This window comes from Saccharothrix stipae (genome assembly GCF_054781895.1).
Window position 1 is genome coordinate 744,747 of the sequence record NZ_BAAGTN010000007.1, and the last position, 56,593, is coordinate 801,339.

Annotated in this window: 50 protein-coding genes, 1 pseudogene and 1 riboswitch (2 of these 52 only partly in view); of the genes and pseudogenes, 20 read left to right on the plus strand and 31 right to left on the minus strand. The window is 72.3% G+C overall.

Annotated features, from left to right (window positions below; genetic code table 11):
* The 4 genes and pseudogenes from metH to ACYVLT_RS16070 all read right to left on the minus strand — a co-directional run.
* On the minus strand, positions 1–2,260 hold the 5' portion of the coding sequence (metH, locus tag ACYVLT_RS16055) for a methionine synthase (RefSeq protein ID WP_461120974.1). Its footprint begins 1,328 nt before the window's first position; 2,260 of the gene's 3,588 nt are visible here — the first part of the coding sequence; the start codon lies at positions 2,258–2,260; the stop codon falls past the left edge of the window.
* A gap of 11 nt (positions 2,261–2,271) precedes the next feature.
* Positions 2,272–2,351, minus strand: a riboswitch (S-adenosyl-L-homocysteine riboswitch).
* A gap of 69 nt (positions 2,352–2,420) precedes the next feature.
* A pseudogene (locus tag ACYVLT_RS16060) lies at positions 2,421–2,738 on the minus strand (LutC/YkgG family protein); the annotation flags it as partial.
* Between the two features lie 545 nt (positions 2,739–3,283).
* Positions 3,284–4,678, minus strand: coding sequence for a LutB/LldF family L-lactate oxidation iron-sulfur protein (locus ACYVLT_RS16065; protein ID WP_461120975.1), 1,395 nt, complete (start codon positions 4,676–4,678; stop codon positions 3,284–3,286).
* Positions 4,675–5,403: a (Fe-S)-binding protein gene (locus ACYVLT_RS16070; RefSeq protein WP_461120976.1), complete on the minus strand. Its 729-nt coding sequence runs from the start codon at positions 5,401–5,403 to the stop codon at positions 4,675–4,677. The genes ACYVLT_RS16065 and ACYVLT_RS16070 overlap by 4 nt, the downstream gene beginning before the upstream one ends.
* A gap of 76 nt (positions 5,404–5,479) precedes the next feature.
* On the opposite strand from ACYVLT_RS16070, the gene ACYVLT_RS16075 reads away from it, so the two are divergent.
* Complete coding sequence (locus tag ACYVLT_RS16075; RefSeq protein ID WP_461120977.1) at positions 5,480–6,181, plus strand: FadR/GntR family transcriptional regulator; 702 nt, start codon at positions 5,480–5,482, stop codon at positions 6,179–6,181.
* Positions 6,182–6,197: 16 nt separating this feature from the next.
* Here ACYVLT_RS16075 and ACYVLT_RS16080 read toward each other — a convergent pair whose 3' ends face one another.
* The 3 genes from ACYVLT_RS16080 to ACYVLT_RS16090 form a co-directional block, all read right to left on the minus strand.
* A complete protein-coding gene (locus ACYVLT_RS16080) occupies positions 6,198–6,551 on the minus strand; it encodes a hypothetical protein (protein ID WP_461120978.1) in 354 nt (117 codons plus the stop codon).
* A 429-nt stretch (positions 6,552–6,980) separates the two neighbouring features.
* Positions 6,981–8,369 (minus strand): rhamnulokinase, encoded by a 1,389-nt coding sequence (locus ACYVLT_RS16085; RefSeq protein ID WP_461120979.1) that lies wholly within the window; start codon positions 8,367–8,369, stop codon positions 6,981–6,983.
* Positions 8,370–8,731: 362 nt separating this feature from the next.
* The gene (locus ACYVLT_RS16090) at positions 8,732–10,396 is read right to left on the minus strand and encodes a peroxidase family protein (protein ID WP_461120980.1); all 1,665 of its coding nucleotides are present in this window, start codon (positions 10,394–10,396) and stop codon (positions 8,732–8,734) included.
* 279 nt (positions 10,397–10,675) lie between these two features.
* Between ACYVLT_RS16090 and ACYVLT_RS16095 the strand changes: the two genes are divergently transcribed.
* Together ACYVLT_RS16095 and ACYVLT_RS16100 are read left to right on the plus strand one after the other, a co-directional pair.
* A complete protein-coding gene (locus ACYVLT_RS16095; RefSeq protein ID WP_461120981.1) occupies positions 10,676–11,359 on the plus strand; it encodes a class I SAM-dependent methyltransferase in 684 nt (227 codons plus the stop codon).
* A 96-nt stretch (positions 11,360–11,455) separates the two neighbouring features.
* Positions 11,456–12,310 carry a transglutaminase-like domain-containing protein gene (locus tag ACYVLT_RS16100; RefSeq protein WP_461120982.1) on the plus strand — a complete coding sequence of 285 codons (855 nt, stop codon included), beginning with the start codon at positions 11,456–11,458 and terminating at the stop codon, positions 12,308–12,310.
* On the opposite strand, the gene ACYVLT_RS16105 is transcribed toward ACYVLT_RS16100, so the two are convergent.
* Both ACYVLT_RS16105 and ACYVLT_RS16110 read right to left on the minus strand, forming a co-directional pair.
* Positions 12,280–13,146 carry an SDR family NAD(P)-dependent oxidoreductase gene (locus ACYVLT_RS16105; protein ID WP_461120983.1) on the minus strand — a complete coding sequence of 289 codons (867 nt, stop codon included), beginning with the start codon at positions 13,144–13,146 and terminating at the stop codon, positions 12,280–12,282. The genes ACYVLT_RS16100 and ACYVLT_RS16105 overlap by 31 nt on opposite strands.
* A gap of 92 nt (positions 13,147–13,238) precedes the next feature.
* Positions 13,239–14,240 (minus strand): AraC family transcriptional regulator, encoded by a 1,002-nt coding sequence (locus ACYVLT_RS16110; protein ID WP_461120984.1) that lies wholly within the window; start codon positions 14,238–14,240, stop codon positions 13,239–13,241.
* Positions 14,241–14,310: 70 nt separating this feature from the next.
* Here ACYVLT_RS16110 and ACYVLT_RS16115 point away from each other — a divergent pair, with 70 nt between their 5' ends.
* A complete protein-coding gene (locus tag ACYVLT_RS16115; protein WP_461120985.1) occupies positions 14,311–15,825 on the plus strand; it encodes a flavin-containing monooxygenase in 1,515 nt (504 codons plus the stop codon).
* Positions 15,826–15,828: 3 nt separating this feature from the next.
* On the opposite strand, the gene ACYVLT_RS16120 is transcribed toward ACYVLT_RS16115, so the two are convergent.
* Complete coding sequence (locus tag ACYVLT_RS16120; RefSeq protein WP_461120986.1) at positions 15,829–16,365, minus strand: TetR/AcrR family transcriptional regulator; 537 nt, start codon at positions 16,363–16,365, stop codon at positions 15,829–15,831.
* A 110-nt stretch (positions 16,366–16,475) separates the two neighbouring features.
* On the opposite strand from ACYVLT_RS16120, the gene ACYVLT_RS16125 reads away from it, so the two are divergent.
* Both ACYVLT_RS16125 and ACYVLT_RS16130 read left to right on the plus strand, forming a co-directional pair.
* Positions 16,476–17,396 carry an SDR family NAD(P)-dependent oxidoreductase gene (locus ACYVLT_RS16125; protein ID WP_461120987.1) on the plus strand — a complete coding sequence of 307 codons (921 nt, stop codon included), beginning with the start codon at positions 16,476–16,478 and terminating at the stop codon, positions 17,394–17,396.
* A 48-nt stretch (positions 17,397–17,444) separates the two neighbouring features.
* Positions 17,445–18,488 carry an NAD-dependent epimerase/dehydratase family protein gene (locus ACYVLT_RS16130; RefSeq protein WP_461120988.1) on the plus strand — a complete coding sequence of 348 codons (1,044 nt, stop codon included), beginning with the start codon at positions 17,445–17,447 and terminating at the stop codon, positions 18,486–18,488.
* A gap of 24 nt (positions 18,489–18,512) precedes the next feature.
* On the opposite strand, the gene ACYVLT_RS16135 is transcribed toward ACYVLT_RS16130, so the two are convergent.
* The 4 genes from ACYVLT_RS16135 to ACYVLT_RS16150 all read right to left on the minus strand — a co-directional run bounded on the left by ACYVLT_RS16135 (position 18,513) and on the right by ACYVLT_RS16150 (position 22,824).
* On the minus strand, positions 18,513–19,274 hold the full coding sequence (locus ACYVLT_RS16135; RefSeq protein ID WP_461120989.1) for an SDR family NAD(P)-dependent oxidoreductase: 762 nt from the start codon (positions 19,272–19,274) through the stop codon (positions 18,513–18,515).
* Between the two features lie 67 nt (positions 19,275–19,341).
* A complete protein-coding gene (locus ACYVLT_RS16140) occupies positions 19,342–21,003 on the minus strand; it encodes a discoidin domain-containing protein (protein WP_461120990.1) in 1,662 nt (553 codons plus the stop codon).
* 100 nt (positions 21,004–21,103) lie between these two features.
* Entirely contained in the window at positions 21,104–21,943 is an 840-nt protein-coding gene (locus ACYVLT_RS16145; protein ID WP_461120991.1) for an alpha/beta hydrolase, read from the minus strand.
* Positions 21,940–22,824, minus strand: a complete 885-nt coding sequence (locus tag ACYVLT_RS16150) for a DMT family transporter (protein ID WP_461120992.1) — start codon at positions 22,822–22,824, stop codon at positions 21,940–21,942. The genes ACYVLT_RS16145 and ACYVLT_RS16150 overlap by 4 nt, the downstream gene beginning before the upstream one ends.
* A 70-nt stretch (positions 22,825–22,894) precedes the next feature.
* Here ACYVLT_RS16150 and ACYVLT_RS16155 point away from each other — a divergent pair, with 70 nt between their 5' ends.
* The 3 genes from ACYVLT_RS16155 to ACYVLT_RS16165 are packed head-to-tail and all read left to right on the plus strand — an operon-like array spanning position 22,895 to position 25,840.
* Complete coding sequence (locus ACYVLT_RS16155) at positions 22,895–23,773, plus strand: LysR family transcriptional regulator (RefSeq protein WP_461120993.1); 879 nt, start codon at positions 22,895–22,897, stop codon at positions 23,771–23,773.
* Between the two features lie 34 nt (positions 23,774–23,807).
* A complete protein-coding gene (locus tag ACYVLT_RS16160) occupies positions 23,808–24,230 on the plus strand; it encodes a DUF2243 domain-containing protein (RefSeq protein ID WP_461120994.1) in 423 nt (140 codons plus the stop codon).
* A complete protein-coding gene (locus ACYVLT_RS16165) occupies positions 24,227–25,840 on the plus strand; it encodes a RecQ family ATP-dependent DNA helicase (protein WP_461120995.1) in 1,614 nt (537 codons plus the stop codon). The genes ACYVLT_RS16160 and ACYVLT_RS16165 overlap by 4 nt, the downstream gene beginning before the upstream one ends.
* A 66-nt stretch (positions 25,841–25,906) precedes the next feature.
* On the opposite strand, the gene ACYVLT_RS16170 is transcribed toward ACYVLT_RS16165, so the two are convergent.
* The 4 genes from ACYVLT_RS16170 to ACYVLT_RS16185 all read right to left on the minus strand — a co-directional run bounded on the left by ACYVLT_RS16170 (position 25,907) and on the right by ACYVLT_RS16185 (position 32,847).
* Positions 25,907–26,914: a TerC/Alx family metal homeostasis membrane protein gene (locus ACYVLT_RS16170; RefSeq protein ID WP_461120996.1), complete on the minus strand. Its 1,008-nt coding sequence runs from the start codon at positions 26,912–26,914 to the stop codon at positions 25,907–25,909.
* A 49-nt stretch (positions 26,915–26,963) separates the two neighbouring features.
* The gene (locus tag ACYVLT_RS16175) at positions 26,964–28,415 is read right to left on the minus strand and encodes a glycoside hydrolase family 43 protein (protein WP_461120997.1); all 1,452 of its coding nucleotides are present in this window, start codon (positions 28,413–28,415) and stop codon (positions 26,964–26,966) included.
* Between the two features lie 16 nt (positions 28,416–28,431).
* Positions 28,432–29,829 (minus strand): family 43 glycosylhydrolase, encoded by a 1,398-nt coding sequence (locus ACYVLT_RS16180; RefSeq protein ID WP_461120998.1) that lies wholly within the window; start codon positions 29,827–29,829, stop codon positions 28,432–28,434.
* Positions 29,830–30,045: 216 nt separating this feature from the next.
* Positions 30,046–32,847, minus strand: a complete 2,802-nt coding sequence (locus ACYVLT_RS16185; RefSeq protein WP_461120999.1) for a hypothetical protein — start codon at positions 32,845–32,847, stop codon at positions 30,046–30,048.
* 175 nt (positions 32,848–33,022) lie between these two features.
* Between ACYVLT_RS16185 and ACYVLT_RS16190 the strand changes: the two genes are divergently transcribed.
* Positions 33,023–33,826: a class I SAM-dependent methyltransferase gene (locus tag ACYVLT_RS16190; RefSeq protein WP_461121000.1), complete on the plus strand. Its 804-nt coding sequence runs from the start codon at positions 33,023–33,025 to the stop codon at positions 33,824–33,826.
* Positions 33,827–33,865: 39 nt separating this feature from the next.
* Here ACYVLT_RS16190 and ACYVLT_RS16195 read toward each other — a convergent pair whose 3' ends face one another.
* Positions 33,866–34,468: a TetR/AcrR family transcriptional regulator gene (locus ACYVLT_RS16195; RefSeq protein ID WP_461121001.1), complete on the minus strand. Its 603-nt coding sequence runs from the start codon at positions 34,466–34,468 to the stop codon at positions 33,866–33,868.
* A gap of 113 nt (positions 34,469–34,581) precedes the next feature.
* On the opposite strand from ACYVLT_RS16195, the gene ACYVLT_RS16200 reads away from it, so the two are divergent.
* A complete protein-coding gene (locus tag ACYVLT_RS16200; RefSeq protein WP_461121002.1) occupies positions 34,582–35,412 on the plus strand; it encodes an SDR family NAD(P)-dependent oxidoreductase in 831 nt (276 codons plus the stop codon).
* A gap of 24 nt (positions 35,413–35,436) precedes the next feature.
* Here the strand turns inward: ACYVLT_RS16200 and ACYVLT_RS16205 are convergent, their stop codons facing one another.
* The 5 genes from ACYVLT_RS16205 to ACYVLT_RS16225 are packed head-to-tail and all read right to left on the minus strand — an operon-like array spanning position 35,437 to position 38,791.
* Complete coding sequence (locus ACYVLT_RS16205) at positions 35,437–35,907, minus strand: SAM-dependent methyltransferase (RefSeq protein ID WP_461121003.1); 471 nt, start codon at positions 35,905–35,907, stop codon at positions 35,437–35,439.
* 27 nt (positions 35,908–35,934) lie between these two features.
* Positions 35,935–36,306, minus strand: a complete 372-nt coding sequence (locus ACYVLT_RS16210; protein WP_461121004.1) for a DoxX family protein — start codon at positions 36,304–36,306, stop codon at positions 35,935–35,937.
* 40 nt (positions 36,307–36,346) lie between these two features.
* A complete protein-coding gene (locus ACYVLT_RS16215) occupies positions 36,347–37,144 on the minus strand; it encodes an ABC transporter permease (RefSeq protein WP_461121005.1) in 798 nt (265 codons plus the stop codon).
* Positions 37,141–37,911, minus strand: coding sequence for an ABC transporter permease (locus ACYVLT_RS16220; protein ID WP_461121006.1), 771 nt, complete (start codon positions 37,909–37,911; stop codon positions 37,141–37,143). Before ACYVLT_RS16220 ends, ACYVLT_RS16215 begins: the two co-directional genes overlap by 4 nt.
* A complete protein-coding gene (locus ACYVLT_RS16225; RefSeq protein WP_461121139.1) occupies positions 37,901–38,791 on the minus strand; it encodes an ABC transporter ATP-binding protein in 891 nt (296 codons plus the stop codon). Before ACYVLT_RS16225 ends, ACYVLT_RS16220 begins: the two co-directional genes overlap by 11 nt.
* A gap of 137 nt (positions 38,792–38,928) precedes the next feature.
* Between ACYVLT_RS16225 and ACYVLT_RS16230 the strand changes: the two genes are divergently transcribed.
* Together ACYVLT_RS16230 and ACYVLT_RS16235 are read left to right on the plus strand one after the other, a co-directional pair.
* Positions 38,929–39,579, plus strand: coding sequence for a TetR/AcrR family transcriptional regulator (locus tag ACYVLT_RS16230; RefSeq protein WP_461121007.1), 651 nt, complete (start codon positions 38,929–38,931; stop codon positions 39,577–39,579).
* A 164-nt stretch (positions 39,580–39,743) separates the two neighbouring features.
* Positions 39,744–40,853 (plus strand): glycoside hydrolase family 53 protein, encoded by a 1,110-nt coding sequence (locus ACYVLT_RS16235; protein WP_461121008.1) that lies wholly within the window; start codon positions 39,744–39,746, stop codon positions 40,851–40,853.
* A gap of 53 nt (positions 40,854–40,906) precedes the next feature.
* On the opposite strand, the gene ACYVLT_RS16240 is transcribed toward ACYVLT_RS16235, so the two are convergent.
* From ACYVLT_RS16240 to ACYVLT_RS16265, 6 genes are all read right to left on the minus strand, one after another.
* Complete coding sequence (locus ACYVLT_RS16240) at positions 40,907–41,605, minus strand: DNA alkylation repair protein (RefSeq protein ID WP_461121009.1); 699 nt, start codon at positions 41,603–41,605, stop codon at positions 40,907–40,909.
* A 106-nt stretch (positions 41,606–41,711) separates the two neighbouring features.
* Positions 41,712–42,341 (minus strand): MBL fold metallo-hydrolase, encoded by a 630-nt coding sequence (locus ACYVLT_RS16245; protein WP_461121010.1) that lies wholly within the window; start codon positions 42,339–42,341, stop codon positions 41,712–41,714.
* Positions 42,341–43,426: an S-(hydroxymethyl)mycothiol dehydrogenase gene (locus ACYVLT_RS16250; RefSeq protein ID WP_461121011.1), complete on the minus strand. Its 1,086-nt coding sequence runs from the start codon at positions 43,424–43,426 to the stop codon at positions 42,341–42,343. Before ACYVLT_RS16250 ends, ACYVLT_RS16245 begins: the two co-directional genes overlap by 1 nt.
* A gap of 144 nt (positions 43,427–43,570) precedes the next feature.
* The gene (locus ACYVLT_RS16255) at positions 43,571–47,374 is read right to left on the minus strand and encodes a tetratricopeptide repeat protein (RefSeq protein ID WP_461121012.1); all 3,804 of its coding nucleotides are present in this window, start codon (positions 47,372–47,374) and stop codon (positions 43,571–43,573) included.
* 84 nt (positions 47,375–47,458) lie between these two features.
* The gene (crtI, locus tag ACYVLT_RS16260; protein ID WP_461121013.1) at positions 47,459–48,928 is read right to left on the minus strand and encodes a phytoene desaturase family protein; all 1,470 of its coding nucleotides are present in this window, start codon (positions 48,926–48,928) and stop codon (positions 47,459–47,461) included.
* Between the two features lie 12 nt (positions 48,929–48,940).
* Positions 48,941–50,041 (minus strand): polyprenyl synthetase family protein, encoded by a 1,101-nt coding sequence (locus tag ACYVLT_RS16265; RefSeq protein WP_461121014.1) that lies wholly within the window; start codon positions 50,039–50,041, stop codon positions 48,941–48,943.
* 148 nt (positions 50,042–50,189) lie between these two features.
* On the opposite strand from ACYVLT_RS16265, the gene ACYVLT_RS16270 reads away from it, so the two are divergent.
* The 5 genes from ACYVLT_RS16270 to ACYVLT_RS16290 all read left to right on the plus strand — a co-directional run bounded on the left by ACYVLT_RS16270 (position 50,190) and on the right by ACYVLT_RS16290 (position 54,336).
* Positions 50,190–51,116, plus strand: coding sequence for a phytoene/squalene synthase family protein (locus tag ACYVLT_RS16270; protein WP_461121015.1), 927 nt, complete (start codon positions 50,190–50,192; stop codon positions 51,114–51,116).
* A gap of 15 nt (positions 51,117–51,131) precedes the next feature.
* Positions 51,132–52,094, plus strand: a complete 963-nt coding sequence (locus ACYVLT_RS16275; protein WP_461121016.1) for a DUF5914 domain-containing protein — start codon at positions 51,132–51,134, stop codon at positions 52,092–52,094.
* Between the two features lie 82 nt (positions 52,095–52,176).
* Positions 52,177–52,461, plus strand: a complete 285-nt coding sequence (locus ACYVLT_RS16280; protein WP_461121017.1) for a WhiB family transcriptional regulator — start codon at positions 52,177–52,179, stop codon at positions 52,459–52,461.
* An 11-nt stretch (positions 52,462–52,472) separates the two neighbouring features.
* Entirely contained in the window at positions 52,473–53,339 is an 867-nt protein-coding gene (locus tag ACYVLT_RS16285; RefSeq protein WP_461121018.1) for a MerR family transcriptional regulator, read from the plus strand.
* A 52-nt stretch (positions 53,340–53,391) separates the two neighbouring features.
* Positions 53,392–54,336, plus strand: coding sequence for a phosphotransferase family protein (locus ACYVLT_RS16290; protein ID WP_461121019.1), 945 nt, complete (start codon positions 53,392–53,394; stop codon positions 54,334–54,336).
* A gap of 9 nt (positions 54,337–54,345) precedes the next feature.
* Here the strand turns inward: ACYVLT_RS16290 and ACYVLT_RS16295 are convergent, their stop codons facing one another.
* Positions 54,346–56,169: an NACHT domain-containing protein gene (locus tag ACYVLT_RS16295; RefSeq protein ID WP_461121020.1), complete on the minus strand. Its 1,824-nt coding sequence runs from the start codon at positions 56,167–56,169 to the stop codon at positions 54,346–54,348.
* Between the two features lie 88 nt (positions 56,170–56,257).
* Between ACYVLT_RS16295 and ACYVLT_RS16300 the strand changes: the two genes are divergently transcribed.
* Positions 56,258–56,458 carry a hypothetical protein gene (locus tag ACYVLT_RS16300; RefSeq protein ID WP_461121021.1) on the plus strand — a complete coding sequence of 67 codons (201 nt, stop codon included), beginning with the start codon at positions 56,258–56,260 and terminating at the stop codon, positions 56,456–56,458.
* 36 nt (positions 56,459–56,494) lie between these two features.
* On the plus strand, positions 56,495–56,593 hold the 5' portion of the coding sequence (locus ACYVLT_RS16305) for an EF-hand domain-containing protein (protein ID WP_461121022.1). 462 nt of this gene lie beyond the right edge of the window; 99 of the gene's 561 nt are visible here — the first part of the coding sequence; it begins with the start codon at positions 56,495–56,497; the stop codon falls past the right edge of the window.

Here is a 56,593-nt window from a genome sequence, read left to right on the forward strand (position 1 = left end):
CGATGTTCTTGCCGATGTCGTGCACGTCGCCCTTCACCGTGGCCAGCACGACCTTGCCGTTGCCGCGGGTGGAGCCGGAGGCTTCCTTCTCCGCGTCCATGTACGGCTCCAGGTGCGCGACCGCGCGCTTCATCACCCGCGCGCTCTTCACCACCTGCGGCAGGAACATCTTGCCCGCGCCGAACAGGTCGCCGACGACCTTCATGCCGTCCATCAACGGACCCTCGATCACGTCCAGCGGGCGCTTGGCCTCCAGCCGGGCCTCTTCGGTGTCCTCGATGATGAAGTCCACGATGCCGTGCACCAGCGCGTGCTCCAGCCGCTTGGCCACCGGGCCCTCGCGCCACGCCAGGTCGACCACCCGCTTGGTGCCCGAGCCCGCCACCGTCTCGGCGAACGACACCAGCCGGTCGGTGGCGTCCGGGCGGCGGTCGAACAGCACGTCCTCGACCAGCTCCAGCAGGTCCTTCGGGATGTCCTCGTAGACCGCGAGCTGACCGGCGTTGACGATGCCCATGTCCAGGCCCGCGCGCACACCGTGGTACAGGAACGACGAGTGCATCGCCTCGCGCACGGTGTCGTTGCCGCGGAACGAGAACGACAGGTTGGAGATGCCGCCGCTGATCCGCACGCCCGGACAGCGCTGCTTGATCAGCGGGATCGCGTCCAGGAACGCCTTGGCGTACCCGTTGTGCTCGGCGATGCCGGTCGCCACCGCCAGCACGTTCGGGTCGAAGATGATGTCCTCGGCCGGGAAGTCGGCCTTCTGCGTCAACAGGTCGTACGCGCGACCGCAGATCTCGACCTTGCGCTCGGCGGTGTCGGCCTGGCCCAGCTCGTCGAACGCCATCACCACCACGCCGGCGCCGAAGTCGCGGATGCGGCGGGCCTGGGCCAGGAACGGCTCCTCGCCCTCCTTCAGGCTGATCGAGTTGACCACGCCCTTGCCCTGCACGCACTTCAGCCCGGCCTCCAGCACGCTCCACCGCGAGCTGTCGACCATGATCGGCACCCGGGCGATCTCCGGCTCGGTGGCGACCAGGTTCAGGAACGTGGTCATCGCCCGCTCGCTGTCGAGCAGGTCGGCGTCCATGTTCACGTCGAGCAGGTTCGCGCCGCCACGCACCTGCTCCAGCGCGACGTCCACCGCCGCCTGGTAGTTGTCGCCCTCGATCAGCCGGCGGAACTTCGCCGAACCGGTCACGTTGGTGCGCTCGCCGATCATCACGAACCCGGTGTCCGAGCCGATCTCGAACGGCTCCAGACCGCTGAACCGGGTCCGCTCCGGCCTGCTCGCCACCGGCCGCGGCGCCATGTCCTTGACCGCCGTGGCGACCCGCGCGATGTGCTCGGGCGTCGTGCCGCAGCAGCCGCCCACGATGTTGACCACGCCGTCCTCGGCGAACCCGTGCAGCAGCGCGGCCGTCTCGTCCGGGGTCTGGTCGTAGCCGCCGAACGCGTTGGGCAGCCCGGCGTTGGGGTGGCTCGCGGTGTAGGTGCCCGCGAGCCGGGCCAGCTCGGTGATGTGCGGCCGCATCTCGGCCGCGCCCAGCGAGCAGTTCACGCCCACCACGAGCGGGTCGGCGTGCGCGACGGAGTTCCAGAACGCCTCGACGGTCTGCCCGGACAGCGTCCGCCCGCTCAGGTCCACGATGGTGACCGAGATCCACAGCGGCAGGTGCGGCGCGACCTCGCGGGCCGCGGCGACGGCGGCCTTGGCGTTGAGCGTGTCGAAGATCGTCTCGATCATCAGCAGGTCGACGCCGCCCTCGGCGAGCGCGCCGATCTGCTCCGCGTACGAGTCCTTGACCTGGTCGAACGTGACCGTCCGGTACGCCGGGTCCTCGACTCGCGGCGACAGCGACAGGGTGACGTTGAGCGGGCCGACCGAGCCCGCGACGAACCGGCCGCCCGCCTCGTCGGCCGCCTGGCGGGCCAGTTGGGCGCCGCGCAGGTTCATCTCGCGCACCAGCTCCTCCAGGCCGTAGTCGGCCTGGGCGATGCTCGTCGCGGTGAACGTGTTCGTGGTGGTGATGTCCGCGCCCGCGGCCAGGTACCGGCGGTGCACGTCGAGGATGAGGTCCGGCCGGGTCAGGTTGAGCAGGTCCGGGTCGCCGGTGACGTCGTGCGTGTGGTCGCCGAGCAGATCGCCGCGGTAGTCGGCCGGGGTGAGCGCGGCGGCTTGGAGCATGGTGCCCCAGGCGCCGTCCAGCACCGCGACGCGCTGGTCCAGCAGCTCTCGCAGGGCGTTTTCCGACACGCGGCCTCCCATCGGGGGAGGCGCCCTTGCGGATGTCGAACCCCTACCGAGCGTGGCGGGCTCGTCACCCGTTGCAGCGCCTCTCGGTTGGAGGGTCAAGCTTAGCCAAACCCGCCAGGGTGGGCGGATCCGCCCACTTGCTGGGACCGGTTGCGCACGGTCAGCGGGCGATGACGACCTCCAGCGTGCGCGGACCGTGCACGCCCTCCACCCGTTCGAGCTCGATGTCGCTGGTCGCGGAGGGTCCGCTGATCCAGGTCTGGGTGCGCACCCCGGCCAACGCCGCCACCGCGTCCGGCACGCCCGCGACCACCTGGTCGGCCCGCACCACCACGAGGTGGTAGTCCGGCACGAGCGTGAGGGCGCGCGGTCCCTGGTCGGCGGCGTCGTGGTCGAGCACGATCGTGCCGGTCTCGGCGACGGCCACGTGGCAGGCGGTGACGACGGCGTCGACGCGTTCGAGGGTGGCGACGCCCACGGGCGTGCGGATGAGCCCGGTTTCGCGGCCGAGGAGCTCGATTTCGCGCCTGGGGGGCTCGATCTCGCGGCTGAGGGGCTCGGCTTCGCCGGGGCGGCGCTCGGTTTCGCGGGAGTGGGGCTCGGCTTCGCCGGGGAGGGGCGCAGCTTGGCTGCCGGGGTGGGGCTCGGTTTCGCCGGGGTCGGGCGCGGCTTCGCCGGGGTCCCCGCCCAGGGGAACCCTGAACTCAATTCTACCGCCGGGGTCCGACAATTCCGGCTGGTCGGACCACGCGGAGGTCCACGTAGAGGTCCACGCCGGCGGGATGCCGGGCGCCGCCACCACGAGCCGCGCGCCGCGGTCGCGCAGTGCCTCCGCGATCGCACCCGGCACCTCGTCCGCACCGACGATGCGGACCTGTGCGCGGTAGTCGCGCAAGCGTTGCGCGAACAGCTCCAGGTCACCGGGCCCGCGCGTGCCCGCCGCCCGGTACTCGCGGCGCACCGGCGCGGCCGCACCAGGCCCCTTCGCCCGCCGAACCCTCGCCAAGACCTCGTCACGCGCGCTCATCGGGACTCCCACCAGTCGCGGAACGTTTCCTTCGGTGGCTGCGGCAGGTCACGGGCCGTCGACCAGCCGTGCAGCGGCACGTGCCGGCTCGCCAGCCGCCCGAACCGGCCCAGGCGCACCAGCCGCCGCCACCGGCGCGCGTCCGACATCGCCCACGCCAGCGCGCGCATGGCCGTCGACTCCGGTGTGGTCTTCTTCGACTCGGTCACCCGTGCCCGCAGGTGCACCAGCATCGACGGGATGTCGATCGCCACCGGGCACACGTCGTAGCAGACACCGCACAACGACGACGCGAACGGCAGCGTGGGGTTGCGATCCACCCCCGTCAGCTGCGGCGACAGCACCGCGCCGATCGGGCCGGGGTACGTCGAGCCGTACGCGTGACCGCCGGTGCGCTCGTACACCGGGCACGAGTTCAGGCACGCCGAGCAGCGGATGCAGCGCAGCGCCGCCCGGCCCTCCGGGTCGGCGAGCGTCGCCGTGCGGCCGTTGTCCACCAACACCACGTGACTGGTCTGACCCTCCGTCGGCCCGGTCCACACCGACGTGTACGGGTTCATCCGCTCACCGGTGGACGAGCGGGGGAGCAGTTGCAGGAACACCTCCAGGTCCTGCCACGTCGGCACCAGCTTCTCGATGCCCACCACGCTGATCAGCGTGCGCGGCAGGGTCAGGCACATCCGGCCGTTGCCCTCGGACTCGACCACCACCAGCGACCCCGTCTCGGCCACGCCGAAGTTCGCGCCCGAGATCGCCACGTCGACCGTCATGAACTTGTGCCGCAGGTGCTTGCGGGCCGCCTCGGCGAGCGCCCGCGGGTCGTCGGTCAGCTCCGGGTCCACGCCCGGCATCTCGCGCCGGAACACGTCCCGGATCTCCGACCGGTTGCGGTGGATCGCGGGCACCAGGATGTGGCTCGACTTGTCGTCGCCCAGCTGGACGATCAGCTCGGCGAGGTCGGTCTCCACCGCGTGCACGCCGATGTCGGCCAACGCCTCGTTCAACCCGATCTCGACCGTGGCCATCGACTTGACCTTGATGACCTCGCGCGTGCCGGTCGCCCGCACCAGGTCGGCGACGACGCGGTTGGCCTCGTCGGCGTCCCGCGCCCAGTGCACGTGCGTGCCGCGGCTCGTCAACGCCTCCTCGAACCGCACCAGGTGCTCGTCCAGGTCGGCCAGCACCTCGTCCTTGATCGCCGCACCCGCCGCGCGCAGCTGCGCCCAGTCCGGGAGTTCACCGACGACGTTCGCGCGCTTGGCCCGGATCGTGGCGGTGGCCTTGGCGAGGTTGCGGCGCAGCTGGGCGTTGCCCAGGGCTTCACGGGCGGCCTTGGGGAACGGCTCGCCGGTCAGGTTGCCGCCGCCGGCGGGCATGCCCAGGAACGTCATCGGGTGTGCTCCAGGACCTGGGCCAGGTGCAGCGGGCGGACGCCGCTGCGCAGCCTGCTCAGGCCGCCGCCGATGTGCATCAGGCACGACGAGTCGCCCGCGGTGAGCACGCCCGCTTTCGTGCTCAGCACGGCGCTCATCTTGTCGCCGAGCATGGCGGTGGAGGTGTCGGAGTTCTTCACCGCGAACGTGCCGCCGAAACCGCAGCACGTCTCGGCGGACGGCAGCTCGACCAGGTCGATGCCCTCGACCGCGCGGAGCAGCCTCAGCGGCCGGTCCTCGACCTTCAGCACGCGCAGCGAGTGGCACGTGGGGTGGTAGGTGACCCGGTGCGGGAAGTACGCGCCGACGTCGGTGACGTCGAGGACGTCCACCAGGAACTCCGACAGCTCGTACGTGCGCTCGGCGGTGTCCGCGGCGGCCTCGGCCAGCTTCGCGTCACCGTGCTCGCGGGCGACGTGCGCGTGCTGGTGCCGCACCGATCCCGCGCACGACCCGGACGGTGCGACGATCACGTCGGCCCGCTCGAACGCCTCGACGTGGTTGCGGATGACCGGCAGCGCCTGGCCGGGGTAGCCGGTGTTGATGTGCATCTGGCCGCAGCAGGTCTGGGCGGGCGGCACGACCACCTCGTGGCCGAGTCGTTCCAGCAGCCGGACGGTGGCCTTGCCGACGTCCGGGAACAGCCCGTCGACCAGGCACGTGACGAACAGCGCGACTCTCACCGCGGTGAGTCTAGGCTCTGTGGTCTGACCACACCAGGCTGTGGTCAGACCACAGTCGCGTGCGGAGGTGTTCGCCTTGTCCGGGTACGGCGCGGTGCTGCGGCACGTCGAGTCTGAGCTGAGCGCGGGCAGGCTCGGCGTGGGGCAGCAGCTGCCCGCCGAGCGCAGGCTGGCCGAGGACCTCGGGGTCAGCCGCGCCACCGTGCGCGAGGCGATCCGGGTGTTGCAGGCGATGGGCGTGGTGCGCAGCGGCGTCGGCTCGGGGCCGGACGCGGGCACCACCGTCATCGCCGACCCGGCGGGCGGGCTCGGCGCGGCCCTGCGGCTGCACCTGGCCACCCGCAGGCTGCCGATGGCCGACCTGGTCGGCACCAGGGTGATGATCGAGAGCCACTCCGTGCGCGCCGCCGCGACCGACCCCGACCACCCGGAACTGGCCCGTGCCGCGGACCTGCTGGCCCGGATGGACGCGCCGGACCTCGACGCGGACGCGTTCCACCAGCTCGACGCCGACTTCCACGTCGCCCTCACGGCTGCTGCGGGCAACGCGGTGAACACCGCGATCATGGCCGCGCTGCGCGACGCGATCCACCGCACCGTGCTGGACGCCGTGCAGGCGCTGCCCGACTGGCCGCGCACCGCCGTGCGGCTGCGCCGCGAGCACCGGTCGATCCTGCGGGCCGTTCAGTCAGGTGACGGCGACCTGGCCGCCACGCGCGTCACCCGCCACGTCGAAGGTTTCCACCGCGAGTGGGAGCGTCACGCCCTGCCGCGGTGAGCGCCCGACGTGCTCGTCACCACCGCTTCGCCCGCAACACCAGGTTGCCCGACTTGAGCAGCGGTCCGCAGGTGCCCTCGGTCCACTCCTCGCCAGCGCGGAGGTCCTGGATGCAGACCTCTTTCGAGGCGACGATCCTGCCGGTCTGCCCTGAGGTGTAAGGCCCGACCGCGGAGAAGTTGTGCCTCACGGTCGAGATGACCGCCTCCACCGTGAGGGTGAGCGCGGACTGGTTGCGCATCTGTTTGTGCGTGGTCAGCTCGACCGTGGTGCCGGGGCTGATCCAGACGTGGCCGACCGGGGTGCCCAGGAAGGAGGTCAGCTCGAAGAAGTACTGCCGGAACAGGTGGATCACGCCGACCGGGGACACGGCCTTGAGGTTGCCGTCGCCGAAACCCGCGACCGGGTCGTTCCCGTCGAGCAGGTCGGCGAGGTTCGGTTTGCCGGTGAAGAAGTACTGGTCCGCCGCGTCCGGGTGGTGAGCCGCCAGCCAGTGCAGGTAACCGACGACCTTGTTCTCGCGCCGCAGGAGCGCGGCGAAGGTCTCCGGCCCGCGGTGGGCGGGTGCGACGACGCACCCGGCGTCGTGAAGTCGGCCGTTCGACGGCAGAAGAAAGGCGGCCCCCTGTCGACCATGCTTTTGCCGCGCGCGTTACGACAAGCGTTTCCTTCGATATCGGCGGCGTGGAACATCTCGCGGACGACCTGGAATCATGAGCGAAAATCGTATTGTTCGGGAATGCCCGAATGGCGTAGGGAAACGCGTATTCGGTCTGTGGGATTCTGCGGGTCGGTCGAATCAGGTCGGGTCGTAGTGGCGGATGTCCGAGGTGGTCGCCAATCGGGCGCGCATCGCTTCCAGCGTGGCCGGGCCGGCGCCGTGGGTCCGGGCCTGCACCAGGACGTTGCCCAGGGCGGTGGCCTCGACCGGGCCGGCGGTGACCCGGCGGCCGGAGAGGTCGGCGGTCAGGCGGCACAACAGGTCGTTGCGCGAGCCGCCACCCACGATGTGGATCACGTCCACGTCCCGGCCCGTCACCTCGGCGGCCTGGTCGACGGTGCGCGCGTAGGCGACCGCCAGGGAGTCCAGCACGCAGCGCACGGTCTCGGCGGGCGTGCGCAGCGGGCCGGTCGCCGCCGCCGCGATCCTCCGGGGCATGTCGCCGGGTGCGATGAACGCCGGGTCGTCCACGTCGACGGTCGGGCCGCCCGCGGGCAGGGCCTCCGCCCGGGCCAGCAGGTCCGCCGGATCCGGGTCCCCCCACTCCCGCAGCGACTCCTGGAGCAGCCACAACCCGCCCACGTTGCGCAGGAACCTGGTCCGCCCGTCCACGCCGCCCTCGTTGGTGAAGTTGAGCTCGCGTGCGCGCGGGGACAGCACCGGCTCCGGCAGCTCGACACCCGCCAACGACCACGTCCCGCTGGACACATACGCGAAGCGCGACCCGTCCGCGGGCAACGCGACCACCGCCGACGCGGTGTCGTGCGAACCGACCGACGTGACCGGCGTCGTGCTCGGCAGGCCGGTCGCCCGCGCCACCTCCGGCCGCAGCGACCCGCGCACCTCGCCCGGCTCCTGCAACGGCGGGAACGGCACGCCGTCGGCCAACTCCGGCGCCCACGTCCGCGTCCGCACGTCCAGCAGACCCGTGGTGGACGCGTTCGTGATCTCCGTCCGCAGCTCGCCGGTCAACCAGTACGCCAGCAGGTCCGGCAGCAGCACGACGTGCGCCACCTCGTCCCACCGCGGGGACGCCCGCTCCGCCTCCAGCTGGTACAGCGTGGTGAACGGCAGGAACTGCAGGCCGTTGATCGCGTACAACGCCTCGGGCGCCACCCGCGCGTGCACCCGCTCCACCGCCTCGGCGGTGCGCCCGTCCCGATAGGACACCGGTTCGGCGAGCAACGCCCCGTCCTCGCCGAGCAGCCCGTAGTCCACGGCCCACGTGTCGATGCCGATCGACACCACCTCGGGGAACCCGGAGGCCAGCGCCCGCAGCCCGACCACCACCTCCCGGTACAGCCCGGTGAAGTCCCAGCGCAGGTGCCCGTCGCGCGTCACCACGCCGTTGGGGAACCGGTGCACCACGTGCAGCGTGGTCCGACCGCCGGCCACCACGCCGGCCACGACCCGTCCGCCCGAGGCGCCGATGTCGATGGCTCCGAAAACCCCGTTGAGGGACGACATGGGCGGCTCCGCAGGCTTGAATCGTTTCAAACCTCCGCAGTCAATCGCTCCGCGCCCTCGGCTGTCAAGGAGGTGGGGAGACCCGGCCCCCGGGAGGACCGGGGACCGGGCACCGTCCGCACCGCCGGCTCGTGCGCGCCCCCAGGACACGTCCGAGCAGCACCGGTGCGGCACAGATGAGCGCCACGTCCTTCACCACGAACCCGCCGGTCGTGGTCGAACGGCAGGGGGTTGCCCCCGGTCATCACGGGAGCCGGCGCCTGGACGGAGACCGGGAACGTCCCCGCCAGGTGGACCGCCACGACGACCTGCGTCAGCCGCGACGGCCGCCCGAGCGGCCACACCACCCCCGGCCCGACACGTCAGTCGCCCAGCGGGTTGAGCAGGTCCGCCTTGCCCTCGAACGCGAACAGCAGCAGGTCCGTCATCCGGAACGTCTGGGAGTCCGGACCGAACGCCGGTCGCCACGACGGCTCGCGGACGATCGACGTGCGGCTGCCCTCGATGGCGCGGTGGAACACCTCGGCCACGATCCGGCCGCCCACCGGCCCGAGGCGACCGTTGTTGAACTCCGCCTCACGCAGCACGTAGAGCCACAACGGGGTCGAGGCAGTCACCTCGCCCTTCTGCGCGTCGGTCAGCGAGTCCAGCGTGGCGCCCTGGTTGCCGACCAGGACCTGCTCGCCGGTCAACGGCGGCACGCCCAGGAACTCCGCCATCTGCTGCCCACTGGCCAGCCGGACCATGTTCGCCCGGGTCAGGTTGCGGAACGCCAGGTTGCGCTCGATCTCGGGGAACGTGGTGCCGCGCCCGTCGAACGTGCCCGCCGGGAGCTGGGTCAGCGGGTTGACCAACAGGGTGTCGAGCCGCTTGGTGAGGTTGCCCCCGTCGGCGGTCGGCGGCGCCAGGTCCGGCCGGTCGGCTTCGGTGAAGTCGAACAGCCTGCGGAAGTCGGCGATCCAGTTGGTGGGCAGCGTGTCGACCGTGCCCGAGTTGGGGTTGTCCAGGTCGGGCAGCTGCGACCCCGGGTCGAAGTTGCCGGAGGTGCCGGTGAAGACGAACAACAGGAACAGGGAGGCGGCGCCGCCCGGACCGTTCGAGTTGAACACCCGGTTCCACTGGTAGGCGCCCCGGATCATGCTGTGGCCCAACCGGTACGCCGCCACCGAGAACTCCAGCGGCATGGTCGGCTGGAGCCCGTGCGGCGACCTGCCCCGGCCCGGCGCCTCGAAGAACCGCCGACCGTTGGTGAACACGTCGTCCACGATCGCCGGGTCCACGATCCGCGGCAGGAAGTCGGTGCGCAGCATCCACTGGTAGTGGCGCACCACCTGCTCGCGTGCCGCGGTGAACAGCCGCCGCCCGGTCAGACCGCGCAGCGCCAGCTCGTCCACGACCCGGTTGTGGAACCTGATGAACGCCAGGTGGGTCTGGGCGACGGCCAGGTTCTCGTCGTTGCGGGTGTCCGGGATCAGCGGCCGGCGCCGGTCGGCCCCGGTCGTGCCCGCCGCGCCGAACCGCGGCAGGTCGAACCCCTCCAGCGCGACGTTGACCCGTTCGTCCGGGAACGGCGCCGGCGAGGTGGTGCCGACCTTGAGCTTCACGCCGTCCGCGGCGTAGAAGATCCGGTCGTTGCGGTCACCGGGACCGCGTCCGTACACCGAGTCGAGGTCCAGGGCGGGTGAGCGGCCCTGCACCAGCTCGTCGAGGTTGACGTCCTCGCCGAGCTGCGACTCGGTGCGGTCCATGGTCAGGTCGTGGTCCACGAACTGACCGAGGTAGGTGAAGCCCGCCGGGATCGGCGGGTCCGCGGAGTCCGCCTGCGGTACGTCCGCGGTCATGGCGGTGGCCAGGGCGATCCTGGTCTCCTCGTCCAGTCGGGTCCCCTCCGGCCCCAGCCGGGAGAACCGGAACCGGCGCAGCTCCTCCACCGTGAGCGGCTGACGGGTCGTCGCCTCGCCGTTGCGGTCGAACTCCAGCACTCCCTCGCCGACGACGAAGAAGCTGTTCGTACCGTGCTGCTTCATAGACCCCCCCAGGTCTGCGTTCCCCGGGATCACCGGGCAGGACGAGCGCACCCCCTGTGGTCGCCCTGTACTACACAGGTACCAGGACTTGTCGATCAGATACACGGACCATTCCGCTGGGCTGGTTGCGCTAGTCCAAGTGGGTGGGCAAGGTCCAGGTCAGCGGTGATCCTGAGAGAACCTGTGAATGTGCGGTCGAAGATCGCCAAGCGGCGGTCGGACAGGCGACCGACAGGAAAACGCGCGCGGAACGCGGACGTGAGCTCCTAGGGTGACGGCGTGTTCCCCGACTTCCACCGCGCACCCAACATCGCCGACCACCCCGACGTCTACGAGCGGGAGAACGAGGCGATCGACCCCGACGAGGTGCTGTGGCGCGCGCTGCGCGAGCGGGCCGACTGGGCCGGCCGCACGGTGCTCGACCTCGGCTGCGGCACGGGGTTCTGGCTGCCCCGCTACGCGGTCGACGCGGCCTCGGTGATCGGCGTCGAGCCGGACCCGGACCTGCTGGTCAGGGCGGGCGAGCGGGGGACCGTGCGGCCCGGTTCGGCCGAGCACATCCCGTTGCCGGACGCGAGCGTGGACGTGGTGCACGCCCGGTTCGCGTACTTCTTCCCACCGGGCTGCGAACCCGGTCTCGCCGAGGTGCGGCGGGTGCTGCGGCCGGGCGGTGCGCTGGTCGTGATCGACAACGACGGGCGGCACGGCGAGTTCGCCGACCTGCTCGCCGCCTCACCGTGGGCGTCGGCCCAGGGGACCGCCGACACGACCGACGCGTGGTGGCGTGACCAGGGCGCCGAGCGCACCGAGGTGATGTCGTCCTGGCGCTGCCGCGACGCGGCCGAGCTGGAATCCGTGCTGCGCATCGAGTTCCCATCCGACGTGGTCGACGCGTGGATCCGCGCGAACCCCGGTCGGCACGAGCTGAGCTACGGCTACGTCCTGTTCACCGTCACCACTTGATCGCGCGCCTTACGCCACGAACCACGCGTCGCCCCTTGACCCCGCCCCTGGGGCACGGACTAGACATGGCGGCACAGACGTGGCGAGGGGGAGTACGTGATCGACTACGCGAAGCACAGCCGGTTCAGTGAGCCGGGGTCGTCGGCCGGGTGGTTGGACGGTGTGGGGCCGGACCTGGCGGAGTTGCGGCGGGTCGCGTCCGGGTTGGTGTTCCACTTCTGGGGCAACGGGGACATCACCGACCACGGGTTCCCGGCGGACCGGTTGGCGGAGGTCGACCTGCGGTACGCGGCGGACATGTTCGCCCGGCTGCACGAGCTCAACCCCGCGCCGTTGGGCGACCGGCGCGCGCCGACCGAGCGGATCGTGGGTTGCTGCCGGGACTTCACGCTGCTGTTCGTGTCGATGGCGCGCCACCACGGCATCCCGGCGCGGTCACGGGTCGGGTTCGCCGGTTACCTCGCGCCCGGCTGGTACCTGGACCACGTGGTGGCCGAGGTGTGGGACGGGCGGCGGTGGCGGCTGGTCGACCCGCAGTTCACCGAGAGCGAGGTCGACCTCGTGGACGTGCCGCGGGAGGCGTTCCTGGTGGGCGCGGACGCGTGGCGGGTGTGCCGTTCGGGCGAGGTGGACCCCGAGCGGTTCGCGGTGTCACCCGAGCTGACCGTCCCCGGCACGCGCGGCCTGACCCAGGTGCGGCACGACCTCGTGCAGGACCTGGCGTCGTTGAACAAGCACGAGATGATCCTCTGGGACCTGTGGGGCACGCTGAGCGACGCGCCGGAACTGTCCGAAGAGGACGTCCTGGCCGCCGACGAGCTCGCGGCGCTGCTGAGCGACCCCGACGCGGACGTGCGCGCGGCCTTCGAGGTCGACGCCTACCGCGTGTCGCCGGTGATCACCTCGCACGACCAGGTCACTCAGTCGCCGGTGGAGGTCGTGCTGCGCTGAGCCGCGTTGCGCGCGGTGGCCGGGCTGAGGCGGGTCATCACGGCCAGGTACGAGGTGGGGAACAGCCGGGCCAGGACGTCGGGCACGACGGCGGTCCACGCGATCAGCACCCGGCCCTTGCGCTTCTCCACGCCGGCCAGGATCCGCTCGGCGGCCTTGTCGGCGGGGTAGGTCAGCAGCTTGGCGAAGCTCTCCCGGCCCTGCGCCGCCTCGGCCTCGCTCACCCCGGACGCCACCCGGGCGGTCTCCGCGATCCTGGTGCGGATGCCGCCCGGGTGCACGCACGTGACGCCGACGCCCCGGTCGGCCAACTCGTGGCGCAGCGACTCGGTGAACCCGCGCAGGGCGAACTTGCTGGCCGAGTACGCGGTCTGGCCGGGCGGCCCGATGAGCCCGAACAGGCTCGACACGTTGACCACGTGGCTGCCCGGCGACTCCAGCAGCGTCGGCAGCAGCAGCCGGGTCAACGCGACCGGCGCCCGGAAGTTGACGTCCACGACCCAGTCGAACTCCTCCGCGTTCACCTGGTCGAACGTGCCGCCCAGGGCGACGCCCGCGTTGTTCACCAGCAGGGTGATCCGCGGGTTCGCGGCCAGCACGCGGGCCGCGAGGCCGTCCAGACCGGCGATGTCGGACAGGTCGGCCACGTGCGTCTCGACCCGCGGGCCGCGGATCCTCGCGGCCACCGCCGCCAGCCGGTCGGCGTCCCGGTCGATCAGCACCAGGTCGCTGCCGCGCCGCGCCAGCCCGTAGGCCAGTTGCTCGCCCATGCCGCCGGCCGCGCCGGTGACCACCGCCGTGCCACCCGCGAACCGGTAGCGCGAGAGCTGGGACATGCGGCCTCCTCAGGACGTCGGTCGGACCAGTCTGGCCCGACCCGCACCCCGGAGCTTGACTTCCCGCGACAGACATTTGACCCGGCACGACATCAGGCGCCGCGGCGGACGGCGCTCGGCGTGGCGCCCCACCACCGGCGGCAGCAGCGGCTGAGCGCGGACTGCTCCGACAACCCGAGCAGGCCGGCCACCTGGCTCATCGGCATGTCGGTGGTGGTCAGGTACCGCTTCGCCGCCTCACGCCGCACCTCGTCCAGCACGGTGGCGAACGTGGTGCCCTCCGCGGCCAACCGGCGCTGCACCGTGCGCGGGTGCAGGTCGACCAACCGGGCCACCGCGCCGATCTCCGGCGGGAACGTCCCCAGCGACCGGGTCAGCACGGCGCGCACCCGTGCCGTCGTGGACGCGCCCTCGCCCGCCGCCTGCTCGGCCAGGAACGCCAGCGCCAACCGCCACACCCGCTCGTCACCGCCCGCCAACGGCTGGTGCACCAGGGCGCGCGGCATCCGCAGCACCGGCGCGTCCTGCCCGATGTGGACGGTCGCGCCGAAGAACTCCTCGTACACCGCCAGGGGCGCGACCGGCGTGTACGGCAGCTCCACGCTGCGCAACCCGTACGGGCCGCCCAGCAGGTAGGTGATCGACCGGTGCAGGAAGCCGAGGCCCAGGTCGATCGCCTGCACCGAGATCGGCAGGCCCGGCGGCAGGCCGTAGTGCAGCGCGGCGAGGTCCGGCGCACCGTAGGGGTCGTCGACCAGCGACAGGCTCAACGACCGGGCGTGCACGAACAGGTAGCGCGAGGTGCACTCCAGCGCGTCGGCCACGGTCGGTGAGTTCTGGATGGCCAGCGCCAGCGGCCCGAGCATGCCGAAGTCCTGCCGCGCGGCCACCCGCAGGCCGAGGTCCGGGCAGCGCAACCCCTCGGCGGCGAGCTCCAGCACGGCCGCCATCACCCGGTCGGACACCAGCAGGTCGTCCACGTCGAGCGCGGCCACCGGCAGGCCCGCCGCGCGGGCGTAGTCCTCGGCCCGGCCGCCCAGCTCGGCCACGGTCGCCCGGAACCCGCGCAACCCCGCCGACCGGACCACCGACATGTCGTACAGGGTCAAATACTTGTCGCCCCCAGTCAAGAACCGCGCAGGCGCCGCCACCACACTGGAGCCCATGACCACTCCCGAGCACCTCGACGTCGTGATCGTGGGCGCCGGACTGTCCGGCGTCGGCGCCGCCTACCGGCTGCGCACCGAGTGCCCCGGCAAGTCCGTCGCGATCCTCGAAGCACGCGACGCCATGGGCGGGACGTGGGACCTCTTCCGGTACCCCGGCATCCGGTCGGACTCGGACATGTTCACCCTCGGCTACCCGTTCAAGCCGTGGCGCGAGGCGAAGTCGATCGCCGACGGGCCGTCGATCCTGAGCTACATCCGGGACACCGCCGCGGAGTTCGGCATCGACCGGCTGGTGCGCTACCGGACCAGGGTGGTGGCCGCCGACTTCTCCACCGAGACCGCGCGCTGGACGTTGACGATCAGCCGCCGCGACGAGGCGGGTGCGGTCAGCGAGAGCACGATCACCTGCGACTTCCTGTACTCCTGCACCGGCTACTACGACTACGACCAGGGCCACGACCCGGTGTTCCCCGGTGTCGAGTCCTTCCGCGGCCGGGTCGTGCGACCGCAGTTCTGGCCCGAGGACCTCGACTACGCGGGCAAGCGCGTGGTGGTGATCGGCAGCGGCGCGACCGCCGTCACGCTGGTGCCCTCGATGGCCGAGACCGCCGGGCACGTGACCATGCTCCAGCGCTCGCCGACCTGGATCGGCGTGGTGCCCGGCCGCGACAAGCTCGCCGACAAGACCCGCGCACTGCTGCCCGCGGGCGTCGCGCACCGGCTGATCCGGACCAAGAACATCCTGTTCGGGCTGGCGTTCTACCAGTTCTGCCGGCGCTGGCCGAAGGTCGCCCGCAAGGTGCTCACCGGGCTGTCGGCCAAGGCGCTCAAGGACGAGCGACTGGTCCGCGAGCACTTCACGCCCACCTACGACCCGTGGGACCAGCGGCTGTGCGCGATCCCGGACGCCGACCTGTTCCGGTCGATCGGGTCCGGTCGCGCGTCGGTCGTCACCGACCACATCGACACGTTCACGCCCGACGGGGTGCGGCTGAAGTCCGGGCGGGTGCTGGAGGCCGACGTCGTGGTCACCGCCACCGGTCTGCGACTGCTCGCGTTCGGCGGGATCACGCCGAGCGTGGACGGGCGGCCGGTCGGGCTGCCCGAGCAGTTCATCTGGCGCGGCGCGATGATCACCGGGTTGCCGAACTTCGCGGTGTGCGTCGGGTACACCAACGCGTCGTGGACGCTGCGGGCCGACCTTACCTCGCGCCTGGTGTGCCGGGTGGTCAACCACATGGACGAGCGCGGTTACGCCGCCGTGGTACCCACCCCGGACCGCGACCTGGTCCGTCGTCCGCTGCTGGACCTCGCCTCCGGTTACATCCAGCGCGCCATCGACGCGTTCCCGCGCCAGGGTGACCGCGGTCCGTGGCGCGTGCGGCAGAACTACGTGCTCGACGCGGTGTCCACACTGCGCGGTGACCTGAACCGGCAGCTCGTCGGCACGCCACGCGCGGCCGTGCGGCGATCCGTGCCGCGGTCGGCACCGGCGGGTCAGGGTCGGTAGAGGTCAGGGCCGGTAGCGCAGGCCGTCCATCACCAGGTCGAGCGTGCCGGGCCTCGGTCCGACCTCACCCGCCGCCATCGCGATCCCGCCGAGGGTGGCCAGCAGGTCCAGCGGGACCACATCCGTGCGGTCGATGGCCTTCAGCAGCAGCTCGGTGGTCTCCGTGAGCCGCGCCAGGCTCTCCCCGTACGGGTCGCCACCGCACGCGATCACCGCGCTCAGCGCGTCCGCCAGGCCCCGTTTCGCGGCCATGTAGTCCGTGAATCGGTCCATCCACGCCCTGGTCGCCTCGTACGGCGGCAGCGTGCGCAGCAGTTCGGGCGCGGAGTCGCAGAGCTTGGCCAGCTCGGTCCGGTACACCGCTTCCACCAGCGCCTCACGGGTGGGGAAGTGGCGGTAGAGCGTGCCGATGCCGACGCCCGCGCGCTTGGCGATGGACTCCAACGTCACGTCCGCGCCCGCGGTGGTGAACGCGTCCAGCGCCGTCTCGATCAAGCGGTCGCGGTTGCGCTGGGCGTCCGCGCGCAGTGGGCGGGACACGGTGCCTCCAAACGGGTGTGACGCAGGTCTCCGGGTAAACGGAGGAACCTCCGGTTACCGTGGAGGCGTAGCGGAGGAACCTCCGCTTCAGTGTACGACAGGGGAGAGACATGACCGAGCACATCACCACGCCGTTCGACGCCGACTCCACCGCCGCGGAGGTCGTGGCGGGCATCGACCTGACCGGCCGGCGCGCCGTGGTCACGGGTGGCGCGTCGGGCATCGGTGTCGAGACGGCCCGGGCGCTGGCGTCGGCGGGCGCCGAGGTCACCCTGGCCGTCCGCGACACCTCGGCCGGGCAGCGGGTGGCCGACGAGATCGGCGGCACGGTCCGGGTCGCGCGGCTCGACCTGGCCGACCAGGCCTCCGTGGCGTCGTTCGTGGCCGGTTGGGACGGTCCGCTGCACATCCTGGTCAACAACGCGGGCGTGATGGCCACGCCGGAGACCCGCACGCCGGAGGGTTGGGAGCTCCAGTTCGCCACCAACCACCTGGGCCACTTCGCGCTCACCGCCGGGCTGCACCGGTTCCTGGCCGTCGAGGGCGCGCGAGTGGTCTCCGTGAGCTCCTCCGCGCACCTGATGTCGCCGGTCGTCTTCGACGACATCCACTTCGCCGACCGGCCCTACGACCCGTGGGCGGCGTACGGGCAGTCGAAGACCGCGAACGTGCTGTTCGCCGTGGAGGCGACCAAGCGCTGGGCGGCCGACGGCATCACCGCGAACGCCCTCATGCCCGGCGGGATCATGACCAACCTCCAGCGCCACGTCGACCCGGACGCCATGCAGGAGTTGATCAACCGGGCGAAGGTCGACGGGTTCACGCTGAAGACGCCCGAGCAGGGCGCGGCCACCTCGGTGCTGGTGGCGACGTCACCGCTGCTGGAGGGCGTCGGCGGGCGGTACTTCGAGGACTGCGCCGAGGCCGTCGCGAACGACGGCAACAGGGTCAGCGGTGTCGCGGCCTACGCGCTGGACCCGGAGGCGGCGACCCGGTTGTGGCAGGTCTCCGAGCAGACCCTGGCGCGCTGAGCCGGACCACCACCACGCGGCCGGGGTGCGTTCACCAGGATGGTGCCCATGCGGGTCCTGGTGCTTGGCGGATCTTGGTTCCTCGGTCGTGCCGTGGTGGACGCGGCGCTCGGCGCCGGACACGAGGTGACCACCTTCCGGCGTGGCCTGACCGGCGACGACGTGCACGGGATCCGTGCCGTGCGCGGCGACCGCACCGATCCGGACGACCTCGTCAGGTTGGCGTCCCACGGGCCTTGGGACGTGGTGATCGACACCTCCGGGTACGTGCCACGCGAAGTGCTGGCACTGGCTCGTGTACTCGACCGGGTCGTGCACCGGTACGTGTTCGTCTCCTCGGTGTCCGCCTACGCTGGCTGGCCCACCGAGCCGTTGACCGAGTCGTCCGCGGTGCTGGACTGCCCCTCGGACGCGGACCGGGGCTACGGCCGCCGCGGGAACCCGGGGCCGTCGAGCTACGGCTTCGCCAAGGCCGGGTGCGAACGCGCCGTCGCCGGGGTGTTCGGGGCCGAGCGCACGATGATCCTCCGGCCGGGGGTCATCCTCGGACCCCGTGAGTACGTCGGCCGGCTGCCCTGGTGGCTCGACCGGGTCCGGCGCGGCGGACGGGTGCTCGCGCCCGGTGACCCCGCTCGCCCGATCCAGCCCGTCGACGTCCGCGACGTGGCCGTCTTCGCCCTGCTCGGGGCGCGGGTGGCGGGCGCGTTCAACGTGACGGCTCCCGGTGACGAGACCTTCGGCGACTTCCTCGGTGCCTGTGCCGCCGCCGCCCCCGGCGGGACGGAGCTGGAATGGGTAGCGGACGACTTCCTGGTGGCTCAAGGGCTGCGCCAGTGGACCGAAATACCGTTGTGGCGCACTCATGCCGGCACCTGGGCCGTGGATGCCGCGAGGGCTCGCGAAGCGGGCCTTCGCACGCGGCCGTTGGTCGACACGGTGCGCGACACCCGGGCGTGGATGCGGGGAGGTCGGCTCGTCGAGCACGAGCGCGCCCGGAGGCTCGGCATCGCACCGGACAAGGAGACCGCTGTGCTGAGCGCGTGGGCGGAGACCCGGCCAGGCCGGGTCTCCGAGCAGGCCCCGGCCCGCTGAGCGGCCGCCGACGCGGGGCCTTGGTCACGTCAGCTTGACGCCGGTGATCTCCGCACAGGCGTCAAGCAGGCGGTCCTGCACGTCCACGTCGTAGGCGACCGGGTTGGCGCGCAGTTGTTCGCGCCACTTGAGGTAGCGGCCGGTGGCGGTGGCGGCGGGTTCGTCGCTCGTGGCCAGCCACACCTGGGTGTCCGCGCCCTTGGGCAGCTCGTCGGTGGCGTTCGGACCGCCCATCCTGGTCTTGATCCAGCCCGGGTCGACCGCGTTGCTCGACACGTCCGGCCACCGGCGGGCCACCGCGAACGCCAGCACCACGTCCAGCAGCTTGGAGTCGGAGTACGCCTGCATGCCGTGCCACGGGCCGCGCTCGTGCTGGAGGTCGTCGAGGTCCGCCACGCCCTGCGACTCCAGCCCCGAGGTCAGGTAGACCAGCCGGCGCGGGCGGGGCATCAGGGCCGTGAGCAGGTACGGCGCCAGCACGTTGACCTGGAACAGCAGCTCCAGACCGTCCTCGGTGACGGTGCGCTCCGGCAGGCCACCGCCGAGCCCCGCGTTGTGGATCACCACGTCGAAGGCCCCGGCGGCCGCCGCCAACTCCCTGGTCCGCGCCAGCGACGCGAGGTCGCCGACCACCACGCCGGCCGCGCCGGGCACGGCGGCCAGTGCCTCCCCGGCCCGTGCGGCGTTGCGCGCGTGCAGCACCACCCGGTGCCCGAGCGACACCAGCGTCGCCGCCGTCTCCCGACCGATACCGTCCGCCGACCCCGTGACCAGAACGCTCGTCATGCGCGGCAGCGTACCGTGGGAGCGCTCCCAGCCGGCCTGCTCGGCCCGGTCTGTGCGGCCCGTCCGCTCAGCCGATGACCTGCCACCGGGCGAGCTGCCCGGCCGGCCAGCCCGTGTTGCCGCTGAACCGCAGCCGCACGTGCCGCGCGCTCAGCCCGGCGGGCAGGGTGATGGTGACCGCGTTGCCGGTCGCCGGGTCGAACACGTACCCGGTCGCGCCGACCACCGCGCTGAACGCCGAACCGTCCACACCCGCCTCCACCGCGATGGTCTGGGTGCGGCGGCCCCACGCCGGGTTCGGCGGCAGGCTCAGCACCATCCGGCGCGGCGCGGCCACCGTGCCCAGGTCGACCCCGATCCACTGCGGGAACGCGTTGTTCGCGCTTTCCCAGTAGCTGTGCGGATCCGGGTCGACGGCGAAGTGGCCGCCGTAGTGCTGGGTCTGGCTGCTCTGCGTGGTCGGCCTGCCCGCCGCCAGGTCGCGTTCGACGGGCGGGGTGTCGGTCGGCATCGGTTTGGTCGGGCGCACCGGCGTCAACGCGAGCAGGCCCTTGAGCATCCGGCCGCCGTCGCCGGTGAGTCGCAGGTAGTAGTCCGACGAGCAGCGCGTGCCGTCCTCGTCCAGGGCCAGGAAACCGGAGCCGACCGGGATGCCCGCCTGCGTCTCGGGCGTCTTGGCGATCTGGTTGGCCTCGTTGTACTCGTCGAACATCGAGATGTAGATGCCCTGCGCGCCCAGGCGGACCACGTTGTAGAACTGCCGCCACATGAAGTCGCCGTGCGCCCGGTGCCGCCGCGACAGGTCGCCCGGCAGCACGCACGGCTGGTAGTCGATGCCGAGCCGGGCGCACTCGGCCTGGTCGGGCGAGTTGACGTGGGTGTAGAAGTGGTCGGCGTCAGCCACGGTGCCGATCCGGCCCACCATCCACGGCGAGATCATGTGGAAGCTGCGGTAGACGCCGCCGAACCCCGGCCGCGAGTCCTCGACCTCGCGCCGCCAGTGCGTGGGCACACCGCCGATCAGGTACACGCCCTGGCCCTTGAACCAGTCGACGACGTCCTGGCACTGCTGCGGGGTGAACGGCCGGCCGGGGTCGTTGAAGCCGAAGCCCCAGATGCACACGACCGGCTTGCCGTTCTGGCGCGCGTACATGGGTGACGAGGTGTACGAGCGCATCTTGTCCGTCCAGTCGGCCTTGATCTCCGACTGGAAGTTCGTCCAGTTCGTGACGTCGTACATGAGGTAGAACTTCACGCCGTGCGCCTCGGCGGCCCGCCGGACGTGGGCGGTCACGGCGTCGCGGATCGGACCCTCGCCGCCGGTCGGGTTGAACCGCTGGAGGGCGGCGGTGTCGCAGCCGTACTCGCGCATCCACCGGAAGTGCACGTCCACGGTCTGGTAGTCGTGGTTGGAGAAGACGGTCGCCGGTCGGCCGTCGCCCAGGGCGCCGAACGCCGTCTCGTACTTGTGCGCGTAGTCGGTCGTGTCCGGCCACGACATGAGCGCGTGGTTGGCCGGCGACGGCGGACGGCCCCAGTCGTCGCTCCAGTGCCACCAGCCGTTGAGCGGCGAGTTGTCGCCCCGGGCCGCGAACCAGCCCTGGTAGCCGACGGTGATCTTGCCGACCACGTCGCCCGGCGGACTGGCCGCGTGCGCCGGGGACGACGTGGTGGCCATCGCGGAGGCGGCCACGGCCGACCCGAGGAATGTCCTGCGTGACAGGGGCACCGCACGCTCCTTCGTTGGAGGGACGGCACCAGAATGCAAGAAGTGAGCAGCGTCACGCAAGAATCTGACAAACCGGGATTCTCGGGTCGGACCGGGACGCCTACCCGAGGTCGGTCAGCAGCGCGGCGATCTGCCGCGGGCGGACCAGGAAACCCATGTGGCTGGTGTCGAGGGTGCGCACGTCGAACGGGTTGTCCGGCAGCAGCGCGTCGGCCTCGCGGATGAACCGGTCCTGCAGCTCGATCGGGATGGACCGGTCGCCGGTCAGCCGGACGTAGGTGTGCGGCAGGCGGGCCCAGGCGTCCGGGTCCACCCGGTCTTCGCCCGCGTCCAGGCTCTCGTCGGGCTCCAGGGTGTTCAGGGCGGCCAGGAACTCCGCGTCCGTGCCGTCGGCGAGCATCGCGGTCTTGAGCGTGGCCAGCACGGCCGGGGCGGCGGTGCGCCAGTTCATCCGCAGCGCGCCCAGCTCGGCCGGGTTGCCCGCGAGCAGGCCCGCGCCGAGCTCGTTGAGCGTGCTCGACGCGTACTCCGGCTCCGCCATGTACCCGCCCGCGGCCAGGTCGACGCAACACCACGCCGACACGTACACCACCCGGTGCAGCAGCTCGGGCACCGCGTTCGCCACCCCGGTCACGGTCATCCCGCCCCGGCTGTGCCCGACCAGGACCACCGGCCCGTGCTCTCCCGCCCGCCGCACGACGTCGATCACGTGCGCGACGTTGTCGGCGTGGCTCGCGCCCTTGAGCCCGGACGGCGCGGTGGCCAGGTCGGCCAGGGCCTGAGGTGCCTGGTAGGACGCGGAGAACGTGGCGTCGAAGCCGTGCCCGGGCAGGTCGACGGCGAGCGCCCGCCCGCCGAGCAGGGTCAGTTCGCGCAGCAGGGGCGAGAAGTGGAACGAGTTGGCGTTGGAGCCGTGGACGAAGACGAAGAGCGCGTTCATAGAGGAATCTTCACATTCGGTCGTGACCGGGTGAGCAGCACACCACCGATCACGATCACGCCGCCGACCGGCGTGTGCCACCCCACGGGCTCGCCGAGCAGCACCGCGCCGACCGCCGTCGACCACAGCGGTGTGACGTAGGTGACGGTCGACGCCACCGCGGGCCCGGCCGCGCGGATCAGGTCCAGGTTCAGCACGTACGCCAGCCCGGTGCCCGCCGCGCCCAGCACCAGGAGTGCCACCGCGGCGACCGCCCCCGGCCACGACGGCGCCCCGCCCAGCGCGGGCGCGACCAGCGCCAGTTGCAGCGTCGCGCAGGTGACCTGCACGGCCGACAACGCGCTCGCCCGGTGGTCGCCGCCGGAGAAGAACCGGCGGGTGTAGGCGAAACCCGCGCCGTAGCAGGCGGTCGCGGCCAGGCACGCGAGGCTGCCCGCCAGCAGGTCGCCCGCCAACCCGCGCCACGCGCCCAGGACCACCAGCACGCCCGTGAAGCCGACCAGCAGCCCGGCGACGCGGGTCCGGGTCATCCGCTCGGCCGGCACGATCAGCAGCACGAACACCAGCGTGGCCAACGGCGTGGTCGCGTTGAAGACGCCCGCCAGCACCGAGCTGATCCGCGTCTCGCCGTGCGCGAGCAGTGTGAACGGCACCGCGTTGAGCAGCGCCGCCACCACCGCGGCGTGACCCCAGGTGCGCCGGTCGAGCGGCACGGCCGCGCCCTGCGCCCAGCAGATCACCCACAGCGTGAGCGCACCGAACAGGCAGCGGGACAGGGCCACCCACACCGGGGGCACGCCCGCGTCCACCGCCACCTTGATCAACGCGAAGCTGCTGCCCCAGATCGCGGACAACAGCACGAACTTCCCGGACGTCGGCACCGGGTGAGGATCGCCTCGCCTGCGATGATGAGTCCAACAAGTGGCTTGCAACCCGGCATGAGAGGCGCTCATGGCCTTGAACCTCGCGCAGCTCCGCGCGTTCCTCGCGGTCGTGGACGAGGGTGGGTTCGGCACGGCCGCCGACGCGCTGGGCATCACGCAGTCCGCCGTGTCGCACGCCGTCGCCGCGCTCGAACGCACCCTCGGGCACCCGGTGCTGGTCCGTCGCGGCAAGCCGCGACCCACCGCGTTCGGCGAGGAGGTCGTGGCGCACGCCCGGGCCGCGGTGGCCGCGTCGGTGGCGATCACGGACCTGGCCGCCCGCCGGGGTGGCGCGGCGCGGGGCACGGTCAAGCTTGGAGCGCCGCCGACCGTGTGCCAGGGGTTGCTCCCGAGCCTGATGGCGCGGTGGGAGCGGGAGTTCCCCCACGTGCGGGTGCGGGTGTTCGAGGGCGAGGACGACGAGGTCGCCGAGTGGCTGGCCAACGGCACGGTGGAGATGGCCGTGGTGGTCGACCCGCAGCCCGATTGCGGGGTGCTGGTGGGTGAGGACGCGTTCCACGCCCTGCTGCGCACCGACCACCCGTTGGCCGGGGTGGGGGAGGTGCACGTGGCGGACCTGGCCGACGACCCGTTCCTGCTCTCGTGCGGCGGGTGCGAGCGGCACGTGCGGCAGGTGCACGCGGGCCTGCCGTTCGACCCGCTGCACCGGGTGCGCGAACTGGGCACGTTGCTGGCGATGGTGCGGGCCGGGATCGGCATCTCGATCGTGCCCGGCCTGGTGGCGTCGATGCCGGCGCCGGGCCTCGTGCTGGTCCCGTTGCGGCCCAGGGTGGTGCGCCGGCTGGTGGTGAGCGGCCCACCGGGCCGGGAGTGGCACCCGGCGGTCACCGCGCTGGTCGACTCCGTGCGAACCGGGTTCGATCCCCCTGAGTTTGATCGCTCCTGAGTTTGATCCCTCCGGGGCGGGCAACTCCCGGGCCATGACGAGAGGCGCGAGAGCGGCGCTGGTGCTCGGCCTGGGGATCGGTGGGTTCGTGGACGGCATCGTCGCCCACCAGCTCCTGGGCTGGCACCACATGCTGTCCGGTTGGTACCCCGAGGACCTGCACCTCAACATGCGGGGTGACGGGCTGTTCCACCTGCTGTGCCTGCTGCTCGTGCTGACCGGCGTCGCCATGCTCAACAGGGTGGGCACGGTGCCGCGCCGGGCGCTGTGGGGCGGCGTGCTGGCGGGCTGGGGTGTGTTCAACCTCGTCGAAGGCGTGGTGGACCACCTGGTGCTGGGCATCCACCACGTGCGCAGCGGCCCGCACGAGCTCGCCTACGACCTCGGCTTCCTCGCCCTGGGCGCGGTGCTGGTCGTGGTCGGTGGGCTCCTCGCGCGGGAGCGGGTGGGGCGGTGAGCGGCGTGCGGAGGCGGTTGCGCCAGGCGGCCAAGGACGTGTTCGGGTGGGCGGAGCTGCGGGACGAGCAGATCGACGCCATGGAGCAGGTGCTGGCGGGGCGGGACGTGTTCGTGGTGCTGCCCACCGGCGCGGGCAAGTCGGCGGTCTACCAGGTGCCCGGCGTGCTGCTGGACGGCCTGGTCGTGGTGGTGTCGCCGTTGATCGCGTTGCAGCGCGACCAGGTCGCGGCGCTGCGCGGGAACGGGGCACCGCCCGCCGCCCTGGTCAACTCGGCGCAGTCCGATGTGGACAACGACGCCGCCTGGGAGGCCGTCGGGCGCGGCGAGGTGCGGTACCTGTTCGTCTCACCCGAGCAGCTGGCCAAGCCGGACGTGCTGGACCGGTTGGGCAAGCCCGCGTTGTTCGTGGTGGACGAGGCGCACTGCGTGTCCGCGTGGGGTCACGACTTCCGGCCGGACTACCTGCGGCTGAGTTCGGCGGTGGAACGGGTCGGCCGCCCGCCCGTGCTCGCGCTCACCGCCACGGCGGGCACGACCGTCCGCGAGGACGTGATCACCCACCTGGGGCTGCGTGACCCGACGGTGGTGGCCATGGGGTTCGACCGGCCCAACCTGTCGCTGGACGTGCGCATGTTCGTCGAGGACGACGACAAGCGGCGCGCGATCCTCGACTGGGTGAGGGACGCGCCGAAGCCCGGCCTGGTGTACGTGGCCACCCGCAAGGACTCCCGGCGTTACGCGGAGGAGTTGGTCGCGCGGCAGGTGCACGCCGAGCCGTTCCACGCCGGGATGACGGCCGCCGAACGGGAACGCGTGCAGGACGCGTTCATGCGCGGCCAGGTCGACGTGGTGGTGGCGACCTCGGCGTTCGGCATGGGCATCGACAAGCCGGACGTGCGGTTCGTCGCGCACGCGTCCGCGCCCGGCTCCCTGGACGCCTATTACCAGGAGATCGGCCGAGCGGGCCGGGACGGCGAGCCCGCGCGGGCGGTGCTGTTCTACCGGCAGCAGGACCTCGGGCTCCAGCGGTTCCTACAATCCCGGCACGTCGACCGGGACGCCCTGGTGGAGCTGGCGGCGTTCGTGCGCGAGCACCCCGGGCTGCGGGTCACCGAGCTGGCCCGCGAGATCGGGCAGTCCCGCCGCAAGGTCACCTCCGGGGTGAACCTGCTCGAACGGGTCGGCGCGGTGGAGGTGGCCAAGGCCAGGTTCCGGCTGGTGGTCGAGCCGGAGCGGGCGGCCGACCTGGCGGTCGAGGAGGCCGAGCGCCTGCAACGGCTGGACCGCTCGCGGATCGAGGTGTTGCGGGCCTACGCGGAGACGAGGGCGTGCCGGCGGCAGCACCTGCTGGGGTACTTCGGCGAGGTGCTGGAGCGGACGTGCGGCAACTGCGACACGTGCGCGCGGGGCGAGGCGGGCACCGGTGTGTCCGCCAACCCGGAGTACCCGGCGCAGTCACGGGTCCACCACACCGAGTGGGGCTCGGGAACGGTGGTGCAGAGCGAGGCCGACCGGCTCACCGTGCTGTTCGAGGAGGTCGGGTACAAGACGCTGTCACTGGAGGCGGTGCACGCCGCCGACGTGCTCGGCCGGCACCCGGACGGCTGACGGGACGTGGCGGCCCGGCGGGACGGCCGGCGGCCGACCGGACGCGGGCCGCCTGGCCGGCGGACGTCAGCCCTTCGACTCGCGGTCGGGGTCCGGGTGCGCCCGCAGCGAGCCCGCGTGCGCCTTGGCCGACGGGTCGCGGCCGGTCTTGACCAGGCTCGCCACGGTCACCACCAGCAGCACGACCACGATCACACCGAGGCTGACCGGCGTCGGCACCTCGGGCACCCGCTCGTCGACGGAGACGTGGGCCCAGTGCAGGATGAGCTTCACGCCGATGAACGCCAGGATCAGCGCGAGCCCGGTCGAGAGGTAGACCAGCCGGTCGAGCAGGCCCTTGACCAGGAAGAACAACGCCCGCAGGCCGAGCAGGGCGAACGCGTTGGCGGTGAAGACGATGTAGGGCTCCTCGGTCACGCCGAACACCGCGGGGATGGAGTCCAGCGCGAACAGCAGGTCCACGCCGCCGATGGCCACCAGCACCACGAACAGCGGCGTGGCCACCCGCTTGCCGTCGACCTTGGTGAGGATCCGGCCGCCGACGTACTCGTCGGTCAGCGGCAGGATCCGCCGCGCGGTCCGCACCACCACGTTGTTCTCGATGTCCGGGTCCTCGTTGCGGTGCCGGAACAGCTGCACCGCCGTGTAGATCAGCAGCAGGCCGAACAACAGGAACATGAACGAGAACAGCGCCAGCAGGGTGGCGCCGACCGCGATGAACACCGCCCGCATGAGCAGCGCGAGCACGATGCCGAAGGTCAGCACCTTGTGCTGGTGCTCCTCGGGCACCGCGAAGGTGGTCATGATCAGGACGAACACGAACAGGTTGTCGACCGAGAGGCTCTTCTCGACGATGTAGCCCGCGAAGTACTCCGTCCCGAACTCGCTGCCGTGCGCGGACCAGAACCAGATGCCGAACCCGACGGCGACCAGCACGTAGAAGACCGACCAGAGGCTCGCCTCCCGGAAGCCGACCCGGTGCGGCCGCGCGGCGGCGAGCACCAGGTCGACTGCCAGCAGTACCACGATCAGCCCGATGGTGACCGTCCACGTCAGACCGCTCAGCTGGAGCATAGGTCCACAATAGACCCTCGCCGTCGCCTGCCGCGGCCGAGCCGGCCGGTCAGCCGGTCAGCCGGAACGTCGCGTCGGCGCGGCCCGCGGCATCGGTGATCGGGTCGAGCCGCAGCTGGTAGGCGTAGTGCCGGATGTACCGGTCGGGGAAGTTGTAGGACTGGAACGACGACCAGGACGACGACGCCAACCCCGCCACCTGCCGGAACGTGGCGTCGGCCTTGAAGGTCGACGTGCCGTCGTCGGCCGCGAGCACGAAGTCGTAGGCGTAGTGCCGCAGGTAGTAGCCCGGGTAGTTGACCGACTGGAACGACACCGTCCCCGTTCCCGCCAGGCCTGGCACCACCCGGAACTGCGAGTCCTGCACCGGGCTGACGTTCGCGTCGATGCGCACGTCGAGGTTGTTGTGGCGCACGTACCGGTCCTGGAAGTTGTAGGACTGGATGCGGTTGACCGGCCCCGTGACGCCCCACTTGGCCAGCACCCGGCTCTCCTCGGCGGCGGTGAGGTTGAGGATCGAGCCGTGCCGCTTGCGGGTGCCGCCCAGCGCGTAGTCGGTGCGGGTGGTGAAGTTGCGCGTGCTGCCCAGGTTGGTCGACGTGATCGGCATGTAGCCGCGACCGGTGGCGTACTGGTCCAGCCACAGCGCCCACTCGTTGCGCCCGTTGAACTGCATCCACATCGGACCCTCGACCACGTTGCCGCCGCCGGTGCCGTTGGAGATGCCCATGTGCGAGAGGTTGCCGATGGTGGTCCACGAGCCGAGGACGGAGTTGCTGCCCTCGACGGTGATGTGGCCGTCCGCCGACGCGCGGTAGTAGCGGTAGCCACCGACGCTGGTCGGCGACTCGATGATCTGCGTGTCGATGATGCCCTGGCCCGCGCCCCGGTCGATGTAGAGCACCGGCGAGGTGATCGTGCGGAAGTCGGTGGTGCGCACGTAGTAGATGCGGTGCTTCTTGACGCCGTTGAGGGTGGCGTTGGTGGCCCAGTAGACGACGTAGTCGCCCGTTGCCGGGTCGTAAATGGCCTCCGGCGCCCACGCGTTGCCCGAGCCGGGGATGCCGCCCGCGACGTTCAGCAGGCGCGGCGCGGACCAGTTCACCAGATCGGTGGACTCCCACACGACCAGCGACTTGCTGCCGTTGTTCGCCGCGTCGCTCCACGAGGTGCCGTTCGCGATGCGCAGGTCGGTGGCGATGATCCAGTACCGGTCGCCCGCGGGTGAGCGGACCAGCGCGGGGTCGCGCACCCCGCGGGTGCCCACGGTCGACAGCAGCACGGGCGCGCCGTTGTTCAGGTCGGTCCAGCGCAGGCCGTCGCGGCTGTGCGCGAGGTAGATCTGCTCGCCGGTCGCGTGCTCGCCGGTGAAGTGCGCCATCAGGTAGCCGGTGAACGGCTCCAGCGCCTCGGCGCGTCGGTCGGTCGTCACCGACCAGGAGGTGAACAACAGGGCCACGGCGGCGAAGAGCGCGCCAACCCTCGTCAGAGCTCGTGACACGGGCGATCTCCTTTGATCACAGGGTCGGCACGATCGGGGCGATGGTGCCGTCGGGGTTGAACGTCATGCGGTCCACGGTCACCTCGCGGTTCATGCCGTCGCCCGCGGGCACGGCGAACCGGTGGTAGGCCACGTGCCAGGTGTCGGTGCCCGGCGCCTTCACCACGGAGTGGTGCCCGGTGCCCTTGATGCCGAGGTCGAGGCGCTTCTGGAGCACGACGCCGCGCTTGGTCCACGGCCCGAGCGGCGACGGGCCGGTGGCGTAGGCGACCTGGTAGTTCTCGTCGCGGGTGTCGTTCTCCGACCACATGAAGTAGTAGGTGCCGTTGCGCTTGAGCACGAACGACGCCTCCCGGTAGCCGCTCGGGGTGATCGTGCGCACCGCCGCCGGGTCGAACGAGACCATGTCGGCGTTGAGCGGCACGACGTGCGCCGCGCCGTTGCCCCAGTACAGGTACGACCGCCCGTCGTCGTCGGTGAACACCATCGGGTCGATGGCCTGCCCCGGGTACGCGCCCGCCCGGATGAGGGGCCTGCCCAGGGCGTCGCGGAACGGGCCCGTCGGCGAGTCGGAGACCGCGACGCCGAGGTGCTTGCTGGTGTCACCGGACGCCGCGCCGCCGCTGAAGTACATGTAGTACCGGCCGTTCTTCGCGGCCACCGCGGGCGCCCAGGCCGAGTTGTCCGCCCACGACACGCCCGGCCCGTGGTCCAGGACCACGCCGTGGTCGGTCCAGTTCACCAGGTCGGTGGAGGAGAACGCCTTGTAGTAAGGCGAAGCCCAGCTCGCGTACCCGTCGGTGGTCGGGTAGAGGTAGTAGCGGCCGTTGAAGTTGGTGATGTGCGGGTCCGCGTACAAGCCGGGGATGACGGGGCCCTTGGTGGTCTTCGGCACCCACGGCGCGGTGAGGCGGAACGAGCTGTCCGCGCGGAACTGGGCGGTGTCCTGGTTGGTGTCCAGCCACAGCTGGTTGTCGCGGTGCCGCACCCGCCGGTCCGGGTAGTTGACCGGCACCAGCGACACCGAACCGGCCACCGACCCGGTGACCGCGCAGAACGTCGCGTCCAGGCGGAACTGCTCCGCGCCGGTGTTCGGCTCCAGCCGCACCCGCCAGTCCCGGTGCCGCAGGAACTGGCCGTTGACCGCCTGGAAGGAGTAGCAGGACGGCGAGGCCAGCCCCGAGATCACGGTGAAGGTGGCGTCCTTCTTGGCCTGGGCCGAGCTGTCGGACGTGATGGGGTCCACCCGGCCGAGGTAGTCGGCGTGGCGGATGTAGCGGCCGGGGAGGTTGACCGACTCCAGCGACCGCGCACCGGTCGGCAGCACGTCCGCGAGAGCCGGTGTGGCGGGTACGACCAGTGCGGTGATGGTGACCAGTGACAGCACCGCGCAGGCACGTGCTCGTAGGTGCATCGTTCGCTCCGATCTTCGTCGGCCGGGGCGCCTGCCCGGAGGCAGCACCTATTCCTGTTAGCGCTAACAGGAATAGGTGCTGCTTTGTTCTCGCGGGCTGCGAGCGGAATGTTATCGCTAACATCTTTGCCGCATCAAGTCTTGCCTTCGGCGAAACTCTTGCGTTACGGTGCCCGCCCGCGAACGCGCCCCGGCAGGGTGGCCCGGTCGGGCTCGCTACGGCCGCGGGCAGAGCGCCTCGGCCGCCGGGACGATGTACGAGCACGTCGGCGCCATCGCGAGGTCGGCGATGTTGGCCAGGGTCAGCAGCGAAACCGGTCGCGACTCACCCGTGCGGTCGGTGCTGAAGCCGATCTCGCCGGACGCGCCGTCGTAGCAGTTGCCGCGCGGGGCGTTGCGGTCGGTCGGGCACGAGATCTCCCGCAGTTCCTGGCCGATGGCGGCCCGGCTGAGCGGTCCGATGGCGGCCTGGTCGAGCACCAGGTTGCCGCCGGCGTCGGTGCGCTGCCGCCGGAACCGGTTCTCCTTCACCGCGTGCACGAACAACCCCGCGCTGTCGTAGGCGACGCCGACCCGTTCGCCGACCCACGGCAGGGCGGTGGCGCGGTCCTTGAGCGTCTCGCCGAACGCCCGCCAGGCCGGTCGGGAGGTGGTCCCGGCGCGCAGGGCGAGCAGCCCGGCGCACAGCGCCGACGGCTCGACGCCCGGCTCCCGGTCGGAGGCGAAGCACGACCGGTTCTCCAGCACCGCGGCGCCGGCCAAGGACACGTAGGACATCGCCCGTCCCGCGTACTTCTCCCGCCGCTTGGCGCCGTCGGCGACGAAGCGGGACGTGGTGTCGTTGCCGACGACCATGGGCGTGTCGTGCTTGCACCGCTGGAAGACGCGGTCGAGGAAGCCGTCGAAGTCGTACTCCCGCCCGGCGAAGTAGGCGATCCGGTCGACGTCGGCGGTGTTGCACCGCGGGTCGATGCCGTGCACCCCGGCGTCCCACGTCACCAGCCACTCCCGGTCCTCGCCGAAGGCGGTCTCCAACTCCGCCCGCAGCGTCTTCAGGTAGCTGTCCTTGTCGACGTGCGCGGGCTGGTAGGCCGTCACCTCGACCGGCTTGCCCCGCTTCTCCGCCTCCCGCTGGGCGAACTCGCGCAGGAGCGCGACCTGCTTGCCGTTGCCGGGCACCAGCTGGAAGTACAGCGGGGACCGGTCGCCGAGGCCCTGTCCGGTCAGCGTGGTGGCGACCACCGGGATGCCGAGGTCGCCCAACGCGCCGATCGCGCTCTCCGTCGCGGGGACGGTCCGCCCCATGCCGACGACGCCCATGGCGGTGTCGTCGGCGGCGAACAGCGGCGCCAGGAGGCTGTCGACCACGGTCCGCGCGTGCCGCATCTCGTGCCCGCCGTTGGCCACGACCACCCGCAGCAGCGGCAGCTTCCCCTCGGTGTTGTCGCGGGCCTGGCGGACCATCAGTCCGGTCAACTCCTCCGTGACCGCGCCCGCCGAGTCGTCCGGCACGGTGGGGCTGGTGAACTCGGCGAAGTAGACGACGGTCACCAACGGCCGGCGCCCGCCCGCCGCGGCCAGCCGCTCGGCCTCCCGGTTGAGCTCGAAGACGGCCAGCTGCGCCTTGCGCAGCCGCTGGTCCTCGCCGAACACCTGGGCGGCGTCGTCGCTGTAGCCGACGCACTCCCCGCCGTCGTCGCCCGCGATCCAGGTGGTCGCCACGCCGGCGCGGGGCGAGGGCAGGCACTCCTCGGTGAACCTGGTGGCCAACCACCGCCCGCCGGTCAGCACCGCCGCGGTCAGCACCAGCGCGACCACGGCGGCGAGGAACGACCTGCGGGCGGGCAGCGGGACGGCGCGCGGGCGCATGTGCTCGCGGAAGGTGTTCCAGGCCCGCCGGTCCTGCTCGTCGGCGGCCCTGGGCGAGGACAGGGTGACCGCGATGATCGTGTCCTGCCTCAGCGCCCGTCGCCGTGCGGGCAGGTCCTTGTACCAGTCGGCGACCTCGCCCGCGATCCCCGCCACCGCCCGTGGCCTGCCCTTGACCAGCCCCCGCGGCACCGCCCGTGCGGTCGCCACGACGAGCACCGGGTCGTGCTCGGTGGACTCGTTGCGGACGTCGTTGATCAGCTGGAGCAGCTCCCAGCCGCCGTTGGCCTCGGTGACGTTGTCCAGCAGCACCACCGTGTACGCGGTCCGCCGCCGGTGGCGCGGCCGCCACGTGCCCGCGCCGTACAGTTCGCGCAGGTCCTGCAGGAAGGCGTGCACCAGGAGCTTCTTGATCTGCGCGCGGTCGTCCTCGTCCTGCCTGCCCGCGGTCAGGAGTTCGGCGAAACCGGTGAAGCTCGTGGAGTGCCCGGGGAGCATGAACGGCTGCCGCATCAACCACCGCGGCTCGCCGCCGGATAATCGGATCCCGCGGGTCCACAACCAGAACCGCAGCGGACGGTGCCACGCGAACAGCAAAGCCATCAGGAACTTCACCGGTGCCGGCAGCAGCACGAGCCCTTCGGTGACCGCCGCCTGGTACGCGGCCTCGGGTCGTTCCCGCCGGCCGTGCCACAGCCGGAGCAACTCGGTGATGTCGGTCGACTCGTGGCGGTTGTCGCCCTGGGTGAGGCGCCTGCCGGTGAGCCAGTCCACCAGCCGGTAGTGCCGGAACCGGCTCGGCCGCAACGTGCCGAACCGATCCGCGGACAGCTGGTGCCGCAGTTCGTCCAGCACCGGCAACAGGGGCGGCTCCTCGCGCCTGCTCTCGCGCCACCGGTTCGCGGTGTCGGCCGCCACCCTGTCCAGGTCGACCCGGGCGAACGGGATCTTCGCTGGGCCGACCTCGGCGAGCAGCTTCGCCAGGTCGGTCAGGACGCCGTCCGCCTCCTTGCTGATCAGGCACACCACTGGCAGCGCCCGGTCACCACGCGGTCCACCCCTGGCCCGCCACGACCACCGCGGCCGCTCGCTCAGGTCCTGGACGGCCGACAGCAGGGCGTGCAGACCGCGGAACACCGACTTGGCCAAAGTTCCCCCTTCACCGACACCCCCACACGGCGATTATCGAGGCCGGGCAGTGGTCCGTTGCGGCAGTGATCCGTTCGTGTTCTCCGGTCGGGTTCCGCGGCGTGCACGACCGTCGGGCGGGACCGATTGTCGTTACGTAAGCTGCGATGGGTTTGCGACGCGTTGAGGGGGACGGGTGTCCGAGAAGGCAGTGATCAGGGCGTTCGAGGACGGCAGCGCGGAGTTCGCGGAGTGGACGCCGCTGCTGTGGGACCCGGTCGGCGCCGCCGTGGTCGACCTCGTCGGACCGGTGCCGGGGGAGCGGGTGCTCGACGTCTGCTGCGGCGCGGGGTCGTCCGCGATCCCGGCGGCGCGGGCCGTCGGTCCGAACGGCGTCGTGGACGCCGTCGACCTCGCCGCGGCGCTGCTCGACCAGGGCGCGGGACGCGCGCGGGAGCTGCCGCAGCTGCGCTTCCACCGGGGCGACGCGGGCGGCTGGTCGGCTCCGGACGGCCTGCCCTACGACCACGTCCAGTGCGTGTTCGGGATCTTCTTCCTGCCGGACGTCGACGCCGCCGGCGCGCACCTGGTCCGGCTGCTGCGTCCCGGCGGCACCCTGGCCGTGACCACGTGGCGGCAGGGCAGCGTGGACGACGTCGTCGGCCCGTTGTTCCGGGCGCTCGCCGAGCACACCGGTGTGGCGCCGACCCGACCGGCGGCCGCCGACCGGGCCGCGCGGCTGGACACCGACGACAAGCTCGCCGAGTGGATGCGGAGCCTGGGGCTCGACGAGGTCCGGGTGCACCCGGTCGAGCTGGACGTCCCGATCACCCCCGAGTCGGCCTGGGCGTTCGTCACCGGCTCCGCGGGCCGGGCCCTCCTGGCCGGCCTCGACGACCGGGCCGTGGCCGCGGTCCGCGACCGCTACCGCGAGTTGGTCCGACCGACGGCGGTGCTGCGGGTCCGGGCACTCGTCGGGATCGGCGCCCGCCCGAGCTGACCGCGCACCGGGTCACACCGGGCCGGGCCGATCACCGGCTCAGCCGGGCCGGAACGCGCGCAGGGCGGTGTCGACGAGGGCGTCGGCGAAGTCGTCGTCCAGCGGGCCTGAGCGCAGCAGCCACCGCTGGGCCAGCGGCGCGTACAGCACGTCGATGAGGAGGTCCAGGTCGGCGTCGGCGGCGATCTGGCCGGCGCGCTGGGCGCTGAGCAACCGCCGCTGCTTCGCCGCGCGCATCGGTCGTTCCATCTTCTCCCGGTAGGCCGCGGCGAGTTCGGGATCGTTGATGATCTCGGTGTTCAGCGCCCGGATCGGCGCCTCGAACGCGGGATCGGCGAACTCGGCCGCGGTCGCGCGCAGGACCGCTTTGAGGTCGGCCTCGACGTCCCCGGTGTCCGGCAGTTCGATGCCGCCACCGTCGGGCTGCTCGCTCAGCACCAGCAGGGAGTCGAAGACCACCGCGCCCTTGGACGGCCACCAGCGGTAGATCGTCTGCTTGCCCACGCCCGCGCGGGCGGCGATGGCCTCGATCGTCAACTTGGCGTACCCCACCTCGCTGATCAGCTCGCGGGTCGCGGTCAGGATCGCGACCCGCGAGCGCTCGCTGCGCCGGGTGCCGTCGGGTGTGGTGCCTGGAGCCATGCCCACATCCTACTGGGAACGAGACGGTTCGTCTTGACAGTCGGGGGAGCGGCTGTCATTGTCTTCCTCATCGAGACGGAACGTATCGTCTCAGAAAACGATGGGGGACACCGATGACACGCGAACACACCGAACCCCGCACCTGGTTCATCACCGGCGCCTCGCGCGGACTGGGGCGTGCGTTCACCGAGGCCGCGCTCGCGGCGGGCGACCGGGTCGTCGGCGTGGCCCGCGACATCACGCCGCTGGAGGACCTGGCCTCCGCGTCGGCGGGCCGGCTGGTCACCTTCCCGCTGGACGTCGCCGACCGGTCGGCCGTGGTGGCCGGGGTGCGGCGGGCCTTCGCCGCGTTCGGCCGGCTCGACGTCGTGGTCAACAACGCGGGCGGCGTGGTGCTCGGCATGCTCGAAGAGATCACCGAGGAGCAGGCCCGCGCCCACCTGGACACCAACTTCTTCGGTGCCCTGTGGGTGAACCAGGCGGTGGTCCCGCTGCTGCGGGAACAAGGCTCGGGTCACATCCTCCAGGTCTCGTCGATGGGGTCGGCCGGCGGTTTCGCGTCGACCGGTCTGTACGGCGCGGGCAAGGCGGCGCTCGACTCCATGAGCGAGGCGCTGGCGATGGAGGTCGAGCGCTTCGGGATCAAGGTGACCATCCTCCAGCCCGGCGGCTACCAGACCGGTCTGTTCACGCTCGGTCTGACCACGACCGAGGAGAACCCCGCCTACGCCCCGCTGCGCGCCTGGTTGAGCGGGCTGTGGGGCGAGTCGGAGGACTACGACCCCCGCCTGGCCGCCGCGGTCGTGCTTCAGGTGGTGGACCTGCCCGAGCCGCCCAAGCGGCTGGTCCTGGGCGGCGCGGCGTACGACATGGTGCAGGAGTTGGTGCGGGCGCGGACGACCGCCCTCGCCGAGTGGGAGCACCTCAGCCGCCAGGCCGACTGATCCCGTGGTGGCCGCGGAAGTCCGTCAGTAGTAGCGGCTCATCAGGGTGGTGGCCCAGGCCGGCTGGGCGACCGGCTGCCGTGGCGCGAACTCGACCAGGTACGGCTTGACGTCGAGCACCGGCGAGCCGGAGAGCGCGTCCAGGTCGGCGACGTGCAGGTCCAAACCGTCCACGCCGAGCAGGCGGCAGCGGGACACGCCGAGGCGGTTGGGCCGGTACGGCCCGCGGTGGGCGAAGATCCCCACGGGCGCCGCGTCCGGGTTACCCCTGGGCGGACGCGGTTCGCCGGACACGGTGGCCGGGTCGATCCGGTCGAACAGGAAGACGACCTCCAGGTGGGAGAAGTCCTCCAGGCCGAGCACGGCCGACGCGGTGAAGGACCGGTCGTCCAGCCGGATCACGGCCCGGACGTCGTGCCAGTCGTCCTCGACCACCTCGTCGCGGCCGCCCACGACTCGTCCGACGGGGTGCAGGGTCACGGTGTTGCCCATCATGGCGCTCCAGGTCGGGTGGCGGTCGGTTCAGAGGGCGTGGGGACCGAGGCGGCCCCAGGCGACGACCGCGGCCAGGACCAGGAGCACCACGTTGACGGCGATCGCGGGCGATTCCCGGCGGCGGGCGTGGACGACGACGGCGCCGAGCATGGTGACGGCCAGGCCGATGGCGGCCGGCGGGGTGAGGACCGGGGCGACGCCGGTCACGGCCGGGAGGACCAGGCCGAGGGCGCCGAGGACCTCGACCACGCCGATCAGCCGGACCCGGGTGGGTGTGAAGTCGTCCACCCACGGCATCGTGGTGCGGAGCTTCTCCTTGGGCTGGAGGGCTTTCGCGAGCCCGGCCAGGCCGAAGGCGGTGGCGAGGACGGCTTGGAGGATCCACAGGAACACGTTCACGTCGGCTGCTTCCTTCGTTTCGTCGGGGGTCGGTCGGGGGTCAGTGGCGGCCGAGGGTGCCGCGGCGCTTGGCCAGGCGTTCGAGCCGGGTGAACAGGACCACTCCGCCCGCCGTGATGAGCAGCGGCTGGGCCAGCAACCACCCGAGGCCCCAACCGGTCGGCAGGGCGGCCAGGGAGTGCCCGCCGAGCAGGACGTCCCGCATGGCCTCGATGCCCGGCGCGATGGGGACCAGCAACCGGCTGACGAACGCGATCGGGTCGGGCAGCGCGGCCAAGGGGACCAGGGTGCCGCCCGCGATGGCGTAGGCCGCCACCGAGACCTGCGTGATGATCTCGATCCGCTTGAACACCAGCGTCAGCCCGCACAGGACGAGGGCCAGCCCGCAGGTGCCCAGCGCGATGGCGGCCAGCGGCACGAGCACCTGCGCGTCGAACGGCACCCGGCCGCCCTGGACGGCGATCGTTACCGCACCGGTGACCAACACGGCCAGCGCGGTGGGCAGGGCCGCGACCACCGCGGCGACCTGGCGGCCCAGGATCAGCGCGGCCGACGGCAGCGGGGTGAGGTAGGTCTGTTCCAGCACACCGGACTGGATGTCACCGAGGTAGCTCCAGAACACCCGGTTGACCTGCTCGTGGATGAACGTCAGCGCCACCATGCCGAGCAGCACCGGCAGGAGCAGTTCGGCGAGCAGCAGACCGCGTCCCATGAACAACACCACGAGCAGGTAGAACAGCGGGAACGTGATCATCTGCAAGAGGCTCTCGCGCCACCCGGCGGCGAAACCGCGCAGGCCCTTGCCGACCTCGGCGGCGAAACCGCGGGCGAAGGTCACGACGACCCCTCCAGAGCTCGGCGGTGGTTGCGGGTGAACAGCAGGCCGCCCGCCACGACGAGGGCGAGCGTGTGGGTGACCAGCCACGGCAGCGAGCCGTCGTGCCAGACCTGGGCCAACGTCCTGCCCTCGAACAGCGTCCGCGTGATGACCTCGATGCCCAGCGTCGTGGGCAGGACCCTGGCCAACGCGGCCAACCAGTCCGGGTAGAAGGCCAGTGGCAGGAAGGAACCGTTGAGCAGCAGCACCAGCGAGGTGAACAGCGACTGCAACGCGCCGATCATCGGGGAGACCAGCGCCAGCGCGGCCAACAGGAACGTGAAGGCCAGCACGTTCGCCCCGAGCAGCAGGGCGGGCAGGACCGCCGCCCAGCGCGGCGGGATCGGGATCCCGACCACCAGCGCCGGCACGAGGGCGGCCGCGGCGGCCACACCCAGGCCGAAGATCGCGGCGGTGAGCAACCGGCCGAGCATCGGCAGCCACGGCGGCGCGGGCGTCATCCGGGTCTGCGCGAAGGTGTCGGCGCGCTTCTCCTCGATGAGGTCGGCCACCAGCACGAGGCCGGCGTACTGGAGGAACCAGTACCCGCCGATCGCGACGAGGGTCCGCGGCAGCAGGTCCTGCCGCAGTTCGCCCTGTCCGAGGACGAACTGGAGGCCGAGGTACATCGTGGTGCTGACCAGCAGCGTGACGACGTGCCCGACCGGGTGGGCGAGCTGGACCCGCAGGCCCTTGCCGACCTCGGCGGCCAGGACGTCAGCAAGCATGGGACGGCTCGTCCACCAGCGCGAGGAACACGTCCTCCAGGTCCGGCTGCACCTGGGTCAGCGACTCCAGCACGGCGCCCTGCGCGCGCAAGCGCTCGACCACGTCGTACACCTCGCGCGGATCGCCCACCCGCACGCTGATCGTGGTGACGCCGTCGTGGGTGACGCCGTCGAACCCGGGCGGCGCCGCGCCCTCGACGCGGATCTCGTACCGGTCCCGTTCGCGGAAGCTCGCCAGCAGCTCACGGGTCGGCAGGTCGGCCACCAGCCGGCCGCGGCGCATCACGGCCACCCGGTCGCAGAGCTCCTGGGCCACGTCGAGCTGGTGGGTGGTGAGCAGGATCGTGGTGCCGGACTCGCGGGCCAGCTCGGTGATCCAGGTCTTGACCGTGCGGGTGGCCTCCACGTCCAGGCCGAGCGTCGGCTCGTCCAGCAGCACGATCGGCGGGTCGGCGATCAGGGCGGCGGCGATGGCGACCTTCTGCTGCATGCCGCGCGAGAAGCCGCCGACCTCGTCGTCGCGCCGGTCCCACAGCTCCAGGCCGGTCAGGAGGTGTTGGGCGCGCGCCTTGGCCTGTGCCTTGCGCAGGCCCTTGAGCCGGCCGAAGTACATCAGGTTCTGCCAGGCCGACAGGCTCCAGTAGACGTTGCGCGAGCCCTCCAGCACGGCGCCGAACCGGGCCATCGCGGCCGAGCGCTGCGTGGCCACGTCGAAGCCTCCCAGCCGGACCCGCCCCGAGGTGGGCGTCAGCAGGCCCGCCAGCATCTTGATGGTCGTGGTCTTGCCCGCGCCGTTGGGCCCGAGGAAGCCGAAGACGGTGCCGGCGGGGACGTGGAAGGACACCTCGTCGACCGCCCGGACCTCGGCCGAGCCGTACACCTTGCTCAATGCTTCGACCCTGATCACGTCGTCGCCCCGACCCGGAGGTGGGCGCGTGCGGCGGTGCGGAGGCCCATCATTGGATCCAATCTCTAGAGTTGACTTCTAGCTTCGTTATCTAGAGATAGACTCCAGTCATGAGCGATGTCAAGCGGGTGAGCAAGCGGGCGCAGAAGGCGCAGGAGACGCGTCGGCGCATCCTGGAGGCGGCGCTCGCGCTGTTCGTGCGGGACGGGTACGGCGCGACGAACCTCCAGGACATCGCCGACGGGGCCGGTGTCGCGGTGCAGACGATCTACTTCGTCTTCGGCAACAAGCGCACCCTGCTCAAGGAACTGGTCGACGTCACGATCGCGGGCGACGACCAGCCGGTGGCCACGATGGACCGTCCCTGGTACACCGAGGCGCTGGCCGCCGAGACGGCCCAGGACGTGCTGCGCGCCTACGTCAGCGGCACCACCTCGGTGCTGGCGCGGGTGGCGCCGATCGGCAAGGTGCTGGAGGCGGCGGCGGCGAGCGACCCGGAGGTCGCCGCGCTGTGGCCGCACGACGTCGACCCGCGGCTCGTCGTCCAGCGGAACGTGGCCGAGGTCCTGGTGGGCAAGCCGGGGGCGAAGGACGGCGTCTCGGCGGAGGAGGCGGCGGACGTGCTGTACGGCCTGCTCAGCCCTGAGCTGTACCTGCTGTTCGCCCGGCGCGGCTGGCCACGTGACCGTTGGGAGCGGTGGGTCGGCGAGACGTTGCGCGCCCAGCTGTGCACCGACCGACCCCGCCGTCGCACGCGGTAACGACTTGGTGATCACCGGCTTCCGTGTGATCGTGCACAGTCGTTCGGCCGAGTGGGGACACCTGCCACCACGAACATTCCGCGGTTGACAGGAGGCTGTGGTCGCTCATTACCGTGCACGTGCACAGTCGCGCCGCCGCCGCATCGTCGATCAAAGGAGATCGGATGTCCGGACCACACCGGGCGGCCAAGGTCGTCCTCGCCCTGACCGCCGCCGTGCTCCCGCTGACCGCGCTCACTCCGGCCGTCGCGGCGGCGGGCACGTTGACCATGCGCGGAGCCGACGTCTCGACCGCGCAACGCGCCCTGGACCTCGGCGCGAGGTTCTACGACGCGTCCGGCGTCGCGCGGGACCCGCTCGACATCCTCAAGGGCGCGGGCGTCAACTACGTCCGCCTGCGCGTCTGGAACAACCCGCGCAGCGGCTACAACAACAAGGCGAAGGTCCTGGCCTACGCCAAGACCGTGCAGGCCAAGGGTCTCAAGCTGCTGGTCGACTTCCACTACTCCGACACGTGGGCCGACCCGGGCAAGCAGTACAAGCCCGCCGCCTGGGCGGGCCACACCATCGGCCAGTTGCAGACCGACGTCTACAACTACACCTACGACGTCTGCACCAGCCTCAAGGCCCAGGGCACCACGCCCGACAGCGTGCAGATCGGCAACGAGATCAACGTCGGCATGCTCTGGGACGACGGCAAGGTGGTCGACAACGACTTCGCCAACCTGAGCCTGCTGCTCAAGGCCGGCTACAACGCCACCAAGGCGTGCAACGGCGGCACCAAGGTCATGATCCACACGGCGAACGCCGACAGCCTCGACCACGCCCGCTGGTTCTACGACGGCATCAGGTCCAAGGGCGTGGCCTGGGACATCACCGCGCTGTCGTACTACTGCTCGTGGCACGGCACGCTCGCCAACCTCTACAACGTCATCTCCGACGTCCGCTCCCGCTACGGCAAGGACGTGGTCCTCGCGGAGACGGCGTACCCCTTCACCACCGCGAACGCCGACGGCACCGGCAACTCGATCAACGCCGGCTGCGCGGGCTACCCGCTGACCTGGACCGGTCAGGCCACGAACTTCGCCCACGTGCAGAACACCGCGCGCAACGCGGGCGCCATCGGCGTCTTCTACTGGGAACCGACCTGGTACGCCGTCCCCGGCAACGGCTGGGACCCCGCCGACATCGCCAACAGCGGCAACGGCTGGGACAACATGGCGGTCTTCAACTGGACCGGCCGGATCAACCCCGACGTCCGCTGGACGCCGTGACCGGCCGGTGTCGCGCGGATCGGTGACGGGCGCGCGGTCGACCTTCGGCCGCGCTACCGCCGGACCGACGACGTGACGTGAGCCTGGTCGTGCTGTCGGCGCACCATCTCGGTGATCCAGGTGGGCGCGAACGGCGACGTGCAGTTCGGGGGAGTCGGGTAGTCCTTGAGCACTTCGAGGCGTTCACCGATGTCGATGGCGCGGGCGCGGTGCTCGGCGTGCTCGATCCCGATCTGGGCCAGGCAGTGGTTCATCGCCCACTGCAGGCGATCCGGGGCCTCGCGCATCCCGGCCTCGATGACGTCGAGCAGGGTCGGGAGGTCGAGCCCCTCGGGCTTCTTGGCCACCCGGTCGGTGGTCAGCGCCCAGCCGGCGCTCGCGACCACCGGGTCGGGGTCGGCGAACCAGGCCAGGCGCAGCCGTTCGGCGTGAGGGCTCTTCTTGACCACGTAGTTCACCAGCCAGTCGTGCACCTTGGGCGTGCGGGCCTCGCGCAGCATGGTGTCCAACTCGTCGCGCTCGAACGCCTTCGGGCGGCAGATCAGCAGCGCGAGCAGCCGCGCCGCCGTGTCGGCCGTCTCCCAGAGGTCGCGGGCGAGGTCCTGCCGGGTCTTGAGCCGCTTCGCGATCGCCCGCAGCTTGCCGAGGTTCACCCCGTGGTCGTCGCCGTGCTTCTCGTTCACCTCGCGTGCCCTGGGGTCCTCCAGCGCGGCCAACTCGGCCATCACCTCGGCCACGGTCGTCCCGGTCACCTCAGCCTCCCGTCGGTCGCCGTGGACGACAGCGTACGGCCGGTCCGGCAGGGCGACCGGCCCGACGTGATGACCCGGGTCGGGGTTCGGCGGCGCGGCACCGGCGTCAGCGGGCCGAGCTGATCCAGTCGGCCAGGTGCGGCGACTCCGCGCCGATCGTCGTGTCGTCGCCGTGCCCGGTGTGCACGACCGTGTCGGCGGGCAGGGTCAGCAGCCGCGTGCGGATCGACTCGATGATGGTGTCGAAGTCCGAGAACGACCGTCCCGTCGCGCCCGGCCCGCCCCGGAACAGGGTGTCGCCGGTGAAGACGACACCCAGGGCGGGGGCGTGGAAGCAGCACGCGCCGGGCGCGTGGCCGGGGGTGTGCAGCACGTGCAGCGCGACGCCCGCGACCTCGACCACCTGCCCGTCGGCCAGGTCGCCGTCCGGTCCGGCGTCGGGGTGGGTCAGGTCCCACACCACCCGGTCGGCCGGGTGCAGCAGCACCGGCGCGCCGGTGGCCTCGGCCAGCGCACGGGCCACCCGGACGTGGTCGTCGTGCGCGTGGGTGGCCAGGATCGCCTTCACGGTGCGCCCCGCGACCACCTTCAGGATCGCGGCCACGTCGTGCGGTGCGTCGATGACGACGCACTCCGCGTCGTCACCGAGGACCCAGACGTTGTTGTCCACGTCGAAGGTCTCGCCGTCGAGGGAGAACGTGCCCCGGGTCGTCGTGCGGTCGATGCGGGCGGTCATCAGAACACCACCACCGAGCGCAGCACGTCACCGCGGTGCATCTTGGCGAACGCGTCCTCGACCTGGTCCAGGGCGATGGTCTCGGTGACGAACGCGTCGAGGTCGAGGCGGCCTTGCAGGTGCAGGTCGATCAGGTAGGGGAAGTCGCGGCTGGGCAGGCAGTCGCCGTACCAGGAGGACTTCAGCGCGCCGCCCCGGGCGAACAGGTCGATCAGCGGCATGTCGACGCGCATGTCCGGGGTCGGCACGCCGACCAGCACGACGGTGCCGGCCAGGTCGCGGGCGTAGAACGCCTGCTTCCAGGTCTCCGGGCGCCCGACGGCGTCGATGACGACGTCGGCGCCGAACCCGCCGGTCAGCTCGCGGACGCGGGCGACGACGTCCTCCTCGGCGGCGTTCACGGTGTGGGTGGCGCCCAGCCCGGTGGCCCACTCCAGCTTCCGCGGGTCCAGGTCGATGCCGATGATCGTGGTCGCCCCGGCCAGGTCCGCGCCCGCCACCGCCGCCGCGCCCACGCCGCCGCAGCCGATGACGGCCACGCTGTCGCCCCGCCCGACGTTGCCGGTGTTGAGCGCGGCGCCGAGCCCGGCCATCACCCCGCACCCGAGCAGCCCGGCCACCGCGGCGGACGCCCGCGGGTCGACCTTCGTGCACTGGCCGGCGTGCACCAGGGTCTTCTCGGCGAACGCGCCGATGCCCAACGCGGGGGAGAGCGCCGTGCCGTCGGTCAGGGTCATGGGCTGGGAGGCGTTGTGGGTGTCGAAGCAGTACCAGGGCTTGCCCTTCAGGCACGCCCGGCACACACCGCACACCGCTCGCCAGTTGAGCACCACGAAGTCGCCGGGCGCCACGTCGGTGACGCCCTCGCCGACGGTCTCCACCACGCCCGCGGCCTCGTGACCGAGCAGGAACGGGAACCGGTCGTTGATGCCGCCCTCCCGGTAGTGCAGGTCGGTGTGGCACACGCCGCACGCCTGCACCCGCACCACGGCCTCACCCGGGCCGGGGTCGGGCACCACGACCTCGACCACCTCGACCTCCGCGCCCTTGCCCCGTGCGACCACACCGCGAACCGTCTGAGTCACCGCGAAAACCCCTCATCGTCGATCGTCATGCCGGGTGAACACGCACAGGAAGAGAGTCCCACGCGCACGGCGTCGCCGTCGGCGGGCACGATCACCGACTCACCTCCCCGGTTCGCACGCCGTGCTCCCGCCACCCCGGTTCACTCAGGCGGGGTCGGGTCGGTCGAAGCGCGCGAGCAGGTCGAGCGCGGCGCGCCGCAGGCCTTCGTAGGCGCCCGGTTCCCGCCGCGCGAGCCCGGTGAAGAGGTCGACGGCCTCCCGCAGGTCCGCCTTCGCCTGCGGCAGGCCGGTGCCGGCGGCGAGCCGGATGGCGGCGAACGACCACAGCGACTTGGCCAGGCCGGCCTCGACGTCGGCGCGACCCGCCCGGGCGAGCCCGCGCAGGATGCGGGTCGCCTCCTCGCCGGTCCGCAAGGCCTCGTCGCGCTGTCCGGTGTTCCACGCCGCGGCACCCAGGTTCGCCAGCGCTTCGGCGAGGTCGCGCTCGAACTCCGCGGGGTGGCGCGCCGCCAGTCCCCGGTAGATCTCGACGGCCTCGCGGCCCGTGGCGGCGGCCCGGTCCAGCCGGCGCAGGTCGTTGTGCCGGTGGGTGAGGTTGACCAGGGACTTCGCGTAGAGCGGCGCGTACCGGTCCGGCGTCGCCGACGCCAGTCGCCGGTAGATGCCCACGGCCTGCTCGGCGCTGGTCATGGCCTCCGCAGCGTGGCCGGCGTCCCCCAACGCGGCGCTGAAGTTGTTCAACGCGGCGGCGTAGTGGACCTCGTGCACCTCCGGGGAGGCCTGCGCCAGGCGTCGGTGCAGGGCGACGGCCTCACCGCCCACTGCCAGCGCCTCGCCCGGGCGGCCCAGCGCCGTCAACGCGGTGCTCCAGCTGTCCAGGGAACGCGCGAGGTTGCCGTCGAACGCCTCCGGGGTGGCGCGCGCCAGGCGCCGGCGGATCTCCACCGCTTCTTCCGCCGCCGCGGCGGCTTGTGCCCACCGGTCCAGCTCCGCCCAGATCGCGCCGGCCGTGGTCAGGGCCTGCGCCAACTGCGCCTTGTGCGCCTGCGGGTGCGCCGCGACCAGCCGCCTGCGGATCGACACGGCCTCGGCCGCGGCGTCGGCGGCCTCCTGGTGGCGACCCGCCCGCGTCAACGAGGTGCTCAACTCGACCAGCGCCGAGGCGAAGTCCGGTGCGAAGGCGTCCGGGTCGTCCGCCGCGCGCCTCCGGTAGATCGCCGCGGACCTCGTCCGGGCCGCCAAGGACTCCTCCCCGCGACCCGCCGCCGCGAGCACGGCGCCGAGACCGGCCGACGCGATCGCCAGGTCGACCTCGAACGCCTCCGGGTCGACCGACGCGAGCCGGCCGAGCACCTCCACCGCTCTACCGGTGTGGACCAACGCCTCGTCCCGGCGGTCGAACGCCGACAGCAGGAGGCCGAGGTTGCTCGACGCCCTGGCGTGGTCGGCCTCGAACACCTCCCGGCGGTCGCCGGCGAGCCGGCCGAAGACCTCGACCGCCTCGGTGGCGACGGCCAGCGCGTCCTCCTGACGCCCCACGTCCCGCAACTGGTAGCCCAGGTTGGACAGGGCGACGGCCAGGCTCTGCTCGGCCGCCACCGGGTCGGCGGCGGCCAACCGCCGGCACAGGTCGACGGCCTCGGTGGTGGCGACCACCGCGTCCGCCCGACGGCCGACGAGGCCGGCCAACCGGCCGGCCGTGGTCAGGGCGCGGGCGAGCGCCGACTCGAACAAGGCCGGGTTGACCGCCACGAGCCGGCGGTAGCACGCCACGGCCTCGGTCGCGGCCGTGAGGGCCTGGTCGAGCCGGCCCACGCCGCTCAGGTGGCTGCCGAAGTTGTTCAACGCGCTCGCCAGGTGCGGCAGGAACGCCGAGGGCTTGGCCTCGGCCAGCCGCCGGGTGAGATCCACCGCCGCGCCCGCCGCCGACAGCGCCTCCGGCCGGCGACCGAGGTGCCACAGCAGCACCCCGAGGCTGTTCAGGCCCGACGCCAGACCGGCTTGGGCCACCTCGTCGTCCACGGCGGTCCTGCTCAGGAAGAGGCCGACCGCCTCCTGCTGGGCCGCCAGCGATTCCTCGACGCGCCCCAGGCCGCCCAGCGTGCCGGCGAGGTGGTTGAGCGCGTGCGCCAGGTCCAGGTCGTGCGCGCCGGGACGTTCGGCGGCGAGTTCGCGGTACAGCCGCACGGCGTCCGCGTCGCGGGCCGACGCCTCCTCGCGCCGGCCGAGCTCGGCCAGCATCCCGCCGAGGTTGCGGGTGACCTGGGCGACTTCGTGCCGCAACCCCGGTTCGGTCGCGACGGCGCCGCCGAACAGCCGCGCGGCCTCCTCCGTCGCCGCCAACGCCTCCGCGACGAAACCCGCCTCGACCAGCCGCCAGCCCAGCGTGGCGTGCAGCCGGGCCCGCCGGACGGGGTCGCGCTCGGTGTCCAACCGGGCCGCCGTGAGCCGCCGGACCAGCGCGGCGATCCCGATGTCGAGGTCGACGTCCCGGTCGGCGGGGAGCGCGGCCTCGATGCGTTCGAGCAGGGTGAGGTCGACGTCGGGTATGTCGCACAACGCCACCAGCGCCGCGCTGCCCGCGTGCAGGGCGATCGCGGGGTTGGCCCGCAGCAGGCCGTAGAGGTGCTCCGCGACGTGGGACCACCGCGCCGAGGCCGAGGCGAGGAACGTGATCGCACGACCCGCGAACCGGGACGCGGTCCGCCGGTCGGGGTCCAGCAACGCCGCCGGGACGTCGACCGCCCACGGATCGGGTGCGTAGCCGCTGATGTCGTGCCCCGGTAAGAGCAGCGCGAGGAAGTCCTCCGCGAGGCGGTCGGGGTAGAGCGGTTCGAGGACGGTGGCCCGGTCGATCGGCGGGTAGCACACCCGGTGGTCGGTCAGCACCCGCGTTGGCGGCTCGACCTCGAGCGACCGCAGCACGTCGGTGCCGGTGGAGTGGCCGACCGCCCCGGTCAGGACGGCGGTGAACACGGCCCTGGCCATGACGCTCGGCGGCGTGCCGAACTCCTCCCCGAGCACCCGACCGCGGTAGAGCCGGTGCCAGTTCATGTACTCGCGGTCCAGCAGGTAGGCCGCCATGCCGGCCTGCCCGTCCGGGAGCCGTTCGCCCCGGGCACGCGCGTCGGGCAGGTCGACCAGGGCGCTGACGAGCGCCGCCACGTGCAGCGCCAGCACCGGCCCGTAGCTCTTGGTGTGCAACGAACCGGGCGCCTGCGCGGCGGTCGGCCGTTCGACGCCGAGCAGTTCGCCGAACCGGCCGCGCGCCGCGTGGAACACCCGCTCGCGCTCGGCCACCGAGTCGGCCAGGTTCCGCAGCGGCAGGTCGTCGGTGGCCGCGCGGAACTCGGCCAGTTCACCGCAGATCGCCCGCCACCACTGCACCGTGCGGCCGAGCAGCAGCACCCGGGTCGGCACGGCCCGGCGCAGCCGCGGGTCGGCGAACAGCCGGACCAGCTCGGTGTGCGCCCAGCGGTCGGCGTAGTCCACCACGACCAGCAGACCGCGTGCGTCGGCCGGTTCGGGCTGGTCCGTCGCGGGCGGCGCGATCGTGTTGGAGTGCCTGGCGTGCAGGACCGACCAGCCCTCGGCGGCGCACAACTCGGCGAACCTCATGGCGAGCCGCGTCTTGCCCTGGCCGCCCGCGCCGTGCACCAGCAGCACCGACATCGCCGCGCGGTCGGAGTCGCGCCATGACGCCAAGTCCCGGAGCTCCTCGGTCCGCCCGACGAAGTCCACGATCCGGCTCCGGGCGTCCAGCAGCCGGCTCGGCTGCGCCAACAGCCACGTCGGGTCGGCGGGCGCCGGCGCGAACGGGAACGGCTCCAGGAAGAACGCCGGGTGCTCGGTGTGGATGTTGACTTCGCGCGCCGTGCCGAACTGGATGACGTGCCCGCCGATGTGGGAGTCGGCGATCGACTGCGAGTACGTGTGCCGCCACTGCATCGAGTCACGCTACAGCGCCGTCGCGGTGGCCACGGCGGAAGCCGACGTCCTGCGGCACTCCGACGACCGCTGCCGGCGGGTCGTTCAGCGGCGCCGGAGCCGTTCGGCGGCGAGCCTGCCGGAGATGAGCACCGGCGGGATGCCGACGCCGGGGGTGGTGCCGCTGCCGGCGAGCACGACGTTGCCGTCGCGGAACGGCAGGTTGCGCGGCCGGAACGGGCCGGTCTGGGTGAAGGTGTGGGCCGCCGAGAACGGGGTGCCGGCGGCTTGGCCGGACCGCGCCCAGTCCTCGGGCGTCACCACGGACAGGATCTCGACGTCGGGGTCCACCAGCTTGCGGGCGACGAGCTCGCCGACGACCTCCGCGGCGTAGCGGTGCCCCACGGCGTCCCACCGGATCGGTGCGGCGTCCAGGTTCGGGCACGGTGCCAGCAGGTACTGCAGGTGCCGCCCCGCCGGGGCCAGTCCCGGGTCGCTGAGGGTCGGTGTGGTGAGCAGCAGGGACGGATCGCTCATCAGCCGGCCCCGGCTGATGATCTCGTCGAACGTGCCCTCCCACGCCGTGCCGAACGAGATGGTGTGGTGGGCCAGCCCGTCGACCACCCGCCCGGCGCCGAGGTGCACCACCACCGCCGACGGCGACCACCGCAGTGGCCGCGGGCGCCGTGGTCTGCCGTGCAGCAACCGCGTGCTCTGGGCCGGGCCGGTCGCGAGCACGACGGCGTCGCACGGGAAGCGGTCGGTCGTGGTGCGGACCGCGGTCACCCGCGCTCCGGCGCGGTCGAGCGCGACCACCTCGGCGTCGTAGTGGAACCGGACGCCGGCGGCGGACGCGGCGTCGGCGAGGGCCTGGGGCACCGCGCGCATGCCGCCGCGCGGGAACCAGACGCCGGCGATCGTGTCCATGTAGGCGATCACGGCGTAGGCGGCGAGCGCGTCGGTGGGCGACACCCCGGCGTACAGGGCCTGGAACGTGAAGACGCGGCGGAGCCGGTCGTCGCGGAGGAACCGGCCCACCGCCCCCGCCAGGGAGCGGAAGCCGCCCAACCGCGCGAGGGCGACGAGGTCGGGGCCGAGCAGGTCGAGCGGCGAGTCGAAGCTCGCGCCGATGAACCGGTCGCGCTCGACCTGGTACAGCCGGGTCAGCCAGGCGCGCAGTCGGCGGTAGCCCTCGGCTTCGCGGTCGCCGGCGAACCCGGCGACCGCCGCCTCCATCGCGGCGGCGTCGGTGTGCACGTCGAGCCCGCTGCCGTCGGCGAACTCGGCCCGGTAGGCCGGGTGCAGTGGCAGCAGGTCCAGGTGGTCGGCGAGTCGCGCACCCACCGCCGCGAACGCGTCTTCGAGCAGTTCAGGCATGGTCAGCACGGTCGGTCCGGTGTCGATGCGGTGCCCGGCCAGGTCCAGCCTGCCCGCCAGACCACCGGGGTGGCCGTGCCGCTCCAGCACCGTCACCTCGTGCCCGGCCCCGCGCAGGTGCAGCGCGGCGGACAGGCCGGACAGCCCGGCGCCGATCACCACGACCGAGTCGGTGCGGCCCTTCACCACGTGTGCCACGGCGTCCCCCGGTCAGTCGCGGCGGCGGACGGCCTTGGCCGCCAGCTGCTTCAGGTGCGTGCGGGCGACCTCGTCGACGGCCGCCCGGTCGAGTGCGGCCAGACCGCTCTCGGTCAGCGTCTCGATGTGCTCCTCGACGGCCTCCACGGCGCCGTGGTCGACCAGCAGCGCCCGCGCGGTGGCCACGGTCCGATCCGTCATGGGCACGCCGCTGAGGCAGCGGAGCAGCACCCGCGCGCCGGCGCGGTCGCCCGACGCGGTGGCCCGGGCGATCGCGATCGCCATCAACGGGGTGCGCTTGCCCTCGCGCAGGTCCTCGCCGACGGGTTTGCCGGTCACGGCGGGGTCGCCGAACATGCCGATCAGGTCGTCGCGCAGCTGGAACGCCACGCCGATGTCGCGGCCGAACACGCGCAGGCACTCGATCACGTCGGCCGGTGCGCCGGCGAGCGCGGCGCCGAGGTGCAGCGGGCGTTCGACGGTGTAGGCGGCGGTCTTCAGCGCCGCCACCCGCAACGCGCTCTCCAGCGACCCGTCCCGGCTCGCGGTCGCGCGCAGGTCGAGGTGCTGACCGGCCATCATCTCCGTCCGCATCCGCTGCCACGGCTGCCACGCGCGGTGCAGCGCGTCGGCCGGCAGCCCGGCCGTGACCAGCGCGTCGTCGGCCCAGGCCAGCGCGAGGTCGCCGACCAGGATCGCGGTGGAGTCACCGTAGCGGCGGGCACTGCCCGACCACCGCGAGCGCCGGTGCCGCGCGGCGAACGCCTCGTGCACGGCCGGCCTGCCGCGCCGGGTCGCCGAACGGTCCATCACGTCGTCGTGCACCAGCGCACAACACTGCAACAGCTCCAACGCCACCAGCGCGCGCACGACGGCCTCGGCCGTGTCGCCGCGCACCTCACCGCCCGAGGCGCGCCAGCCCCACCACGCGAACGCGGGCCGGATCCGCTTGCCGCGGGCCAGGACCAGCGCGCGCACCTCCTCGACGAGGTCCCGTGCGGCGTCGACCTCCGGACGGGCGCGGAAGAAGTCGTCCAGCGCCGAGGCGTACCGCGCCGGGAACGAGTCGTGCGTCGCGGGCGCGCGGGTGTCCACGCCGGCCGTCAGCGACATCGTCGCCCCCCTTGAGCAGCGGTTCGGATCTGAACGGTTCGAGCTAAGCAGCGCCGCTCCGGCTCTGCACAACGAGCGCGCTGGTCGTGCAGGGCGGCACGGGCCGACTTAGCGTGAGGGGGTGCCATCGCGGGAAGGACGCTCACGCATGTCCGCAGACCGGGAACTGGATGCCGCGGGTATCACCGACCCGCGGCTCCGCGACGCCTATCGGCGGTGTCGCGAGCTCAACGCCCGACACGGCCGCACGTACTTCCTGGCGACGAGGATGCTCAGCCAGGAGCAACGGCCGGCCGTCCACGCGCTGTACGGGTTCGCCCGTCGGGTCGACGACATCGTCGACGACGTCCACAGCGGACCGTCGCGCAAGACCGAGGGCCTCGCGGCGGTCGACGCGCTCCTCGACTCCGCCCTGGCACGCGGCACGAGCGCCGACCCGGTCGTCGCGGCGTTGCTGGACACCGTGCGCCGGTACGACATCCCCACCGCGCACTTCCACGACTTCATGGCGTCCATGCGGATGGACCTGACCGTCACCGACTACGCGACGCGCGCCGAGCTGGCCCGGTACGTGCACGGCTCGGCGGCGGTCATCGGCCTCCAGGTGCTGCCGGTGCTCGGGACGGTCGTGCCGAGGCAGGAGGCGGAACCCGCCGCCGCCGCGCTCGGGATCGCCTTCCAGCTCACCAACTTCATCCGCGACGTCGGGGAGGACCTCGACCGCGACCGGGTGTACCTGCCCGCCGACGAGCTGGCCGCGTTCGGCGTCGACCGCGAGCGGCTGCGGTGGGCGCGGGGCGCGGGCCGGGTGGACGACCGGATCCGGGCGGCGCTGCGCGACCAGGTCCACCGCACCCGCGAGGTCTACGCGCGGGCGTGGCCCGGGATCGCGATGCTCGCCCCGCGTTCGAGGCCCTGCGTGAGCACCGCGTACCGGCTCTACGGCCGGATCCTCGACCTGGTCGAGGAATCCGGCTTCGACGTGCTGTCCCGCCGCGTCGCGGTGTCCAACGGCAGGCGGCTCGCGGTCGCGCTGCCCGCGTTCGCCCGGGCCGTGCTCGCCCGCACGGCCTGATCCCGGAGGAGTGACATGCCCGACCGCTTGCCGCTGCGCAGGTTCAGCAGTCCCGCCTGGTCGCAGCAGGAACCGACGTGGCGGGACGCGAAGCCCGCGCTCATCGAGGCGGCGCTGAAACGCGCCACCGCCCGACCCTCCGGCAACTGGTTCGTGGTCGGTGCGAGCCGCGATGTCGTGCGCGGCAAGCCCTTCGGCCGCACGGTCGCCGGTCGCGAGGTGGTGCTCTGGCGCGGACCCGGTGACGTGCTGGTGGCCGGTCCCGGCTCGTGCCCGCACCTGGGCGCACCGCTGTGTGACGGTGCGGTGACCGACGGCAGGCTGGTCTGCCGCTGGCACGGCCTCGCGCTGGGCGGCGAGCGGTTCGGCACGTGGAGCCCGTTCCCCGCGCACGACGACGGCGTGCTCGCGTGGGTGCGGCTGGACGACGTGGGCGGCGAGGAACCGCTGCCCGAGCCGGTGCTGCCCGAACGCCCGGCCGGGGCGGCGCTCGACGCGGTCGCGACCCTGGTCGGCCGCTGCGACCCGGAGGACGTGATCGCCAACCGGCTCGACCCGTGGCACGGCGCGTGGTTCCACCCCTACTCGTTCGCCAACCTCCGCGTGCTGGAGACGCCCACCGAGGAGCACGACCGGTTCCTGGTCGAGGTGACGTTCCGGCTCGTCGGCCGGCTCGGCGTGCCGGTGACCGCCGAGTTCACCTGCCCCGAACCGCGCACGGTGGTGATGCGCATCGTCTCCGGCGAAGGGCAGGGCAGCGTGGTCGAGACCCACGCCACGCCGCTGGCCGACGGGCGGACGGCCGTCGTCGAGGCGACCATCGCGCAGTCGGATCGGCGCGGGTTCGCGCTGGTCAGGCGAGTTGCGCCGGTGTTGCGACCCGCGATGCGGCGGGCTGCCGCGCGGCTGTGGCGCGACGACCTGGCCTACGCCGAACGCCGGTACGCCCTGCGGTCCAAGGGCACCTATCCCGGCTGAGACGAAGCTCAAGTTGAAACGGTTCTGAGTCGATTTTAGGATGGGGTCCGTCACCGTTGTCGACTCGCAGAGGACGCGCGCCATGCCTGAGCTCTCCCGCCTGCCCCGCCCCGTCGCCGAGTCCTGGGACTGGCAGCTCTCCGGTCTGTGCCGCGGCATGGACAGCACCTACTTCTTCCACACGCCCAACGAGCGCGGCTCCGCCCGTGAGCAGCGCGAAGCCATGGCCAAAGCCATCTGCCAACGGTGCCCGGTGATGCGTCAGTGCCGCGAGCACGCGCTCGAAGTGCACGAGACGTTCGGCATCTGGGGAGGCCTGGGTGAGAGCGAACTGCGGGCTATGCTCTCCGAACGCGCCAGGAAGTGAGCCCGTAGTCGATGAGCTGGACACCCCGCGCGGTCGCGGCGATGCTCGGCATCTCGCCGACCACGCTGCGCACGTGGGACATGCGTTACGGGCTGGGACCGTCCGACCGCACCGCCGGCGGTCACCGCCGCTACCGCGACGATGAGGTCGACCAGTTGCGGCGGATGGTCGCGCTGACCGCGCAGGGCGTCGCACCCGCCGACGCCGCCCGTCAGTCGCGGCAGCCCGTGCCGGTCCCGGCGCGGCCGGCCAGGCCCGAACTCACCGCCGCCGCGGCCCGTTCCGCCCGGCGCGGGTTCCTGACCGCCGCCGACCGGCTCGACGAGCCGCGGGTGCGTCGACTGGCGGCCGACCTGATCACCGCGCACGGTGTCGTGGCCGCCTGGCAGGCGGTGCTCGCGCCGTTCCTCGTAGAGCTGGGTGACCGCGTGCACCAGCGCGGCGCCGGGGTCGAGGTCGAGCACCTGGCGAGCGCCGGCCTGCTGCACGCGCTGCGCGCCGTGTCCTACCCGGACCGCGACGGCGTGCTGGCCGCGTTGCTGTCGTGCGCACCGGAAGAGCAGCACACGCTGCCGCTGGAAGCGCTCGGCGCCGCACTGTCCGAGCAGGACCGCCTGTGGCGCAGCCTCGGCGCCCGCGTGCCGTCGACGGCGTTGCGGGACGCGCTGGACCGCCTGCGCCCGGCCGTGGTCGTGATCTGGGCGCACCACGCCGACTTCGCCGCCGCCGTGCCGATCGAGGACCTGCGCCGGAGCACCGACGCGGTGCTGGTGGCCGCGGGCCCAGGCTGGGAGGGGCTCGCGCTGTCCGCGTCCGTGCGGCGGCCGGCCACCCTGCTCGACGCCGTCCGCCTGGTCCTGGACCCGATCCGCGGCTAGGCGGTCGGGAAATCCAGGTGCGGGCGCGGGGCAGGGCGGGTGTACTCCCGCCATGGTCGAATACCGCCAGCGCCACGCCGACGAGTGGCTCGCACACTTCGCCCGTCGCGGCCACCGCGCCCCGCGCCCCGTCGGCGCCGGCGTCGAGGGTGCCGTCTACCGACTCGAAGAGGGCCTCGTCGCCAAGGTGTGGAGCGGCCGGCCGCCGGCCGACCTCGACCTCTCCCGCCGGGTCTACGCGGACATCGCACGCCACCCGCTGCCCTTCGCCACGCCGGAGATCCTCGACACCGAGGTCGTCGACGGCGTGCTCGTGACCTACGAGCGCGAGCTGACCGGATCGCCCTTCCGCGCCGAGCCGGTGACGACCTCCGCCGAACCCGACCTGTCCGCCACCGAGACCACCGCACTCCTGACGGTCCTGCGCGCCCTCGCCACCGTCCCGGGCACCGAGGCGATGCGCGACCTCACCGTGCAGGGCGACGACCGCCCCCTCTGGCGGGGCCAGGCGCGCTTCCCCGACGCGCTCGCCGCCCTCGTCCGGCGCGCCACCCGCCGGCACGGCGACGTGCTCGCCGCCCACGTCCCGGGTCTCCCCGGTGCGGTGGAACGGGTCGTCGACTCCCTCGCGGCCCTGCCCGACGCACCGGTCACCGCCATCCACGGTGACCTCGTGCCGCCCAACATCCACGTGGACGACGCCGGCCGTCCCACCGCGGTCCTCGACTTCGGCTTCTTCACCACCGCCGGCGACCCCGCGTTCGAGGCCGCCGTCACCGCCGCCGTCTGGGACATGTACGGACCGCGCGCCGAACACCACGCCGCCACCCTGACCGCCCTGTTCGCCGTGGAACTCGGCTACCCGGCCGAGACCCTCGCGCTCTACCAGGCCGTCTACGCGCTCACCACCTACGACCTGTTCTCCCCGGACGGCAGCGACGGCCACTTCCACTGGTGTGCCGCCCTGCTCCGGCGGAATCCGGTGGTGCGCGCTTAGCCGACCTGCCTACGTGTCGCTGTCCCGGGAACGTGCGGCGGCCAGCTCCTGCCGCACCCGCGGGCTGGATCGTCGGCTGAAGTGCTCCAGGAGCACACGCGTCCGCACCGGGTCGATGAGGGAGGCGGCCCGGATGCTCGCGGCGGCCTCCGCGTCGGTGAACTCGCGGGTCCGGGCGAGCTCGATGAGCAGGTCCAGGACGAACCCGCCGGCGCCCGCGAGGTGGTGCGCCTCGTCGAGGCCGGTGGGCGGCAGGAGCCGCCGCGCCTCGTCACCGATCCGGTCCCGGAGCGGTGGCGGCACGGGGATGTTCGCGACGCACGCCGCCGCGAGCAGCCAGAGGTCGCGGCGGTGCACGTCCGCCGCTTCCGCGCGTTCGACCAGGCCGGTCAGCAGGTCGGTGGCGACGGGTTCGTCGGCCAGCTCCGCGGTCATGATGACGACGTCGTGGTAGGTCGGGTTGTGCGCGTTGAGGACCAGGTGCTTGACGTGGTGCTGCTTGATGATCTCGACCGCGGCGAAGTAGTCCTGGAACGACGACAGGGAGAACTCCAGCTCCAGGCTGTCGGGCCCGGACCGCCGCATGATCCCGGTCTGCTCGACCACGTCGTGGAGGACGTCGAGCGGCTTGGCGCGGTGGTACGAGTGGGGCGGGTCGGCAGTCGTCCGCTCGACCATCGTCAACGCCGTGGTCGCGGGGATCGAGTCCTGGCCGTTGAGGACCATCCACAGCGCGATCCGGCCCAGCAGCGGTTGGGAGACCGACCGCGGTAGCTGCCAGGAACGTTCGGAACGGAACCCCCGCAACTGGTCGCGCCGTTCGAGCAGGAGGCTCAAACCCGTCTCGTACAACGCGTGCCGGGTGGAGGGCAGGGAGGTGCGGTGGTCGGCGTGGATGGCGCAGAGGACTCCGCACAGCAGGGGTGAGGTCGCGAGGCTGCTCAGGTCACGCCGTGCGGCCACCTCTTCCTTGAGCTCGGTGGCGCTCTCGCTCCACTCGGGTATGCCCATCGCCCGGTGCCAGTTGTCGATGAAGCCGTTGACCTGGCGGCGGTTCATCGGTTCCAGGCGGGCGGTGGCGAACCCGAGACCGCGCAGCTCCTTGCGCCACGCCTCCGGCACGGCGGCGGGCCGTGCGGTGACGACGAAGCCCACGTCCGGGTAGAAGTCGATCAGGTTCCGGACCCAGGCGAGGACCGAGCCGCGGTGCACCTCGCGCACCTCGTCGATGCCGTCGACCAGGACCAGCGCGCGACCGCTCTCCAGCAAGCGGGAGACCCACGTCCCGGGCTTCGCCGAGACGAGCGGCCGGGCGACCGCGGCCACGAAGTCCTCCGGCTCGGGCAGCGCCAACCTGTCGTCCCGCACGAACGACCGCAGCTTCAGCAGGAAGGGCACCGGGCCGGGCGAGCCGGCCACCTCCCCGGCGGCCTCCTCGGACAGCTCGCCGCGCAGCGCCCGGATCGCCAGCTTGCGCAGGACCGTCGACTTGCCGGTGCCGGCCGAGCCCTCCAACAGCAGCCGACGGCGGCCGGCCAAGGCGTCGTCGACACGCAACCCGCCGCGCTCCGCCGCCAGATCGGTCAGCGAGAGCTCCACGTACGCCTCGGTGAGCCGGAAGGTCTCCGCCCACTCCCGGGTGCGACCGAAGAAGACCACCCGGTTGAGGTTCTCGTGGATCCCTCGGCGGTAGACGTCCTCGAACGCCTTCGCCCGGTGCGTCGACTCGGCCGAGTCCGCGAACACCACGTTGCCGTACAGGGTGCCGACCTGCACGACGTTGTCGGCGGTGCCGGAGAAGTCGTTGCTCGACGACGCGCCGGGCTCCGACATGCGGCCTCCAGAATTCACCTTCGGTCCGGACGCGACGAGTCGCCGAGGTCCGGGATCCTGGTCGTGCTGGGATCACTGTAGGTGCGACGTGAGCGGGATGGCGGTATTGGCCTGTGTCGCCCTGGACATCTCCTTCAGCGAGCCGCAATTCTGCGGCGGCGGCACGGTGGACCTCGTTCCGTCGACCTCCGCGGGTCCGGCGGCCGTGACTGTCTGGCACCACCCGATCGAGTCGGCTGGGAACCCGTTCGGATGTTGTTCCACCGCTCCCGACCGCCGCATCCTGTGAGCCGTCCGCGTCAACCACCTCGCGTGCGGAGGATTCGTGCCGGTCAACGAGATGCTCAAAGCCAAGATCCGCCACGGGTTCGCCCACCTGGACGTCGACGGCGACGGGTTGCTCACCGAGCAGGACCACGTCCTG

Excerpts from the sequence above, each read along its gene's own strand:
- ACYVLT_RS16065 (WP_461120975.1), bottom strand. The coding sequence starts at position 4,678 with ATGACGTTCCTGGGCATGCCCGCCGGCGGCGGCAACCTGACCGGCGAG.
- ACYVLT_RS16085 (WP_461120979.1), bottom strand. The coding sequence starts at position 8,369 with ATGTCGTCCCTCAACGGGGTTTTCGGAGCCATCGACATCGGCGCCTCG.
- ACYVLT_RS16090 (WP_461120980.1), bottom strand. The coding sequence starts at position 10,396 with ATGAAGCAGCACGGTACGAACAGCTTCTTCGTCGTCGGCGAGGGAGTG.
- ACYVLT_RS16105 (WP_461120983.1), bottom strand. The coding sequence starts at position 13,146 with ATGTCCCAGCTCTCGCGCTACCGGTTCGCGGGTGGCACGGCGGTGGTC.
- ACYVLT_RS16110 (WP_461120984.1), bottom strand. The coding sequence starts at position 14,240 with ATGTCGGTGGTCCGGTCGGCGGGGTTGCGCGGGTTCCGGGCGACCGTG.
- ACYVLT_RS16115 (WP_461120985.1), top strand. The coding sequence starts at position 14,311 with ATGACCACTCCCGAGCACCTCGACGTCGTGATCGTGGGCGCCGGACTG.
- ACYVLT_RS16125 (WP_461120987.1), top strand. The coding sequence starts at position 16,476 with ATGACCGAGCACATCACCACGCCGTTCGACGCCGACTCCACCGCCGCG.
- ACYVLT_RS16130 (WP_461120988.1), top strand. The coding sequence starts at position 17,445 with ATGCGGGTCCTGGTGCTTGGCGGATCTTGGTTCCTCGGTCGTGCCGTG.
- ACYVLT_RS16135 (WP_461120989.1), bottom strand. The coding sequence starts at position 19,274 with ATGACGAGCGTTCTGGTCACGGGGTCGGCGGACGGTATCGGTCGGGAG.
- ACYVLT_RS16145 (WP_461120991.1), bottom strand. The coding sequence starts at position 21,943 with ATGAACGCGCTCTTCGTCTTCGTCCACGGCTCCAACGCCAACTCGTTC.
- ACYVLT_RS16155 (WP_461120993.1), top strand. The coding sequence starts at position 22,895 with ATGGCCTTGAACCTCGCGCAGCTCCGCGCGTTCCTCGCGGTCGTGGAC.
- ACYVLT_RS16160 (WP_461120994.1), top strand. The coding sequence starts at position 23,808 with ATGACGAGAGGCGCGAGAGCGGCGCTGGTGCTCGGCCTGGGGATCGGT.
- ACYVLT_RS16170 (WP_461120996.1), bottom strand. The coding sequence starts at position 26,914 with ATGCTCCAGCTGAGCGGTCTGACGTGGACGGTCACCATCGGGCTGATC.
- ACYVLT_RS16180 (WP_461120998.1), bottom strand. The coding sequence starts at position 29,829 with ATGCACCTACGAGCACGTGCCTGCGCGGTGCTGTCACTGGTCACCATC.
- ACYVLT_RS16195 (WP_461121001.1), bottom strand. The coding sequence starts at position 34,468 with ATGGCTCCAGGCACCACACCCGACGGCACCCGGCGCAGCGAGCGCTCG.
- ACYVLT_RS16200 (WP_461121002.1), top strand. The coding sequence starts at position 34,582 with ATGACACGCGAACACACCGAACCCCGCACCTGGTTCATCACCGGCGCC.
- ACYVLT_RS16205 (WP_461121003.1), bottom strand. The coding sequence starts at position 35,907 with ATGATGGGCAACACCGTGACCCTGCACCCCGTCGGACGAGTCGTGGGC.
- ACYVLT_RS16220 (WP_461121006.1), bottom strand. The coding sequence starts at position 37,911 with ATGCTTGCTGACGTCCTGGCCGCCGAGGTCGGCAAGGGCCTGCGGGTC.
- ACYVLT_RS16230 (WP_461121007.1), top strand. The coding sequence starts at position 38,929 with ATGAGCGATGTCAAGCGGGTGAGCAAGCGGGCGCAGAAGGCGCAGGAG.
- ACYVLT_RS16235 (WP_461121008.1), top strand. The coding sequence starts at position 39,744 with ATGTCCGGACCACACCGGGCGGCCAAGGTCGTCCTCGCCCTGACCGCC.
- ACYVLT_RS16245 (WP_461121010.1), bottom strand. The coding sequence starts at position 42,341 with ATGACCGCCCGCATCGACCGCACGACGACCCGGGGCACGTTCTCCCTC.
- ACYVLT_RS16255 (WP_461121012.1), bottom strand. The coding sequence starts at position 47,374 with ATGCAGTGGCGGCACACGTACTCGCAGTCGATCGCCGACTCCCACATC.
- ACYVLT_RS16265 (WP_461121014.1), bottom strand. The coding sequence starts at position 50,041 with ATGTCGCTGACGGCCGGCGTGGACACCCGCGCGCCCGCGACGCACGAC.
- ACYVLT_RS16270 (WP_461121015.1), top strand. The coding sequence starts at position 50,190 with ATGTCCGCAGACCGGGAACTGGATGCCGCGGGTATCACCGACCCGCGG.
- ACYVLT_RS16275 (WP_461121016.1), top strand. The coding sequence starts at position 51,132 with ATGCCCGACCGCTTGCCGCTGCGCAGGTTCAGCAGTCCCGCCTGGTCG.
- ACYVLT_RS16280 (WP_461121017.1), top strand. The coding sequence starts at position 52,177 with ATGCCTGAGCTCTCCCGCCTGCCCCGCCCCGTCGCCGAGTCCTGGGAC.
- ACYVLT_RS16285 (WP_461121018.1), top strand. The coding sequence starts at position 52,473 with ATGAGCTGGACACCCCGCGCGGTCGCGGCGATGCTCGGCATCTCGCCG.
- ACYVLT_RS16290 (WP_461121019.1), top strand. The coding sequence starts at position 53,392 with ATGGTCGAATACCGCCAGCGCCACGCCGACGAGTGGCTCGCACACTTC.
- ACYVLT_RS16295 (WP_461121020.1), bottom strand. The coding sequence starts at position 56,169 with ATGTCGGAGCCCGGCGCGTCGTCGAGCAACGACTTCTCCGGCACCGCC.